52 protein-coding genes and 1 tRNA gene (2 of these 53 cut by a window edge) are annotated in these 56,809 nt (G+C 61.3%); 16 read left to right on the top strand and 37 right to left on the bottom strand.

Annotated elements, in window-relative coordinates; translation table 11 throughout:
* On the top strand, positions 1–158 hold the 3' portion of the coding sequence (locus tag KY494_RS23665) for an MmcQ/YjbR family DNA-binding protein (RefSeq protein WP_219888437.1). Its footprint begins 196 nt before the window's first position; only the last 158 of its 354 coding nucleotides appear in the window; its start codon lies beyond the left edge, outside the window; it ends in the stop codon at positions 156–158.
* Here KY494_RS23665 and KY494_RS23660 read toward each other — a convergent pair.
* The 8 genes from KY494_RS23660 to KY494_RS23625 all read right to left on the bottom strand — a co-directional run bounded on the left by KY494_RS23660 (position 155) and on the right by KY494_RS23625 (position 7,196).
* Positions 155–1,087 (bottom strand): CysB family HTH-type transcriptional regulator, encoded by a 933-nt coding sequence (locus tag KY494_RS23660; RefSeq protein ID WP_219135943.1) that lies wholly within the window; start codon positions 1,085–1,087, stop codon positions 155–157. The two genes, KY494_RS23665 and KY494_RS23660, sit on opposite strands and share 4 nt — an antisense overlap.
* A 13-nt stretch (positions 1,088–1,100) precedes the next feature.
* The gene (locus KY494_RS23655) at positions 1,101–2,171 is read right to left on the bottom strand and encodes a sulfate/molybdate ABC transporter ATP-binding protein (RefSeq protein WP_219888436.1); all 1,071 of its coding nucleotides are present in this window, start codon (positions 2,169–2,171) and stop codon (positions 1,101–1,103) included.
* Between the two features lies 1 nt (position 2,172).
* The gene (gene cysW, locus KY494_RS23650) at positions 2,173–3,099 is read right to left on the bottom strand and encodes a sulfate ABC transporter permease subunit CysW (RefSeq protein WP_219888435.1); all 927 of its coding nucleotides are present in this window, start codon (positions 3,097–3,099) and stop codon (positions 2,173–2,175) included.
* Positions 3,096–3,905, bottom strand: a complete 810-nt coding sequence (gene cysT, locus KY494_RS23645; RefSeq protein ID WP_099408869.1) for a sulfate ABC transporter permease subunit CysT — start codon at positions 3,903–3,905, stop codon at positions 3,096–3,098. Before cysT ends, cysW begins: the two co-directional genes overlap by 4 nt.
* 348 nt (positions 3,906–4,253) lie before the next feature.
* Positions 4,254–4,892 (bottom strand): peroxiredoxin, encoded by a 639-nt coding sequence (locus tag KY494_RS23640; RefSeq protein WP_219888434.1) that lies wholly within the window; start codon positions 4,890–4,892, stop codon positions 4,254–4,256.
* A 42-nt stretch (positions 4,893–4,934) separates the two neighbouring features.
* Positions 4,935–5,501, bottom strand: coding sequence for an alpha/beta hydrolase (locus KY494_RS23635; RefSeq protein WP_219135940.1), 567 nt, complete (start codon positions 5,499–5,501; stop codon positions 4,935–4,937).
* 53 nt (positions 5,502–5,554) lie between these two features.
* Entirely contained in the window at positions 5,555–6,559 is a 1,005-nt protein-coding gene (locus KY494_RS23630) for a sulfate ABC transporter substrate-binding protein (RefSeq protein WP_219888433.1), read from the bottom strand.
* A gap of 253 nt (positions 6,560–6,812) precedes the next feature.
* Positions 6,813–7,196, bottom strand: a complete 384-nt coding sequence (locus KY494_RS23625) for a diacylglycerol kinase (RefSeq protein WP_258194391.1) — start codon at positions 7,194–7,196, stop codon at positions 6,813–6,815.
* A 153-nt stretch (positions 7,197–7,349) separates the two neighbouring features.
* Here KY494_RS23625 and KY494_RS23620 point away from each other — a divergent pair, with 153 nt between their 5' ends.
* Positions 7,350–8,129 carry an IclR family transcriptional regulator gene (locus KY494_RS23620; RefSeq protein ID WP_096237566.1) on the top strand — a complete coding sequence of 260 codons (780 nt, stop codon included), beginning with the start codon at positions 7,350–7,352 and terminating at the stop codon, positions 8,127–8,129.
* Between the two features lie 93 nt (positions 8,130–8,222).
* Here KY494_RS23620 and pbpG read toward each other — a convergent pair whose 3' ends face one another.
* The 3 genes from pbpG to KY494_RS23605 form a co-directional block, all read right to left on the bottom strand.
* Positions 8,223–9,296: a D-alanyl-D-alanine endopeptidase gene (pbpG, locus tag KY494_RS23615; protein WP_219135938.1), complete on the bottom strand. Its 1,074-nt coding sequence runs from the start codon at positions 9,294–9,296 to the stop codon at positions 8,223–8,225.
* Between the two features lie 176 nt (positions 9,297–9,472).
* Positions 9,473–10,192 (bottom strand): nitroreductase, encoded by a 720-nt coding sequence (locus KY494_RS23610; RefSeq protein WP_219888432.1) that lies wholly within the window; start codon positions 10,190–10,192, stop codon positions 9,473–9,475.
* Between the two features lie 15 nt (positions 10,193–10,207).
* A complete protein-coding gene (locus tag KY494_RS23605; protein ID WP_219888431.1) occupies positions 10,208–11,134 on the bottom strand; it encodes a DMT family transporter in 927 nt (308 codons plus the stop codon).
* Positions 11,135–11,483: 349 nt separating this feature from the next.
* Between KY494_RS23605 and KY494_RS23600 the strand changes: the two genes are divergently transcribed.
* Entirely contained in the window at positions 11,484–12,050 is a 567-nt protein-coding gene (locus KY494_RS23600) for a phasin family protein (protein ID WP_141170480.1), read from the top strand.
* 132 nt (positions 12,051–12,182) lie between these two features.
* On the opposite strand, the gene KY494_RS23595 is transcribed toward KY494_RS23600, so the two are convergent.
* The 6 genes from KY494_RS23595 to KY494_RS23570 all read right to left on the bottom strand — a co-directional run bounded on the left by KY494_RS23595 (position 12,183) and on the right by KY494_RS23570 (position 17,561).
* Positions 12,183–12,902: an ABC transporter ATP-binding protein gene (locus KY494_RS23595; RefSeq protein WP_100874210.1), complete on the bottom strand. Its 720-nt coding sequence runs from the start codon at positions 12,900–12,902 to the stop codon at positions 12,183–12,185.
* Complete coding sequence (locus KY494_RS23590; protein WP_034785170.1) at positions 12,899–13,672, bottom strand: ABC transporter ATP-binding protein; 774 nt, start codon at positions 13,670–13,672, stop codon at positions 12,899–12,901. Before KY494_RS23590 ends, KY494_RS23595 begins: the two co-directional genes overlap by 4 nt.
* 12 nt (positions 13,673–13,684) lie before the next feature.
* Positions 13,685–14,902, bottom strand: a complete 1,218-nt coding sequence (locus KY494_RS23585; protein WP_219888430.1) for an ABC transporter ATP-binding protein — start codon at positions 14,900–14,902, stop codon at positions 13,685–13,687.
* Between the two features lie 22 nt (positions 14,903–14,924).
* Positions 14,925–15,854 carry a branched-chain amino acid ABC transporter permease gene (locus KY494_RS23580; RefSeq protein ID WP_034747477.1) on the bottom strand — a complete coding sequence of 310 codons (930 nt, stop codon included), beginning with the start codon at positions 15,852–15,854 and terminating at the stop codon, positions 14,925–14,927.
* Positions 15,855–16,148: 294 nt separating this feature from the next.
* Complete coding sequence (gene ispH, locus KY494_RS23575) at positions 16,149–17,096, bottom strand: 4-hydroxy-3-methylbut-2-enyl diphosphate reductase (protein ID WP_086140002.1); 948 nt, start codon at positions 17,094–17,096, stop codon at positions 16,149–16,151.
* A 9-nt stretch (positions 17,097–17,105) separates the two neighbouring features.
* Positions 17,106–17,561, bottom strand: a complete 456-nt coding sequence (locus KY494_RS23570) for a peptidylprolyl isomerase (RefSeq protein WP_070224501.1) — start codon at positions 17,559–17,561, stop codon at positions 17,106–17,108.
* 121 nt (positions 17,562–17,682) lie between these two features.
* On the opposite strand from KY494_RS23570, the gene radC reads away from it, so the two are divergent.
* The 3 genes from radC (at position 17,683) to rpmG (ending at position 19,032) form a co-directional block, all read left to right on the top strand.
* Positions 17,683–18,357, top strand: coding sequence for a DNA repair protein RadC (gene radC / locus KY494_RS23565; protein ID WP_219135935.1), 675 nt, complete (start codon positions 17,683–17,685; stop codon positions 18,355–18,357).
* Between the two features lie 248 nt (positions 18,358–18,605).
* Entirely contained in the window at positions 18,606–18,842 is a 237-nt protein-coding gene (gene rpmB / locus KY494_RS23560; protein WP_010400928.1) for a 50S ribosomal protein L28, read from the top strand.
* A gap of 22 nt (positions 18,843–18,864) precedes the next feature.
* Positions 18,865–19,032: a 50S ribosomal protein L33 gene (gene rpmG / locus KY494_RS23555; RefSeq protein ID WP_010400929.1), complete on the top strand. Its 168-nt coding sequence runs from the start codon at positions 18,865–18,867 to the stop codon at positions 19,030–19,032.
* A 111-nt stretch (positions 19,033–19,143) separates the two neighbouring features.
* Here rpmG and KY494_RS23550 read toward each other — a convergent pair whose 3' ends face one another.
* The 6 genes from KY494_RS23550 to KY494_RS23525 form a co-directional block, all read right to left on the bottom strand.
* A complete protein-coding gene (locus tag KY494_RS23550; protein WP_219888429.1) occupies positions 19,144–21,189 on the bottom strand; it encodes a PKD domain-containing protein in 2,046 nt (681 codons plus the stop codon).
* 281 nt (positions 21,190–21,470) lie between these two features.
* Positions 21,471–22,679, bottom strand: a complete 1,209-nt coding sequence (locus KY494_RS23545) for a fatty acid desaturase (RefSeq protein WP_141170484.1) — start codon at positions 22,677–22,679, stop codon at positions 21,471–21,473.
* Between the two features lie 133 nt (positions 22,680–22,812).
* A complete protein-coding gene (locus KY494_RS23540; protein ID WP_219135933.1) occupies positions 22,813–24,171 on the bottom strand; it encodes a mechanosensitive ion channel family protein in 1,359 nt (452 codons plus the stop codon).
* A gap of 122 nt (positions 24,172–24,293) precedes the next feature.
* Positions 24,294–25,613 (bottom strand): RsmB/NOP family class I SAM-dependent RNA methyltransferase, encoded by a 1,320-nt coding sequence (locus tag KY494_RS23535; RefSeq protein ID WP_219888428.1) that lies wholly within the window; start codon positions 25,611–25,613, stop codon positions 24,294–24,296.
* A 21-nt stretch (positions 25,614–25,634) separates the two neighbouring features.
* Positions 25,635–26,243 (bottom strand): phosphoribosylglycinamide formyltransferase, encoded by a 609-nt coding sequence (gene purN, locus KY494_RS23530; RefSeq protein WP_070289225.1) that lies wholly within the window; start codon positions 26,241–26,243, stop codon positions 25,635–25,637.
* 156 nt (positions 26,244–26,399) lie between these two features.
* The gene (locus KY494_RS23525) at positions 26,400–26,798 is read right to left on the bottom strand and encodes a barstar family protein (protein ID WP_071075771.1); all 399 of its coding nucleotides are present in this window, start codon (positions 26,796–26,798) and stop codon (positions 26,400–26,402) included.
* A 400-nt stretch (positions 26,799–27,198) separates the two neighbouring features.
* Between KY494_RS23525 and KY494_RS23520 the strand changes: the two genes are divergently transcribed.
* From KY494_RS23520 to KY494_RS23500, 5 genes are all read left to right on the top strand, one after another.
* On the top strand, positions 27,199–27,711 hold the full coding sequence (locus KY494_RS23520; RefSeq protein ID WP_034785134.1) for a glycine zipper 2TM domain-containing protein: 513 nt from the start codon (positions 27,199–27,201) through the stop codon (positions 27,709–27,711).
* A gap of 87 nt (positions 27,712–27,798) precedes the next feature.
* The gene (locus KY494_RS23515) at positions 27,799–28,587 is read left to right on the top strand and encodes a spermidine synthase (protein WP_219888427.1); all 789 of its coding nucleotides are present in this window, start codon (positions 27,799–27,801) and stop codon (positions 28,585–28,587) included.
* A 47-nt stretch (positions 28,588–28,634) separates the two neighbouring features.
* Positions 28,635–30,401: a GspE/PulE family protein gene (locus KY494_RS23510; RefSeq protein WP_219888426.1), complete on the top strand. Its 1,767-nt coding sequence runs from the start codon at positions 28,635–28,637 to the stop codon at positions 30,399–30,401.
* 68 nt (positions 30,402–30,469) lie between these two features.
* Positions 30,470–30,545: transfer RNA gene (locus KY494_RS23505), tRNA-Lys, on the top strand.
* 103 nt (positions 30,546–30,648) lie between these two features.
* Positions 30,649–31,050, top strand: coding sequence for a hypothetical protein (locus tag KY494_RS23500; RefSeq protein WP_219888425.1), 402 nt, complete (start codon positions 30,649–30,651; stop codon positions 31,048–31,050).
* Positions 31,051–31,064: 14 nt separating this feature from the next.
* On the opposite strand, the gene KY494_RS23495 is transcribed toward KY494_RS23500, so the two are convergent.
* Both KY494_RS23495 and KY494_RS23490 read right to left on the bottom strand, forming a co-directional pair.
* Positions 31,065–31,568, bottom strand: coding sequence for a hypothetical protein (locus KY494_RS23495; RefSeq protein ID WP_219888424.1), 504 nt, complete (start codon positions 31,566–31,568; stop codon positions 31,065–31,067).
* A gap of 3 nt (positions 31,569–31,571) precedes the next feature.
* Positions 31,572–32,618, bottom strand: a complete 1,047-nt coding sequence (locus KY494_RS23490) for a lysozyme inhibitor LprI family protein (protein WP_219888423.1) — start codon at positions 32,616–32,618, stop codon at positions 31,572–31,574.
* Positions 32,619–32,793: 175 nt separating this feature from the next.
* Here KY494_RS23490 and KY494_RS23485 point away from each other — a divergent pair, with 175 nt between their 5' ends.
* Positions 32,794–34,950 (top strand): S9 family peptidase, encoded by a 2,157-nt coding sequence (locus KY494_RS23485; protein WP_219888422.1) that lies wholly within the window; start codon positions 32,794–32,796, stop codon positions 34,948–34,950.
* Between the two features lie 55 nt (positions 34,951–35,005).
* Here KY494_RS23485 and KY494_RS23480 read toward each other — a convergent pair whose 3' ends face one another.
* From KY494_RS23480 to KY494_RS23460, 5 genes are all read right to left on the bottom strand, one after another.
* The gene (locus KY494_RS23480) at positions 35,006–36,298 is read right to left on the bottom strand and encodes an MFS transporter (protein ID WP_219888421.1); all 1,293 of its coding nucleotides are present in this window, start codon (positions 36,296–36,298) and stop codon (positions 35,006–35,008) included.
* 232 nt (positions 36,299–36,530) lie between these two features.
* Positions 36,531–37,262, bottom strand: a complete 732-nt coding sequence (locus KY494_RS23475) for a BON domain-containing protein (protein WP_219888420.1) — start codon at positions 37,260–37,262, stop codon at positions 36,531–36,533.
* A gap of 104 nt (positions 37,263–37,366) precedes the next feature.
* A complete protein-coding gene (locus tag KY494_RS23470; RefSeq protein ID WP_219888419.1) occupies positions 37,367–38,050 on the bottom strand; it encodes a hypothetical protein in 684 nt (227 codons plus the stop codon).
* Between the two features lie 154 nt (positions 38,051–38,204).
* Complete coding sequence (locus KY494_RS23465) at positions 38,205–39,938, bottom strand: hypothetical protein (protein ID WP_219888418.1); 1,734 nt, start codon at positions 39,936–39,938, stop codon at positions 38,205–38,207.
* A gap of 80 nt (positions 39,939–40,018) precedes the next feature.
* A complete protein-coding gene (locus KY494_RS23460; RefSeq protein ID WP_219888417.1) occupies positions 40,019–40,618 on the bottom strand; it encodes a short chain dehydrogenase in 600 nt (199 codons plus the stop codon).
* Positions 40,619–40,729: 111 nt separating this feature from the next.
* On the opposite strand from KY494_RS23460, the gene KY494_RS23455 reads away from it, so the two are divergent.
* Complete coding sequence (locus tag KY494_RS23455; protein WP_219888416.1) at positions 40,730–41,647, top strand: LysR family transcriptional regulator; 918 nt, start codon at positions 40,730–40,732, stop codon at positions 41,645–41,647.
* Positions 41,648–41,656: 9 nt separating this feature from the next.
* On the opposite strand, the gene KY494_RS23450 is transcribed toward KY494_RS23455, so the two are convergent.
* From KY494_RS23450 to KY494_RS23440, 3 genes are read right to left on the bottom strand one after another with little or no spacing between them, the layout of a single operon-like run.
* Positions 41,657–43,129: an efflux transporter outer membrane subunit gene (locus tag KY494_RS23450; protein WP_219888415.1), complete on the bottom strand. Its 1,473-nt coding sequence runs from the start codon at positions 43,127–43,129 to the stop codon at positions 41,657–41,659.
* Positions 43,130–43,179: 50 nt separating this feature from the next.
* Positions 43,180–44,778: a DHA2 family efflux MFS transporter permease subunit gene (locus tag KY494_RS23445; protein WP_219888414.1), complete on the bottom strand. Its 1,599-nt coding sequence runs from the start codon at positions 44,776–44,778 to the stop codon at positions 43,180–43,182.
* A 6-nt stretch (positions 44,779–44,784) separates the two neighbouring features.
* Complete coding sequence (locus KY494_RS23440; RefSeq protein WP_219135918.1) at positions 44,785–45,993, bottom strand: HlyD family secretion protein; 1,209 nt, start codon at positions 45,991–45,993, stop codon at positions 44,785–44,787.
* 144 nt (positions 45,994–46,137) lie between these two features.
* On the opposite strand from KY494_RS23440, the gene KY494_RS23435 reads away from it, so the two are divergent.
* Positions 46,138–46,857, top strand: a complete 720-nt coding sequence (locus KY494_RS23435) for a TetR/AcrR family transcriptional regulator (protein WP_219135917.1) — start codon at positions 46,138–46,140, stop codon at positions 46,855–46,857.
* Between the two features lie 23 nt (positions 46,858–46,880).
* Here the strand turns inward: KY494_RS23435 and KY494_RS23430 are convergent, their stop codons facing one another.
* From KY494_RS23430 to aceE, 4 genes are all read right to left on the bottom strand, one after another.
* Positions 46,881–48,050, bottom strand: coding sequence for a hypothetical protein (locus tag KY494_RS23430; RefSeq protein ID WP_219888413.1), 1,170 nt, complete (start codon positions 48,048–48,050; stop codon positions 46,881–46,883).
* 240 nt (positions 48,051–48,290) lie between these two features.
* Positions 48,291–50,075 (bottom strand): dihydrolipoyl dehydrogenase, encoded by a 1,785-nt coding sequence (gene lpdA / locus KY494_RS23425; RefSeq protein WP_219888412.1) that lies wholly within the window; start codon positions 50,073–50,075, stop codon positions 48,291–48,293.
* 10 nt (positions 50,076–50,085) lie between these two features.
* Positions 50,086–51,735: a dihydrolipoyllysine-residue acetyltransferase gene (gene aceF, locus KY494_RS23420; RefSeq protein WP_219888411.1), complete on the bottom strand. Its 1,650-nt coding sequence runs from the start codon at positions 51,733–51,735 to the stop codon at positions 50,086–50,088.
* Between the two features lie 94 nt (positions 51,736–51,829).
* Complete coding sequence (gene aceE / locus KY494_RS23415) at positions 51,830–54,526, bottom strand: pyruvate dehydrogenase (acetyl-transferring), homodimeric type (protein ID WP_219888410.1); 2,697 nt, start codon at positions 54,524–54,526, stop codon at positions 51,830–51,832.
* A gap of 507 nt (positions 54,527–55,033) precedes the next feature.
* On the opposite strand from aceE, the gene folD reads away from it, so the two are divergent.
* Together folD and KY494_RS23405 are read left to right on the top strand one after the other, a co-directional pair.
* The gene (folD, locus tag KY494_RS23410) at positions 55,034–55,879 is read left to right on the top strand and encodes a bifunctional methylenetetrahydrofolate dehydrogenase/methenyltetrahydrofolate cyclohydrolase FolD (protein WP_141170504.1); all 846 of its coding nucleotides are present in this window, start codon (positions 55,034–55,036) and stop codon (positions 55,877–55,879) included.
* Between the two features lie 135 nt (positions 55,880–56,014).
* Positions 56,015–56,809, top strand: partial view of a M3 family metallopeptidase gene (locus tag KY494_RS23405; protein ID WP_219888409.1) — the 5' portion only. Its footprint extends 1,275 nt past the window's final position; 795 of the gene's 2,070 nt are visible here — the first part of the coding sequence; the start codon lies at positions 56,015–56,017; the stop codon falls past the right edge of the window.

The following is a 56,809-nucleotide window of genomic DNA, read 5'->3' as shown; positions in this document are numbered from 1 at the left end:
CGGGCGTGAAACCGGCCCGCTACATGGGCCGCTTTCACTGGGTCAGCATCGTCGACGTGGCGCGCTTCCCGGCCGATTACCTGGCGGAACTGGTGCAGGATAGCTACGCGCGCGCCGTGGCCAGCCTGACGCGCGCGCAAAGGGCGGCCATCGCCTAGAGCGCTTCCTCGCCCGCCATGGCGCGGTCGATGTCGGCGCGCGTCAGGTCCGGCGCCAGTTGCAGGATGAATTCGTAGGCGTAGGCACGCAGGTAGGCGCCGCGGCGCACGGCCAGGCGCGTCGTGTTGGTGGCGAACAGATGCGACGCTTCTACCGCCCTTAGTCCCTTGTCGCGGCCATGGTCGAAGGCCATCGAGGCCACGATGCCCACGCCCAGGCCCAGCGCCACATATTGTTTGATGACGTCGGAATCCATGGCCGTCAAAATAATATCGGTGGCCACGCCCGCCTTGGCGAACGCGTCGTCGATATGGCCGCGGCCCGTGAAACCCTTGTCATAGGTAATCAACGGGTATTTCGCCAGGTCTTCCAGGCGGATGGGCGAATGTTCGAGCAACGGATGGCCGTCCGGCACGACGATCAGATGGCTCCAGCGGTAGCACGGGAACGACACCAGGTCGGGGAACTGGCTCAGGCCTTCCGTGGCGATGCCGATATCGGTCTTGCCTGACAGTACCCATTCCGCGATGTGCTCGGGCGCGCTTTGTTGTAGCGCAATACGCACGTCGGGATAGGCGGCGCGGAAGCCCTGCACCACTTTCGGCAGCGCATAGCGCGCCTGCGTGTGCGTGGCCGCCACGGACAAGGTACCACTGGTCTGGCCGCTGTATTCCAGGCTGGCCTGCTGCAGGTTTTCCGCCTCGATCAAGAGGCGGTCGACGATTTTCAAAATGCCCTTGCCCGGCTCCGTCAAGCCCGTCAAGCGCTTGCCGTTGCGCTCGAAGATGACCACGCCCAGCTCGTCCTCGAGTTCGCGGATTTGCCGGCTCACGCCCGGCTGCGACGTGAACAGGGCGTTGGCCACTTCCGTCAGGTTATAGCCGCGGCGGGCCGCTTCGCGGATCGAACGCAGTTGTTGAAAGTTCATATATTTTCAGCCTTTAGGTTCTTGTTGGTTCAACGAACACATGGAGGCGTTTCGGGCGAACAACTAACGTCTCGCCCTCCTTCAGTTGCAGATGCGTAAACCGCTCGTTCGACATCACCGCTTCGATCAGTTCGCTGTTATCGATGCGCTGCAAGTCCAGCTGGGCCAGCGGGCCGATGGCATGCGCGCGGCTCAGTTTCACGACGATGCCTTCGGCGCCCTGCGTGTAGCGGTCGATTTCCAGGTCGTGCGGACGCACATAGGCCGTGCCCTTGCTGTCGCTCACGCCCGCATAGTCGGGCACTTCGAAGCTGGCGTCGCCGGTCGCCATCACACCGTCATGCACGCGGCCATGGAACAGGTTGACGTTGCCCAGGAAGCCATACACGAAAGGCGACGCCGGGTGGTTGTAGACTTGCTCCGGGGAACCGAGTTGCTCGACAGTGCCCTTGTTCATCAATACGACCTGGTCGGCCACTTCCAGCGCCTCTTCCTGGTCATGCGTGACGAAAATGCTGGTGACGTGCAAGTCGTCATGCAGGCGGCGCAGCCAGCGGCGCAATTCCTTGCGCACCTTGGCATCGAGCGCGCCGAACGGTTCGTCCAGCAGCAGCACGCGCGGCTCCACAGCCAGCGCGCGCGCCAGGGCGATACGCTGGCGTTGTCCGCCCGACAGCTGCGGCGGATAGCGGTCGGCCAGCCAGTCCAGCTGCACCAGCTCCAGCAAATCTTTCACTTTACGGCGGATCTGGTCTTCCGACGGGCGCTCGCTGCGCGATTTCACGCGCAAGCCAAAGGCCACGTTTTCAAACACGGTCATGTGCTTGAACAGCGCGTAATGCTGGAACACGAAACCGACCTGGCGCTCGCGCACGTGGCGGTTCGACGCATCTTCCGCATCGAGCAGCACCTGGCCGCTGTCCGGATGTTCCAGGCCGGCAATGATGCGCAACAAGGTCGTCTTGCCGCAACCCGACGGGCCCAGCAGGGCCGTCAATTCGCCGGCGGGAAAGTCCAGCGAGATATTGTCGAGGGCGACGAAATCGCCGAAGCGCTTGTGGATGTTTTTAACTACGATGGTCATATCAGTGCTCCGTGGAACGTAAGGCGGAATCGTCGGCGTCGCTCTCGTTCAAACGCCACTCAATAAAGGCTTTCAAGGCCAGGGTCACCAGGGCCAGCAAGGCCAGCAGCGAGGCGACGGCAAACGCGGCGGCGAAGTTGTACTCGTTGTACAGAATCTCCACCTGCAGCGGCATGGTGTTCGTTTCGCCGCGGATATGGCCGGAGACGACGGACACGGCGCCGAACTCGCCCATGGCGCGGGCGTTACACAGGATCACGCCATACAGCAAGCCCCACTTGATGTTGGGCAAAGTCACCCGGCGGAACGTGTTCCAGCCCGAGGCGCCCAGCACGAGGGCAGCCTCTTCCTCTTCACTGCCCTGCGACTGCATCAGCGGGATCAATTCGCGCGCGACGAAGGGGAAGGTAATGAAGATGGTCGCCAGCACGATGCCGGGCACGGCGAACAATATCTTGATGTCGTGTTCCTGCAGCCACGGACCGAACCAGCCCTGGGCGCCGAACATCAGCACATAGATCAGGCCGGAAATCACGGGCGAGACGGAAAACGGCAAGTCGATCAGGGTCAGCAGGATGCTCTTGCCGCGAAACTCGAACTTGGCGATGCACCAGGACGCCGCCACGCCGAACACCAGGTTCAGCGGCACGGCGATGGCGGCCGTGATCAGGGTCAGCTTGATGGCCGAAATCGCGTCCGGATCGATGATGGCGGCGATGTACGCTTCCCAGCCCTTCTTGAACGCTTCGGCAAACACGGCCACCAGGGGCACGATCAGGAACGCCGTCAGGAACAGCAGGGCGATGGTGATCAATACCGTGCGCACCCACAATGGCTCCAGCACGACGGGGCCGACATTCGGTTCGAAACGGCGCGCTTTTGGCGGCGTATCTTCCACAGTCGCCACGGCGGTGATATTCGTACTCATGATTTCTTCGCCTTTCCGCGCGTCCATGCTTGCAACAGGTTAATCGTCAACAACAGCAGGAAGGACACCACCAGCATCACCACGGCAATGGCCGTGGCGCCCGCGTAATCGTATTGCTCCAGCTTGGTAATAATGAACAGCGGCGTGATTTCCGACACCATCGGCATGTTGCCGGCGATAAAGATCACGGAACCGTACTCGCCCGTGGCGCGGGCGAAGGCCAGCGCAAAGCCCGTCAGCAAGGAGGGCAGAATCGTGGGAAAGATGACGCGGATAAACGTTTGCAGGGAATTGGCGCCCAGGCTGGCGGCCGCTTCTTCCAGTTCCTTTTCCGCGTCTTCCAGCACCGGTTGCACGGTGCGCACGACAAACGGCAAGCCGATGAAGGTCAGCGCCACCACCACGCCCAGCGGCGTGAACGCCACCTTGATGCCCAGTACGCCTTCGATGAACTGGCCGAACCAGCCGTTCGACGAATACAGGGCCGTCAGGGTGATGCCGGCCACGGCCGTCGGCAAGGCGAACGGCAAGTCGACCAGCGCATCGATGATGCGCTTGCCGGGGAATTTATAGCGCACCAGCACCCAGGCCAGGATGCCGCCAAACACCACGTTCAGCAGGGCGGCGATCAGCGAAGCGCCAAATGTCAGCCGGTATGACGCCATCACGCGATCGGACGTGACGGCGCTGAAGAAGGCATCCCACGTCATGGTGAAGGTTTTCAGGAACACCGACGACAGCGGAATGAGAACGATCAGGGCCAGGTAAAAGAGCGTGAAGCCCAATGACAGCTTAAAACCCGGCATGACCCGAAACGGCGCTCCGCGCGCCTTGATCGGTGCTGCTGATGCTGATGCTGCAGACATAGAAACCCCTTCTTATTACATTTTTGAGTTATAAGGTGCAATATTCACATGCATTCGTTATAAAAAGAACTAACCATTTCTCATTTGCTTAGATGGATTTTGCATACTTGCTTGCAGAATCGACGGACGAAAAAAAGGGGTCGGACCCTGCGGGTCCGACCCCGGCTTTTGAGGTGGGGTTGGGGTGGGCACACACTTAACCCAACACCTTGACGGCTGGGGTCAGACCCGGCGGGGAAATGCGTCCTAGTAGAACGCATTTCAATCGCGAAGCGACTGACCCCGTTCTTACCTGTTCGGCTGCAGCGTCAAGCGCAAGTATGGCTTGGCAGCCGTAAAGCCCTTCGGATATTTTTGCTTGATCACATCCGGATCTTGCACGGTCAATGGAATGATGACGTCGTCGCCGTCTTGCCAGTTACCGGGCGTGGCCACCGTGTAGCCATCCGTCAGCTGCAGGGCATCGATGACGCGCAGGATTTCATTGAAGTTGCGGCCCGTACTGAGCGGATACGTGAGGATCAGCCGTACTTTCTTGTTCGGGTCGATGATGAAGACGGAGCGCACGGTGGCCGTGACGGACTGTTCCGGGTGGATCATGTCGTACAGCACCGATACCTTTTTGTCGACGTCGGCGATGATGGGGAAGCCCACCACCGTGTTTTGCGTCTCTTCGATATCCTTGATCCAGCTCTTGTGCGACTCGGCCGCGTCCACGGACAGGGCGATGGCCTTCACGTTGCGCTTGTCGAATTCCGGCTTGAGCTTGGCCGTCAGGCCCAGTTCCGTCGTGCACACGGGGGTAAAGTCGGCCGGGTGGGAAAACAGCACCACCCAGGAATTGCCGGCCCACTCATGGAACTTGAGCGTACCGATCGAGCTGTCTTGTTCAAAATCAGGGGCGACATCGCCCAGGCGTAAGGTCATCGTGATCTCCTTGTGAAGTTGTGTAGCGGGATGTTCGTCGTATCAGGCTGCCTGACGGTGGCGTTTGTCGCTTTGCGCCAGATCAAACAGCGTTTGCAGTTGCGCCTGACCGTAGACCCAGTCGCCAAGGCGCGATTCGGCGTTGATGTGGCCGAGCTCTCCGCCATCGATGTACTTGCAATTCCAGCGCCGCGCCCACTGCGCCGCGTGTTCGGCCGTCATCCACGGGTCCGTCTGGCTGGCGATCAAGATGCCGGGGCAAGGCAGGCGCTTTTGCGGCAAGGCTTGCGCCACGCCAAACTTGTCCGGGTCGGCCGGTCCCACCAGCAGCACGCCGGCCACGCCCTGCGGGTCGCGCGCCAGGCTGTGCGCCGTCGCCAGGCAGCCGAAGCTGTGGGCGACGATCAGGGTCGGGCGCGCATCTTGCCGCCGCACCTGGTCCAGGCGCGCCGACCAAGTGGCCAGCTCGGGTGCGTTCCAGTCATCCTGCTCGACCCGCTCGAATTGCGGATACAGGCGCTGCCAGCGGCTCTGCCAGTGCTCGGGACCGCTGTTATGCAAGCCCGGCACGATCAGTACCCGGTAATCGGAAAAGCTGCGCAGCGCCATGATGTGTCCTTGCGTGATCGATTCCGGCAAGCGTTGCCGCCTGCCGGTGAAGATTACTTCGGCTGATAGATCTGGTCGAAGATGCCGCCGTCGGCAAAGTGCGCCTTCTGGGCCGCCGTCCAGCCACCGGCCACTTGCTCGATGGTGAACAGGTTGACCTTGGCGAACTGCGACGCGTATTTCTTCGCCGCCTTGTCCGTTGCGGGACGGTAGTAATTCTTGGCGATGATGTCTTGCGCTTCGTCCGTGTACAGGTAGTTCAGGTAAGCCTCGGCCACCTTGCGCGTGCCGTGCTTGTCGGCAAACTTGTCGACGACGGCCACGGGCGGCTCGGCCAGGATGCTGACGGACGGCGTGATGATGTCGAACTTGGTCGGGCCCAGTTCCTTGACGGCGAGATAGGCCTCGTTTTCCCAGGCGATCAGCACGTCGCCGATACCCCGTTCGACGAAGGTGGTGGTGGCGCCGCGCGCGCCGGAATCGAGCACGGGCACGTTTTTATACAGTTTGCCGAGGAAATCCCTGGCCTTCGCTTCGTTGCCGCCCGGCTGGCGCAGCGCGTAACCCCACGCGGCCAGATGGTTCCAGCGGGCACCACCCGAAGTTTTCGGGTTCGGCGTGATGACGGACACGCCCGGCTTGACCAGGTCGTTCCAATCCTTGATGCCTTTCGGGTTGCCCTTGCGCACCAGGAACACGATGGTCGAGGTGTAAGGCGAGCTGTTGTGCGTCAGGCGTTTTTGCCAGTCGGTGGCCAGCAGCTTGTGCTCGGCCAGCGCATCGATGTCGTAGGCCAGGGCCAAGGTCACCACGTCCGCTTCCAGGCCGTCGATGACGGCGCGCGCCTGCTTGCCGGAACCGCCATGCGATTGCTTGATCTTGACGTTGTCGCCCGTCTTGCCTTTCCACTCCTTGGCAAATGCCGTGTTCACATCCTGGTACAGCTCGCGCGTCGGGTCATACGACACGTTGAGCAGGGTGATATCGGCAGCCTGCGCCGTCTGCAGAATGGCAAACGCGCTGATGGCGGCGGCAATGATGATTTTTTTCGACAGCATCTAAGATCCCCGTATGGTTGAACTTTCAGAGCCACCAGATTACGGTGCAACGGCCGCAAAGAGAACGAAGCGTTTCGCCGTTTGATATGCGATTTTCGCATATGGACGACGCGCAACGGGGATTTAGCAGTTAAGACGCCTGACAAAACCGTAGCGAGCGGCAGTGAGTTGTGGCCGAGAAGCGCAGCTGTGCGAACGCACAGTGAGCATCGCAGGCCGCAAATCGCGACGCGCAGTAGGTTTTGACAGGTGTTCAATAAAAACGGTTGAACAATACAACGGTCCAGGTGGCAAAGGCCAGGATGCAGGTCAGCAACACGGCGGCGCTGCCGAAGTCCTTGGCGTTTTTCGACAACGGATGAAGTTCAAGCGAGATGCGGTCGACCACGGCTTCCAGCGCGGAATTGATCAATTCGACGATCAAGACCAGCAGCAGCACGCCGATCAGCACCAGTTTTTCAAAGGCGGATATGCGCAGCAGCAAGGCGATTACCGTGCCGACGACGAACAAGCCCAGTTCCTGGCGGAACGCATGTTCATGGCGCCAAGCCGCCTTCAAGCCGTCGAGCGAGTAGAAAAAGGCGGAGAAAATCCGTTTCAAGCCGCTCTTGCTCTTGAATTCATTGACAGGTTGCATAGTTTTCCATGGTTTAAAGTCCATCCAGCCGCCAATTATGACGTCCAACATGAGAATTGTGACAATTTATTCGCTGAATATCTCGGAACATTTCACTATTTTTTCACATCATGGTATAAAGATGTATGAATACTGCATCGCACCAAATCCATCATGAAAATTGAACCGGTCGCTGCCCCGAAGACGACGATCCAGGTGATCGAACGCATGGTCGCCCTGCTCGATGCCCTGGCCAAATATTCCGACCCGGTCAGCCTGAAGGAATTGTCGAAAGTTTCCGGCCTGCACCCCTCGACGGCGCACCGCATCCTCAACGACATGGTGCTGACGCGCTTTGTCGACCGCATCGAACCTGGCACGTACCGGCTGGGCATGCGCCTGCTGGAACTGGGCAATGTCGTGAAAAGCCGCCTCAGCGTGCGCGAGGCGGCGCTGGACTTCATGCGCCAGCTGCACAAGAAAACCCAGCAAACGATCAACCTGTCCGTGCGCCAGGGCGACGAGATCGTCTACATCGACCGCGCCTTTTCCGAGCGCTCGGGCATGCAGGTGGTGCGCGCCATCGGTGGCCGTGGTCCGCTGCACCTGACTTCGACCGGTAAATTATTCCTCTCCGTCGATGAGCCAAAAGCCATCCGCGCGTACGCCACGCGCACGGGCCTGGCCGGGCACAACAAGAATTCCATCACGGATCTGCAAAAACTCGAACGCGAACTGAGCCTTGTGCGCGAGCGCGGCTATGCGCGCGACAATGAAGAGTTGGAACTGGGCGTGCGCTGCATGGCCGCAGGCATCCGCGACGACTCGGGCAAGCTGATCGCCGGCCTGTCGATCTCGGCGCCAGCCGACCGCCTGCAGGATGAGTGGCTGGGGGATCTGGTGGAAACGGCGAACCAGATTTCCGTCACCCTGGGATTCATTCCCCAAGACTAAAGCACTGCCGTATAAAAATGTTCAGGGCAAGGCGCACTAACGAAGACAGTACGACTAGTACGGCGAGTTAGTGCAACGCAGCCATGGACATTTTTAACCGCCGGGCAGGCTCATGTTGGCAGGTTTCAATGCTTCCAGCCACTTGCGCATGCGCCCCGCGTCGGCCGTGCGCGACTGTTTCCCTTTTGAGTCGAGGAAGACCATGATCACGGCCCGTCCTTCGATGACGGCCTGCATCATCAGGCAACGTCCCGCCTCATTAATAAAGCCCGTCTTTTGCAAGCCGATTTCCCAGCCGGGATTCGCCACCAGATGATTCGTATTGCCGAACTGCATGGGCTGGCCGCTGGCTTCGACGATGGCTTTCGGGTCCGTCGAGTATTGGCGCAGCAGCGGATGGCGGAAGGCGGCCATGGCCAGCTTGCCCAGGTCGCGCGCGCTGGCCACGTTCATTTTCGACAAGCCGCTGGAATCGACGTAATGCGTATCCATCATGCCCAGCTGGCGCGCCTTGCTGTTCATGGCGTCGACAAACGCGGGCAAGCCGCCCGGATAATTGCGGCCCAGCGCCGAGGCGGCGCGGTTTTCCGAACTCATCAGGGCGATATGCAGCATATTCGCGCGCGTCAATTGCGAACCCACTTTCAGGCGTGAGCTGCTGAACTTGGCACGGTCGACGTCCTCGTCCGTAATCGTCAGCAATTCATCCATGTCCTGACGTGCTTCGACCACGACCAGGCCCGTCATCATCTTGGTGATGGAGGCGATGGGCAGGGCGACATTCGAATTCTTTTCAAACAGCACTTCCGAATTGGCCTGGTCCAGCACCAGCGCCACGCTCGATTTCAAGTCGAGCGGATCGCGCGTGAGGTTCAGGCCCGCCAGATCGCCCATGGTGGGCATCGGTGCGGCCATGGGCACGGCCACGCTGCTGACTTTTTGATAGATGACCTTGCGTTTGCCGCGCACCATGACGACCCGGCGCACGCTCTTTTCGCGCGGCGCGGCCGTCGTGCCCTTGCGCAGCACGACTTTGACTTTCTTGGTGTTGTGTTTCTTGGAGGCTGAGGATTTGCCGTTCGCTTCTTTGGCGTGCACGGCCGCAGCCGGCGCCAACGCAAACAGCAGGGAAGCCAGGACACCCAGCGCAAGTTTAAACTTAGCCATTCGATAATTCCCCGTGAAGCTGTTGCCTTATTGCAGTGTAGCGAAATGCAGAGTAATCGCAAGCCTATTTAACAGTTGGGACAGTATTTATTGCAGCAACGAAATACAAATCGTTGGCGATCAGCAAACAAACTCATCCTTAATCAACTGATTGCTTGTGCAAAACGCTAGCGTGTCTATTTATCCATGAATTTAACAAAGCCGGCCAGCGGCTCGCGTTCCGTGTTCAGGCGGTTCTCGATCTTGTCCGGGTCGGCATAGCCGAGGGCCATGCCGCACACCACCATTTCGCTGGCCGGCACGCCCAGTTCCTCGCGGATGATGTCATGGTAATGGATGAAGGCCGCTTGCGGGCAGGTATCGAGTCCCCGCGCGCGCGCCGCCAGCATGATGTTTTGCAAGAACATGCCGTAGTCGAGCCAGGAACCCTGTTCCAGCACCCGTTCGATGGTAAAGATCAGGCCCACGGGCGCATCGAAAAACTGGAAATTGCGTCCATGCTGGGCCGCCATGCCGGCCGTGTCGCCCCGCTCCAGGCCCAGCAACTGATACAGGTCCAGGCCGATCTTGCGGCGGCGTTCGATGAACGGCGCCGTCCACTGGCGCGGGTAATAGGTGTAGGACGCCGTGCGGGCGGGGGCGTCGGGCGCCTTCGGTGCGGCATAGGCGTCGAGGATGCGGCGCGACAGGCGCAGGCGCGCTTCGCCCGACAGTACATACACTTTCCACGGCTGCATGTTGGCGCCCGAGGGCGCGCGCGCCGCCACTTCCAGGATGCGCGCGATCTCGTCCTGCGCCACCGGCGTGGGCAAAAAAGCACGGATCGAACGGCGCGACAGGATGACGCTATCGATGGCTTGCTGCGCCGACGGTGTTTCAGATGCTTGCTTGTTCACTGCCCTGCTCTCCCGCTATTTCTTGACAACAAACACCACGCCGACCACGGCCACCAGCATGCCGGCGATGCCCAGCATATTAAATGCTTCACCAAACATCAGCCAGGCCATCACCGCCGTCGTAGGCGGTGTCAGGTACAGCAAGCCCGTCACTTTCGTGGCGTCGCTGCGGCGGATCAGGGCGAACAACAGGAAAATGGCGCCGATGGACAGCACGAGTACCGACCACAGCAAGGCACCGATAAAATTCGCCGTCCATTGCACGTTGCTGAAATGCAGGTCCAGTCCCTCGTAATACAGGGCGAATGGCAACACGACCACGATGGAGGCGGCAAACTGCACCACCGTGCCGGTGCGCAAGTCGAATTGCGGACAGTGGCGTTTTTGATACATGGTGCCGGCCGTCATCGACAGCAAGGCAAACACGCACAGCAGCACGCTTTCCACGGTCAGGCCCACGAGATTGATCTTGGCGTACACGACGAGGGCCACGCCCAGCAAGCCAAAAAGCAAGCCCAGCCACTGACGCGGGCGCACGGATTCGCCGATCAGGGGCGCGGCGCAGGCCGTCAGCACGGGCTGCATGCCGACGATGAGGGCACTCAAGCCCGCCGGCATGCCCAGCTTGATGGCGCACCAGACGCCGGCCAGGTAGCCGGCCTGCATCAGGATGCCGGCCACGGCGATCTGGCGGAACTGCCCCACGGGCCACGGCGCGCGCAGGACCAGCACCAGCGGCAGCAGGATCACCAGCACGCCCAGGAAGCGCAGCAACAAAAAGGTCAGCGGCGGCGCGTAGGGCAAGCCGAACTTGGCGACGATAAAACCTGTGCTCCATAACAACACAAAGAAGCCGGGCAAGACCATCGGCGCCAGGGTCGTCAAGAAAGCGGCTTTGGGGGCTTTGCCGCTGGCGCCAGCCGCGGCGGGAAGATTGGACATGGTATCAACTCGGGAAACGGGGTCGGCACCGGGGCGCTGCGCCAGTGCGGGAGGCAAAGTCTAGCATGCTGCGCCGCACCCGTCCTGAAAGGCGGGGAAATAACAGTTTAGGGCTAAACCATTAACACCCAGAAATCAAATATTTCTCTTTAGAAACAATGGTTTTTGATGCAAATCTATTCAATTGTTGCATCGCACAAGAATCGCTTGACTTCATTTTTTTTCGCCGTAGAATAGGGTTTGTTGCGTTGCACAATTCTTGTTCAGCTTGAAAATTTAGATTCACCTGCTTTCCCAAACGGTACACGCAGCATCAAATTAACCAGATTTCGATTTTTTGGAGATTTATATGTTTTCAATTCCTGAGCAATTTTCGTCCGCTACCAAAACCAACCTGGAAGCCCAATTCGCCCTGTTCTCGTCGCTGACGAGCAAAGCCTTCGAAGGCATCGAAAAGATCGTCGAACTGAACCTGACCGCTGCCAAGGCAACGCTGGAAGAATCGACCGCCGCCGCCAAGCAATTGCTGTCGGCAAAAGATCCACAAGAATTCTTCTCGCTGAGCGCTGCTCAAGCCCAGCCTAGCGCCGAAAAAGCCATCGCTTACGGTCGTCACCTGGCTGCCATCACGTCGGGCACCCAAGCCGAGTTCAGCAAAGCAGCTGAATCGCAAATCGCTGAAACCAACCGCAAAGTCCTGTCGCTGGTGGAAGAAGTCACCAAGAACGCACCAGCCGGTTCGGAAAACGCCGTCGCCATCCTGAAAAGCGCCATCGGCAACGCCAATGCAGGCTACGAGCAGTTCTCGAAAACCAGCAAGCAAGCCGTCGAAGCCATCGAAGCGAACCTGACATCGGCCGTGAACCAGTTCACGCAAGCGGCTGAAAAAGTCGTGCCACGCACGGCTGCCAAGTAATTATTGCGCGACCGCTACGGCGGTCCGCTGTTATCGGCTCCTCCAGGCATCCATCCGCACTTCTCCGACGGATGCCATTATGCCCCAGCCCAGCTGGGGCATTTTTTATGCCTGAGCACTTCCTGAACGCGCTTACTCCCCCAGATACGCCGCCTTCACGCGCGGGTCGTCGAGCATGGCGGCCGCGTTGCCGCCCATGGTGACCAGGCCGGAATCCATCACATAGCCGCGGTGCGCCGCTTGCAGGGCCAGGCGGGCATTCTGTTCGACCAGCAAGATCGTGATGCCTTCGGACGACACCTTGCGGATCACCTCGAAGATTTTCTCGACCATGATGGGCGACAAGCCCATCGACGGCTCGTCGAGCAGCAGCAGCTTCGGATGGCTCATCAGCGCGCGCGCCATGGCCAGCATCTGCTGCTCGCCGCCGGACAGGGTGCCGGCCATCTGCGCCGCCCTTTCCTTCAGACGGGGAAAGACGTCGAACCACTTGGCAATGTCATCCTCGACACCGGCCTTGTCCGTGCGCGTGTAGGCGCCCATCATGAGGTTTTCGCGGATCGACATGCGGGTAAACACGCCCCGCCCTTCCGGCACCATGGCCAGTTTCTTTTCCACCAGGTGAAACGACTTCGTGCCCTTGAGCGATTCGCCCAGGTAACTGATCGTGCCCTCGACCTTGCAGGCCGGCAAGGTGCCCGTGATGGCTTTCAAGGTCGTCGTCTTGCCCGCGCCGTTCGCGCCGATCAGGGCGATCAGCTCGCCTTCGTTGACTTCCAGGTCGATACCCTTGACCGCCTTGATGCCGCCGTAAGCCACGTGCAAGCCCGCCACTTTCAATATATTACTCATGCGTGCGATCCCCCCAGGTAAGCCTCGATGACGGCAGGGTTTTGTTGTATTTCGGCCGGCAAGCCTTCGGCGATGCGCTTGCCATATTCGAGCACCGTGATGCGGTCGCACAGTCCCATCATCAGTTTCACGTCGTGCTCGATCAACAGCACGGTCTTGCCTTCGGCCTTGATTTTCACCAGCAACTCGCGCAGGGCCAGCTTTTCCGTCGCATTCATGCCCGCCGCCGGCTCGTCGAGCGCCAGCAGGGTGGGGTCGGTGGCCAGCGCGCGGGCGATTTCCAGGCGCCGCTGGTCGCCATACGACAAGAAGCGCGCCGTGCGGCTGGCGAACTGGGCGATGCCGACGAAATCGAGCAGTTCCATGGCCCGCTTGCGGATGGACGCCTCTTCTTCGCGCGCCGCCTTGTGGCGGAAGATGGCGCCGAACACCCCCTGGTGCGAGCGCACATGGCGCCCCACCATGACGTTTTCCAGCGCCGTCATGTCGCCAAACAGGCGGATGTTCTGGAAGGTGCGGGCGATACCCGCCTTCGCCACCTTGTGCGGCGCCGACGGCGAATACGGCTTGCCGGCCAGCTCGAAGGTGCCCGTGTCGGGCTGGTACAGGCCGGTGATCACATTGAAAAACGTGGTCTTGCCGGCGCCGTTCGGGCCGATCAAGCCGTAAATCTGCCCTTGCCGGATGGTGATGCCCACATCGGTCAGCGCCTGCAAGCCGCCGAAACGTTTGTTCACGCCGGCGATATTGAGAATGATCTGTTCGCTCATGCTATCCCTCCCTTAAGCGGACACGACGCCGGTGGATTTGTTCGGCTGGTCCACGTCGTGGTCGGGCCGGTCTTCGTGCTTCGGCGATGGCCACAGGCCGGCAGGACGGTTGAGCATGATCAACACCATGGCCAGGCCGTACAGCAACTGGCGCAGCACTTCCGCCTCGATTACCACGTGGCCGAACAGCGCCTGCTGGGCCGGCTCCACCACGTGGCGCAGCACTTCGGGTATCGAAGCAAGGATCACGCCGCCGAGGATCACGCCGGGAATATGGCCGATGCCGCCCAGCACCACCATGGCCAGCACGGCGATCGATTCCGTCAGCGAGAACGATTCCGGCGAGACAAAGCCCTGGAACGAGGCAAACATGGCGCCGGCCACGCCGCCGAACGAGGCGCCCATGGAAAAGGCCAGCAGTTTGACGTTGCGCGTATTGATGCCCATGGCTTTGGCGGCGATTTCGTCTTCGCGGATGGCCACCCAGGCGCGGCCCAGGCGCGAATGCTGGAGGCGCTTGGTGACGAACACGATGGCGATGCACAGGAAGAGGAATAAAAAGTAATAGGCATTGACGGACGGCATGGAAAAGCCGCCGACCACGACAGTGCTGTTGGTGCCCGCCTCGCCCGCCAGGTTGACGCCGAAGATACGGATGGGGTCGATCAGATTGATGCCTTGCGGCCCGTTCGTGAAATTGATCGGGTCGTTCAAATTGTTCATGAAGATGCGGATGATCTCGCCAAAGCCCAGGGTCACGATGGCCAGATAGTCGCCGCGCAGCTTCAAGGTCGGCGCGCCCAGCAAGGCGCCGAACAGGCCCGCCACGGCAGCGGCCAGCGGCACGATGAGCCAGATCGACAGGTGGATGCCGTTTTCGCGGATTTCCGGTCCCATCAGCTGCACCAGGGTCTCGCCCAGCACTGGATATTGATTCACCACCGATTCGAGCAGGATGGCGAACTGCGGCGAAGCCAGCAAGGCCGTCAGGTAAGCGCCCACGGCGTAGAACGCGATGTAGCCGAGGTCGAGCAGGCCGGCAAAGCCGACGACGATGTTCAAACCCAGGGCCAGCATGATGTACAGCAAGGCCATGTCGATGATGCGTACCCACGAGTTGCCGAACTGCGCGGCAAAAAACGGGAACACCATCAGCAGCGCGGCCAGGCCCAGCATGCCGGCGTAGGCTTTGGCCGGATTTTTCTTAGCGTCAAAATCGAGTAGTGCCATGATTTAATCTCCCAGTTTCACATCAGGCACGGTCGGCCACTCGTTCGCCCATGATGCCGGACGGGCGCAAGGTCAGCACGATGATCAGCACGACGAAGGCAAAGATATCCTGGTAGTGGCTGCCCAGGAAGCCGCCCGTGATGTCGCCGATATAGCCGGCGCCCAGGCTCTCGATAATACCCAGCAAGATACCGCCCAGCATGGCGCCATAGATATTGCCGATGCCGCCCAGCACGGCCGCACAGAAGGCCTTCAGGCCGGGGATGGCGCCCATGGAAAATTGAATCGAGGCATAGTTGGCGCCCCACATCACGCCAGCCACAGCCGCCAGCGCGGCGCCGATGGCAAAGGTGGCGACGATGACCTTGTCGGAATCGACGCCCATGAGTCCCGCCACGCGGGGGTTTTCCGCCGTGGCGCGCATGGCGCGGCCCATTCTCGTTTTTTCCACCAGCAACACCAATCCGCCCATCGACAAGGCGGCCAGGGCCAGCAGCAATACTTGCGTTTGCGAAATCACGGCGCCGCCTATGTTGATGGGGTCGGTCGACAGCAATTGCGGGAAGGGCAAGGGATTGCGCGTCCAGATCATCATGGCGAAGGTTTGCAAGAGGATGGAGACGCCGATGGCGGTAATCAGGGGGGCGAGGCGGGGGGCGTTGCGCAGGCGGCGGTAGGCGACCCGCTCGATGATGATGTTGACCAGAATACAGATGGGAATGGCGCCGAGAATGGCGGTGGCCAGTTTCAGGTAGCCGGGCCAGTCCGGCACATAGATGCCCAGCAGCTTGAGGATGGTCAAGCCCACCATGGCGCCGATCATGAGCACATCGCCGTGGGCGAAGTTGATCAGGTTCAACACGCCGTACACCATTGTGTAACCGAGGGCGACTAAGGCATACATGCTGCCCAACACCAAGCCGTTGATGATCTGCTGGATGAATGTATCCATGATTGCCCTATCAAATATGCATTTTTCGGGAACAACTTCCACCAGAATATGTCGCTGATACAAAAACGGCACCGGAGGAAGAATTCCTGCAGTGCCATCCCTGGACCGTTCTCACCAGCATGGTGCACGCACTCAAAACGGGCGTGACCTTGCTTAGTCATAACGACAACATATTCAAGCTTGGAACAATCATAACGATCTTTTGCAAAAACTAAGCTTGGAATAAATCGATCATTTCCGAATTAAATTCGGTTTTGAGGTAACTCCTCATCGATACTCAATCGTCCTGCAGGCTCAGGCCACGTCGCGCTTGATGCCATCGAGGCCTTTCGGCATCGGGAACGTGACAGCTTCCTGCACCCCGTCGAGCGGGCGCACGCTCTTCACGCCACACTCTTTCAAGCGGTCGATGACGGCTTGCACCAGCACCTCGGGCGCCGAGGCGCCAGCCGTCACACCCACGCGCAGCTTGCCTTCCAGCCAGGCAGGATCGATCTGCGAGGCATTGTCGACCATGTAGGCTGGCGTGCCCATCTTCTCGGCCACTTCGCGCAAGCGGTTCGAATTCGAGCTGTTCGGGCTGCCCACGACGATCACCACTTCCACTTGCGGCGCCATGAATTTCACGGCTTCCTGACGGTTCGTGGTGGCGTAGCAAATGTCGCCTTTTTTCGGCTCGGCGATGTTCGGATATTTCGCTTTCAAGGCCGCAATAATGTCGCTGGTGTCGTCAACTGACAACGTTGTTTGCGAAACATAGGCCAGGCTGTCCGGATTGGCAACCTGCAATGCCGCCACATCGTCGAGCGTTTCCACCAGATGCATGCCCATATCAGCCTGCCCCATCGTGCCTTCCACCTCGGGATGGCCGTCGTGGCCGATCATGATGATCTCGCGGCCTTCGCGGCGCATCTTGCCCACTTCCATGTGCACCTTGGTGACCAAGGGGCAAGTCGCGTCAAAAATGCTCAGGCCGCGCGATTCCGCCTCGGCGCGCACGGCTTTCGACACGCCATGCGCGGAAAACACGAGCGTATTGCCAGCAGGCACGTCATCGAGGTCGTCGATGAAGATCGCACCCTTGTTGCGCAAGTCGGCCACCACATAGGCGTTGTGGACGATTTCATGGCGCACGTAGATTGGTGCGCCAAATTGCTGCAAGGCACGTTCGACGATTTCGATCGCCCGGTCGACGCCCGCGCAGAAACCGCGGGGCTGGGCCAGTAACAGTTCTTTATCCATCGCTATTCCTTACAGGACCGAAATGAGCTTGACTTCAAAGCGCAGCGGCTGGCCGGCCAGCGGATGGTTGAAGTCGAACAGGGCAGAATCCTCGCGCATTTCGCGCAGCACGCCGGCAAAGCGGCCGCCGCCCGGCGCGGCGAAGTCGACCAGGTCGCCGATCTTGTAGTCGGCGCCCGGCACGGAATTTTCGTCCAGGGTCGCGCGCGAGACGGACTGCACCAGCTCGGGATTGCGCTCGCCAAAGCCTTCGCCGGCGGCCAGCTCGAACGTCTGGTGCGTGCCTTCAGGCAAGCCCAACAGGCGCTGCTCGAGGAATGGCGCCAGCTGGCCCTGTCCCAGCATCAAGGTCGCAGGATTTCCGCTAAAGGTAGTGACAATATCAGTACCGTCAACAGTAGCAAGACGATAATGCAGGGTGAGGTAAGCCGCTTCGGTGACGACTGCTGGTTGCTCGTTGGACATAGTGAGTTTTCAAGTAGCTGATGCAAAACGATATTGTAAGCCACACTGGCCGCGCCTGCCCCATGGCTTCGTCAAAGAAGGCCACACTGGGGCACGCGCCGGTGACAAACAGGAGAACAGCATGGGCATCAAGGACTGGCCGGCCAGCGAACGGCCGCGCGAACGCCTGATCGAGGATGGCGCGCACTCGCTGTCGGATGCGGAATTGCTGGCCGTCTTCCTGCGCACGGGCGTGCGCGGCAAGAGCGCGGTGGAACTGGCGCGCGACACGGTGGAGCACTTCGGCTCCCTGCGGGGCCTGTTTGGCGCCAGCCTCGTGAGTTTTTCCGCCGTACATGGCATGGGCAGCGCCAAGTTCGCCCAGCTGCAAGCGGTGCTGGAGCTGGCGCGGCGCGCCATCATCGAGGATTTGCAGGCGGGCCAGGCCCTCAATTCGCCGCACGCCGTCAAAGACTATTTGCGCCTGACCCTGGGCAACCTGGCGCACGAAGCGTTCCATGTGTTGTTTTTGGACGTCAAGAACCGCCTGATCACGACCCAGGAAATGTTTCGCGGCACTCTCACCCACACCAGCGTGTATCCGCGCGAAGTGGTGAAACAGGCGCTGCTGCACAACGCGGCCAGCGTGATGCTGGCCCATAACCACCCGTCCGGCACGCCGGAACCGAGCGAATCGGATTTACTGCTGACGCGCGCGCTGGTGCAAGCGTTGTCGCTGGTGGACGTGCGCATCCTCGACCATTTCGTCGTGGCCGGTCGGCAAGTGCATTCGTTTGCGGAACACGGCCAGATCTAGGCCGGCACCGCCCTGGGTCACAGTTAACCATGTGTAAACAAGGACATACGTGACAGCAGCAAGATGCTTATCTACCAGTAAACAACGCGGTTTACCAGCGGTTTCCCTATGAAGAACAGGCAAACGTCAAATTGTTAAATTTTCCCAATACAACATGACACAATTGTTTTTCGCAAGTCATTGATAAATCTGCTTATTTTGGATATACTCTCGTTTTTCCAATTTGGAATATCTTTAAGGAGTGCGCCATGGCACGTGTTTGCCAAGTCACTGGGAAGAAGCCGATGGTCGGCAACAATGTTTCCCATGCAAACAACAAAACCAAACGTCGTTTTTTGCCTAACTTGCAGAATCGTCGTATTTTTGTTGAATCTGAAAACCGCTGGGTCTCCCTGCGTTTGTCCAACGCCGGTCTGCGCGTCATCGATAAAGTCGGCATCGACGCCGTATTGGTCGATATGCGCGCTCGTGGCGAAAAAGTCTAATTAGCAGAATAAGGGAGCTATCATGGCAAAATCAGGCCGCGACAAAATCAAGTTAGAATCGACCGCCGGTACGGGTCACTTCTACACGACTACCAAAAACAAGCGTACGACGCCTGCGAAAATGGAGATCATGAAATTTGATCCTAAAGCACGCAAGCACGTAACGTACAAAGAAACCAAAATCAAGTAATTGATATTGTGTTCTCTGATGAAAAAGCCGCTCCGATGAGCGGTTTTTTTATGGACGCGGCGCGCATGGAGCGATGCCGGAAAAGTGCCGCAGCACTCCTCCGGCCTCTTTCTAGCGGATCTTAGTGCCCAAGTTATAACCGATATACATGAATTTATCCGAACTGAAGCCGACCGGTAACAGGCTAGGCCGCAGAATGGTGTTCATGTAGCGATATGTTCCCGATGCCGATATGTACGCATAACCATCGAAATCCGGACCGATATCCGTTTCATTACAAAGACTGGGGTTCCACGACGGCCCATAAAATGTCAGCTTCAGGCGGAACAGATTGGCTTTGGATCCGGGAATGGCGGCGGCAATGCTGCCGCGCAGCTTGCAGCCTCTCTCCGTTGTTCCGCTGATAGCACCACTCGGGGAAATATACGTCGCCCCCGCTCCCACATAGGTGCCGCTGATATCCTCCAGGCTTAGCGCCAGGGCATTGTCCACAGCGTAGGAATCAAAAGATAAGGTAATCGGTTTTCCGCCGGCCACGCTCAGAGTACCGATGATGCGCTCGCCGGGGACAATTGTGCCGCTTGCCTGCACTTGGTCGATGCTCTTCGATCCATACATCTTGCCATCGGCATTCAGTACCCAGGCATTCCCATTGCGGACAAAGCCGCCGAACACATGAGCAGACCCCGAGTCGGGCGATGGAGACGCACTCACCTGCCAAGCCGTTTCCCCATTCGGAAGAACCAGCGCGAACTCGGGAAATACCTGCTGGGTCGGCCGTCGCCAGATTCCCGCCATCGCGTCTTTGCTGGCGGCGATGGAACCGGCCTCCGGATTGCTGAGTGTGGGTGATACCTGCCGCTCTTCTGCCGCATAGCGCGTAGCGGTCCAACTGCCTTGCGCGGCGCTGTTCGCAATGCTCCAGGTACCGCCCCCGGTGCCATCGGCTTTTAACACACCATAAAAGATGGCGGCCACTTGCGTGCTGTCGGGCGCTTGCGGATTGATTCGCATATTGAGCGTCACCTTCCCATCATTCTCCACCCGTCCACTCAGGAAAAAGTCCCCCATCAGCTTGTCTCGGGACGTGCATAAGCCCGGCGTATAACTACTGCCATAACGCGATACCGAAAAGACATCGCAGTAGCCGGAATTCGTCCCCGCATATTCGATTTTCCAATACTCTTGAGAGGAAAGATTGGGTCCGGCAGGCGGGATGAGATCAGGCGTGGTCAGGAACGGTACATCCTGCGCGACGATCACATCGGTGTAGGCATAACTGGTAGACACCTTGCTGTCGTCGCTGACACCCACGCTGACCATGTAGCGACCTGGCCTGTCCACCTGAAACGTAGCGTGGGCAGTATCGGCATTACGCAATTGCGCTGTACTGGCCAGCGGCTTGGTCACTATTTTCCAGGCATAGCTCAACTTCCCGGCAACAGGCCCGACGCTGGCACTGGCATCAAGCGTGACCGTGGTACCGATAGCGACGCGCTGCTCGGGTCCTGCAACGGCATCAGGAACGGCTTTCATGCTCTCGATCAGCTTGTTCATTTCAGTCATCGTCTGCTTGCCTGCCAAGGCAGAGTTAATCAGATGCAACTGATCCTGGTTGAAGCGTGCGGACAACTGATCAAGCGCCTTGTCATGTGCGTCGCCAGCACCCATATCGGCTGGCGAGGCGGCCCTCAGTGGCGAACCGATGAAGTCCTTGAGGGAACCGAAATACAGTGTCGACCCCAATACGCTGATCACATCCGTGTGCGCATGTACCAGCGCCGCAGCAGTCACAGTTTTTGACAACAATGACGCATCGAAATTGGCAAACATGGCGCCGGCAGCGCCGCCCAGGACGCGCGCGCTGATCATGGAAGTCAGAGGCGTGATATTGGCCACGGCTTGACTGCCCTCCCCTGCCACGACCGTATGCAGCATAGAGCCATCGGATGGATTAGTAATTTGCAGGATACAAGGCAATTTCCCATCAGGAATAGCCATCTTGTATGTGCCGTCCTCGGCGGTCGCTGCGGATGCCGCGCCTACCTGGCATTTGGCGTGAAGTGCAACTCCCCCCATGGCCTTGCCCGTCGCCACGGTGCCGCTCACGACCAAATTGACCTTTTCAATCGGATCGGGCTTGACGGGCTCCGTCATGGGCGCAGGAGCCGAGGATCCACCGCCACAGCCTGAAAGGACCGCAATCACACCAGCAAACGTTACATGTCTTGCAAACTTTAACATCACTACATCCCTTCCAATTGAATAAACTGCAATGGAAAGGATTTTACATTATTGTCATTTACGTCAACTCATTACTGAACAAAAAAGCCGGATCCTTTCCAGGATCCGGCTTTGGGTGCTTAAATCCATGAAACCGCTCAATGCACAGGGCATGACGCGCAGTGCCAGCCTATCGTGATACCACCACGAAAGACTCAGGCATAGCTACGCAGGCGCAACGAGAAATCTTGCAGCGACTGGATGCCCGACGCTTCGGCGCGCGTGCACCAGTCTTGCAGCTTCTGCAGCAATTGCTCGCGCGTAAAGTGCGAACGCTCCCAGATGGCGCCCAGCTCCACGCGCATGTGGTGCATGGTTTCCAGCGCCTTGCTGTGCTGGAACAGTTCCGACAGCTGCTCGTGGTGCGCATCGGCCAGCTTGCCCGGCTCGCGCTGCATCAGCTTGCGCGACGATTTCAGGAAGCGCTTTTCCAGCTCGGCCTTGTGCTTCAGGTGCTCCAGCTCTTCCTTCCAGGCATGCTTGATCGATTTCGCGTACTTGGCCATCACGTCGTAACGGTTGGCAATAACCGACTGCAAGGTCTCGAAGTCCGCTTCCAGCTTGCCGTGCGAGAACTTCGGTTCCGGCGCCAGCTTTTTCACCTTGGCCAGGCCCAGCATTTCCAGCGCGCGAATATACGCCCAGCCGATATCGATTTCATACCATTTCGACGACAGCTTGGCCGACGTCGCATACGTATGGTGATTGTTATGCAACTCTTCGCCGCCGATCAAGATGCCGAACGGAATGATGTTGGTGGCCGCGTCGGCGCAGTCGTAGTTACGGTAGCCCCAGTAGTGGCCGATGCCGTTGATGATGCCGGCTGCCGTGATGGGTATCCACATCATTTGCACGGCCCACACGGAAATGCCGATCACGCCGAACAACACAAAATTGATGACGAACAGCGACACCACGCCCAGCCAGCTGTACTTGGTGTACAGGTTGCGCTCGATCCAGTCCGTCGGCGTGCCGTGGCCGTACTTGGCCATGGTTTCCATGTTCTTCGATTCAGCGCGGTACAGCTCGGCGCCCTCCCAGAACACTTTCTTGATGCCGCGCGTCACGGGGCTGTGCGGATCTTCTTCCGTATCGCACTTGGCATGGTGCTTGCGGTGGATGGCCGCCCACTCCTTGGTCACCTGGCCCGTCGTCAGCCACAGCCAGAAACGGAAGAAATGGCTGGGGATGGCGTGCAATTCCAGCGCCCGGTGGGCCTGGTGGCGGTGCAGATAAATCGTGACGCTGGCGATCGTGATATGCGTGACCACCATGGTGTACAGGAAAACTTGCCATGCGGACAGATCGGTAATGCCAGTGGCCATGAACTGCAAAACGTCGTGTAAAACGGAACTCAATGTCATTACTGCTACTCCAAGTGGACAGGGCATGCGCACGGTCGCTCCAGTGACTCTGGAGGTCCGGCAGAGTTAATTTTAGGCGTGATTGTACGCCCTAATGGGTGCTATCAGGCAAAATCGGAGGCAGGCAGCGAGGTTAAGGCTGGGTGCCAGATGGCGCGGACTCACCGTCTGCCGCGCTGGCAAGCGGGGCAGGAGGCGTAGCAACAATACGCAATTCGCGTTGCGGAAACGGTACAGTGACCTTATGTTCCTGCAAGGTGCGCCAGATGGCGCGGTTCACATTCGACTTCACGCCGCCGGTGCCGTTTTCCGGGTCCGCGATCCAGAAGCCGATCTGCACATCGAGGCCGTCGGCGCCGAAACGCACGAGGGTCGCCGAGGGCGGATTGCTTTGCGACACACGCGGCACCTTGGCCGTCGCCGCTTCCAGCAAGGGGAAGATGACATCGATATCCGTTTCATAGCCGACCGACACGGCCGTCGACAGCCAGACCATGCGGTTGCTCAGCGACATATTCTGCACGCCGCCGGAAATCAGCATTTCATTCGGCACGATGGATTCAACGCCATCGCCACCCAGTAATACAGTATAGCGCGTATTGATCTGCGTCACCTTGCCCGTAAATTGACCCACCGTGATCATGTCGCCGATGGTCAGGCTGCGGTCGAGCAGGATGATGAAACCGGAGACGAAGTTGGCGGCGATCTTTTGCAAGCCAAAGCCCAGCGCCACGCCGAAAGCGCCGCCAAACACGGACAGCACCGTCAGGTCGATGCCCACCAGCGACAGGCTGACCAGCACGGAAACGAGGATCAGCACGGCGCGGCCCATGCGCGACAGCACCACGCGCAGGGAAGTGTGCAAGCCCGGCATTTTCATCAGGCGCTCGTCGAGCGAGGTGCCGGCCCACATGGCCAGCACCAGCAGCACGGCCACCGAAATAGCGGCTTGCAAGATGGCAGCCACTGAGACCTTGTTGCGTCCCAGCGGCACGACGATGCCTTCCAGGAAGGCATGCAATTCCGGCCACAGGCCCGTGATGTACAGGGCCATGCCGGCCCACACCACCACCGTGAATATCTTTTCCAGCAACAACATGGTGGGGCTGATATCGCCATGGCGGGCAAAAATGCGGCGCAACACATAAAAACCGAAGCGCACCAGCGCCATCGAGGTACACAGAGGGATGGCGATACTGAGCAGATTCACCGACTGGAACTTGGCCAGGAAATGTTGCGCAATGCCCAGCAGCATGGCCGCCAGCACGGGCGTCAAAATGCGGATGAAACTATCCGTGCGCTGCAAGGTTTCCGGCGTGGCTGGCGTCGTCGCCGCTTCCGCCCGCTTGTGCAGGAACACGCGCAACTGCCGCACCAGCAGCCAGCTCAGCGCCAGGCAGGCAAGGATGACCAGCGCCTGCCACAGGATGGCCGGTTGGCGGAAATCATTGACAAAATCAGTGATCAGGTTGAGCAGCGGGGTTTCATTCATGGCGGATGCGGTCCGGAAGGTGGGACGAAGATGGTACGGATGGGGAGTGATCCCATGCCGCCAGGCGGGCTGGCGGCATTGAAGGCCGCCACTGCAGGGTGCAGCGGCGGCCCGTGACAGGCTTACTCGGCGGGTTCAGCGTCAACGTCGTCGGCCGGTTTTTCATCGGCGTAGACTTTTTTCGGCATGACCTTGCGTTCGAACACGGCGGCGAAGAAACCGTCGGTATGGTGCAGGTGCGGCAGCAATTTCAGGTAGTCGCCCATTTCCAGCTCGATCTTCTGTTCGGCCAGCACCTTGCTCATCGGCACCAGGGTGAAGTCGGGATGGGCCGCCAGGAATTGCTCGGCGATAAAATCATTTTCTTCGTTCAGGAAGCTGCAGGTGGCGTACACCAGGCGGCCGCCGCCCTTGACCAGGCGCGCCGCGCCGGCCAGGATGGCTGCCTGCTTGGCTTGCAGTTCGACGATGGAGTTCGGCTGCTGGCGCCATTTCACGTCCGGATTGCGACGCAGGGTGCCCAGGCCGCTACACGGGGCATCGACCAGCACGCGGTCGATCTTGCCGGCCAGGCGCTTGATCTTGGCATCGCGCTCATGCGCGATCTGCACCGGATGCACGTTCGACAGGCCGCTGCGGGCCATGCGTGGCTTCAGCTTGGCCAGGCGCTTTTCCGATACGTCAAACGCATACAAGCGGCCCGTGTTGCGCATCAGCGCGCCCAGTGCGAGCGTCTTGCCGCCCGCGCCGGCACAGAAATCGACCACCATCTCGCCGCGCTTGGCGCCGACGATCTGCGACAGGATCTGGCTGCCTTCATCTTGCACTTCGATGGCGCCGCTCTGGAACAAAGGCATGTTTTGCAACGATGGCTTCTTGATCACGCGCAGCCCCAGCGGCGCATACGGCGTCGGCGTGCTGAGGATCGGCGCTTCGGCCAGGGCCAGCATCACGTCTTCACGCGTGGCCTTGAGCGAGTTGACGCGCAAGTCCAGCGGCGCCGGCGCGTTCAGCGCATCGGCCAGCTTCATGGTTTCCGCTTCGCCGAACTGGGCGATCAGCTTGTCGAACAGCCAGGTCGGCATGTTGGCGCGCATGTTCGACGGCATCAGGCTACGGTCGATTTGCGTGATGCGCTCCAGCCATTCCACTTCTTCTTCCGTCAGGCCGCCCAGGGAGTCGGCACCCACCGCTTCGGCCAGGCCGAGGATGGTCAAACGGCGCATGGTCGGGCCACTGCCCGCTTCGGCGAAATCGGTAAAGAACGATTTGTTGCGCAGGACGGCATAAATGCCTTCGGCGATGGCGCCGCGTTCGCGCGAACCGAGGCGCGGATGGTCGCGGAAATAGCGCGACAGGGTGGTGTCGGCCGGGGCCGTGAAACGTAAAATTTCGCGCAATACTTCTTCAGCATTGGCAAGTATCGCTGGTGGCAATCTCATTGTTATTCTTCCTGTAATATTTTATTGAGGGTCCACGCGGACCTGACCATGCTCGACTGACAGTTTATCGTCAATGAACAGGCGGATGGCGCGCGGGTAAAGCAGATGTTCCTGTACCAGCACGCGCGCCGATAAGCTGTCTTCTGTGTCGCCTGGCAAGACGGGGACTTTCGCGCTCGCCACGGCCGGGCCATGATCGAGCTCGGCCGTCACGAAATGCACGGTCGCGCCGTGTTCCGTCACGCCCGCCTCGAGCGCCTGGCGGTGCGTCGCCATGCCCGGGAACAGCGGCAGCAGCGACGGGTGAATATTGAGCATGCGCCCCGCGTAATGCTCGACGAAGGGCGGCGTCAAGATGCGCATGAAACCGGCCAGCACGACCAGGTCGGGGGTGTAGCCGTCGATCACGGCTTGCAGCGCCGCATCAAACTGCTCGCGGCTGGCATAATCCTTGTTGGCAACGACTGCCGTCGCTATCCCGTGTTCCGCGGCAAAAACCAGTCCCTGGGCGTCGGCCCGGTTACTGATGACGGCGGCAATACGGGCTGGCCATTGCTCGGCTTGCGCCGCGCGCACGACCGCTTCCATGTTGCTGCCGCGTCCGGAAATGAGGATAACGATATTTTTCATAGCGCGCATTGTACCCGCTATGGCGATGCGAACCAAGAAAGGCCGGCGATATTGTTGCGCCGCAACATGCTCGCACAACACCCGCTTTTGCCGGACAATGCCGGCTGCCTAGCGGGAAAAAGGCGGACTTTACGCTACTGTAACGAGAGTAAGTATTTACTCGAACGAATAGAAGACGCGGAACGGCACTTTCTTCTCGGCCCAGTAGTCGGCCGCATCGCGGAACACGTCGAGCAGGATCTCGCGCGCTTCCTTGTCGAATTTTTGCGTATTTGGCAATTGCTCGAGCACCACCAGGAAGCCCGTTTGCGTACCGGCCTTGTGCATGGTATCCGTCAGGCACAGGCGCAGGGCATCGAAATTCTTTGCCAGGTTTTTCGGAAACAGGAATGCTTCCGCAATAATGCCGATGACTTGTTGTTTGGTCTGTCCAGCGTTGCAATGCGCATATAAAAAGTGCTGCCCGAGACGGATCGCCTCGTCTTGTAACTCGGTCACGCGAAAGGCACGAATGGACTGGACAAGGTTGGGCGGCACGGTTAGTAACAAACTCATTTTTCCCTCAAATCGACCTGTTATGTATGGATTTGTTCTAGCTGCTCTTCTTATTGCATCCCCGCACGCGGGTCAATGCGCACGCGGTGATTCGATCTGTATCAACTTTTATGCGATTCAGTGCGATTTTATATAAGCCATACGCGTATTAGGGTAACGTGTTGTCCTGTATGAATCAACCCGAATATGATGTCAAACGCAAGATTTGTTACAAACCGCTGGTTTCAAGTCATCCAACATCATGTATCGATTGAAAGTGCATGTTACAGACTGTGGGGCAAGGGGCTTGGGCTGTTACATTTTGTTGCCATGCGAACGACAACCGGCCAGCGAGTCGGATTACTATAGACTCAAGTTGTAAAAAATACCCTGAAAGATTCTCTACATAATGAGGTTAGAAATGAACTTGCAAGCCAAATTGATGATGTCAGCCCTTTGTATCGGTGCATTGCCACTCGCCCAGGCCGCCGACTTTGAAGATTTCGGCAAGGTCGTGCGCGTCGTGCCGCAAGTGGAGCAGATCAATCGCCCACGCCAGGAATGCCGTACGGAATACGTGCAAGTGCAAGCGCCGCCGCAACAGCGCAGCGCTGGCGGCTCCATCGTCGGCGGTATCGCCGGCGCCCTGCTCGGTAGCCAGGTCGGTGGCGGCAATGGCCGCACGGCTGCGGCGGCCGCTGGCGCGATTGCCGGCGCCGTCGTCGGCGACCGTGTCGACAACCAGAACAATTACCAGGGCGGCATGCAGGAACAAGCCGTCAAGCAATGCCGTCAGGTCGACCACTGGGAATCGCGCAACAATGGCTACCAGGTCACCTACGACTACCGCGGCCGCAACTACACGAGCATCATGTCCTACGATCCGGGCGAGCGCATCCGTTTGCGCGTCTCCATCGAGCCAGCTCAGCAGTAAGCGCAGCAAGCGTCCCGTACCATGCCAGCCCCAGCGGCTGGCATTTTTTATGGCACGCTATAATGCGGCACACTTTCAGGCCGCCTTATGCTTATCAAACGAAAATCCATCGAACAAGTCGAATCCTCGCGCCCCGCGCGCAAGCCCCGCTACGCCCCTGTCACCCTGTCCGAAATGGATGGCGTGCGCTATCTGCATTTCGGCACGGAATGGGTGCAGGGCGCCATGCGCATCCGCAAGCCGGACTGGCCGGAGCTCGAATACGCGCAGCAGATGATGGCGTGGATGCTGTGGATCGAGCAACCGCGGCGCCTCGCCCAGCTGGGCCTGGGCACGGGAGCGCTGACCAAGTTCTGCTACCGCCAGTTCCCGCAGGCGCAAGTCGAAGCCATCGAGCTGAACCCGTCCGTCATCACCATCTGCGCCTCGATGTTCAAGCTGCCGCCCAACGACGAGCGCCTGCACGTGCGCGAGATGGATGCGCTCGACTACGTCAACGACGACGCCAACCATGGCACCCTGGACGCCCTGCAGGTGGACCTGTATGACGCCACGGCGCGCGGCCCCGTGCTCGACAGCGCGGACTTTTATTCCGCCTGCTGCGCCTGCCTGGCGCCGCACGGCATCATGACGGTCAACCTGTTCGGCGACCACCCCAGCTACGCGAAGAACATCAAGGCGATGAAGTTTGCGTTTGCACAGGTGATCTGCCTGCCGGAAGTCCATGATGGGAATGTGGTGGCGATCGCGTTCAAGACAAAAGTGGCGCTCGATGCCGAAGCGCAAGCGGCCCTGCTGGAACGCGCCAAGCAGATCGTCGCCGCGACCAAGCTGCCCGCCAAGACCTGGGTCAAGGGCATCGTCAGCACCCTGTAAGCGCCGGTACCCCCACGCAAGGCCGGCAGCCCTGAAAGGCGCCGGCCATGTCCGCTTCCCCTCCTCCTTCCCCCATTTCACCCGACACGCCGCTGCAACTGCCGCAACTGCTGGCCTGGCTGCAGGAAGACGGCTTGCTCGATGCGGCGCAAGCGGCCGCCATCAGCACCCAGGCCGCCCTGCTGCCGGCGCCGGCCTTGCATCCACTGTGCAGCATCGCCCATGGCGCACTCACGCTCGACACCCTGTGCGCGTGGCTGGCGCAACGCGCAAGCCTGCCGTATGTGCGCATCGATCCCCTGCACATCGATTTCAGCCAGGTGGCCGACGTCATGACGGCCGGCTATGCCGCCCGTTTTAATATCCTGCCCGTGGAAAGCACGCTTGACCGCATCGTCATCGCCACGGCCCAGCCCTACGCGCTCGCCTGGCAGGCGCAGCTGGGCAAGCTGGCGCCGCGCAAGCTGAGCCTCGTCATCGCCAACCCGCTGCACATCGCCGATGCCATCGCGCAATTTTTCAGCCTGGCCAGTTCCGTCAAGGTGGCAAAACTGGCGTCCACGCAGGACCTGGCGCTGCGCCAGAATGTCGAGCAGCTGGTGGAGCTGGGGCGCAACAAGGGCAACCTTGACGCCAACGACCAGCACGTGGTGCGCATCGTCGACTGGCTGTGGCAATACGCGTTTGCCCAGCGCGCCTCCGACATCCACCTGGAACCGAAGCGCGATGCGGGTTTCGTGCGCCTGCGCATCGACGGCCGCCTGCACCAGGCCTACCAGCTGCCGCCCGTGGTGCTGCTGGCCATGACGGCGCGCATCAAGTTGCTCGGGCGCATGGACGTCGTGGAAAAGCGCCGCCCGCAGGATGGCCGCATCAAGACGCGCAATGCGCAGGGCCAGGAAATCGAGCTGCGCCTGTCGACCTTGCCCACCGCCTTCGGCGAAAAGCTCGTCATGCGCATCTTCGACCCGGAAGTGGCCGTCAAGAGCCTGGCGGAGCTGGGCTTTCCACCCGCGGACGCCGAACGCTGGCGCCAGCTGACGGCGCGCACGCACGGCATCGTACTGGTGACGGGCCCCACCGGCTCGGGCAAGACCAGCACCCTGTACAGCACCCTGAAGGCGCTGGCCGGCAGCGAAGTCAATGTGTGCACGGTGGAAGACCCCATCGAAATGGTCGAACCGGCCTTCAACCAGATGCAGGTGCAAAGCCAGGCCGGCATCGAACTGTCGTTTGCCGATGGCGTGCGGGCGCTGATGCGGCAAGACCCCGACATCATCATGGTGGGCGAGATCCGCGACCTGGCCACGGCCGAGATGGCCATGCAGGCGGCGCTGACGGGCCATCTGGTGCTGTCGACCCTGCACACCAACGACGCGCCCTCGGCCGTCATGCGCCTGCTGGAACTGGGCTTGCCCGCCTATTTGCTGGAAGCGTGCCTGATCGGCGTGCTGGCGCAGCGATTGCTGCGCTGCCTGTGCCCGGGCTGCAAACAGCCGGGCACCGCCCCGGACGCCGCCGCATGGCAGCGCCTGACGGGCGGCCAGCTGGAACGGCCGCAGGCCATGTACCACGCCGTCGGCTGCGCCCTGTGCCGGCACAGCGGCTACCTGGGGCGTGCCGGCATTTATGAACTGCTGAGCGTGACGGAAACATTCGGCCAGCTGGTCAAGGCAGGCGCCGACCTGCACGCCTTGCGTCGCCAAAGCATCCTCGACGGCATGACACCGCTGCGCATCGCCGGTGCGCGCAAGATCATCGATGGCACGACCAGCATCGACGAAGTGCTGAAGCTCACGGCAGCCCTGCCTTAGCTGGCCAGCACTTTCTCGCAGGAATGCTTTGCATTCTTTTTCAACTGATATATAATGCGGCCTCTTTCGGGTCGTTAGCTCAGCTGGTAGAGCAGCAGACTTTTAATCCGTTGGTCGCAGGTTCGAATCCCGCACGGCCTACCACGAATGCGCAGTACCAAAAAGCCTATCCTCACGGATGGGCTTTTTGCATTTCCGCGCCCACGGTTATACTGGCCTTTCGTCTGGCCAGCCCTGAAAGAAACGCATGAAACTTGCAGCCCTGCTTTTCCCCGCCCTGCTGCTGTGTGCACAAGCGCAGGCGCAAGCGCCCATCGTGCTCGACGGCCAGTACAGCCTGCGCACGGACGAGATGAGCTTGCAGATCATCGGCGACCGCGTCTGCTTCGCGCCCGACAAGGCGCAGTGGGGCCGCCTGCCCCGCCCTGCCGCCACGCACGACGCATGGTTTTGTTTCAGCAACGACACCCAGGCGCGCCGGCTGCTGCGCGTGCCCGCGCGCCAGGCCGACAATTGCGGCTGGCAAGCGCGTGCGCGCATCGTCATCGATACCTATCAACCGTACGTCGAGCAAGGCGACGGCAACGACATGGCGCGCCTGGCGTCCGTGGTCAAGGTGGCGCAACCGAACGCCATCGCCTGCGAGTAATCAGTTCAGTTCGATCAATCCAGTTCGTATTCCCGCAGATAGCGGGCGAACAGGTCGCCATCGGCCAGCGGGCACGCAAACCCCGCGCCCCAGTCAGCCAGCAGCAATTGCTCTTTCAAGGGCAGCAGCAACAACTCAGGCATGGCGTCGCTGCACCACAAATCCACCACGATGCCGTCCTCGCCCAAGCCCGCAAACAGGGTTTCCGTCTTCTCGCCGCCAAAGGCCAGCACGTTCTTGCATTCCACGCGATAACTGCTGTAGCCCGTGTAGACGGCGTCATACGGCGGCATGGCATCGGCCAGCGCCAGCCGCAGCTGCCCGGCCGTCAGGCCCAGCGCGCGCAGTGGCGACGGTGGCGCCTCGGGCACGTACATGTCCGTCCAGCCGGCGCCGCTGCGGTGTGCATCGGCGAACGCCTGCTGCTCGCCCATCTGCGTCAAACAGTGCTGCAAGTTATCCAGCGGCAGCAATTCGATCATGCAAAAATCGTCTTCGTGGTAATAGGCTTCGCGCATGCGTCAATTCTCCAGCAAATCTTGTAATTGGGCATTGCGCCGCGCCGTCAACAGGCCGGCCCAGGTGTCGCTCGTCACGGACGGATAACGCACGGCGCCAAAATTCATCCAGGCATCGCGGTACGCCAGCCACAAGCGCTGTGTGGCGCGGATGCCCTCCTTGTCCACGGCGCCAGCATGGGTTTCCGCCGGCTTTTTCATCAGCTTGCCATAGATGGCGTTGAGCTCCTTGTCGAGCGCCGCCACCTGCGCCTTCGACATGCTGACAGGCAACTTGCCCGCTTCATATTCGCGCACATCCTGCGCCAGCAGATCGAGCTCGGCCGTGCGGGCGGCGATGCTCTGGGCGGCGCGCGCCGTGCCGCTCAAGTCCGTTTCACTGGCTGCGCGCGCGTCGGCAAACTTGCTTGCCGCCGTCTGCAGCTTTTGCAGCGACGCTTGCGCCACGGCCGGCATGCTTGCGCTGACCTTGCCTGTCGCCTGCGCGCGCATGCGCTGCTTTTGCCGCGCATCGATGGCGCTGCACACGCCCATCATGTAGCCGCTGGTGATGTCGTCGCACCAGTCCATCATGCCGCGTCCGCTGGAATTGATCTGCTGCAAGTGTTCGATGCGGCCCTGCATCTCGGCCGGCGCCGCATCGATGCTGCACGCATACTTGAGGGCCAGCAATGGGTCTTTCTGCACGCCTTGCCCATTCTGGTACAGCATCATCAGCACGGCACTATTTTGCGTGGCCATTGCGCAATGGCGCGCGGGACGCCAGTCGACCGGCTTGGGCGAGGACATACTCTTGGTATCGTAATACAGCTCGCTCGCCTGGCACTGCTGCAGCGATGCCACGGCGGATGGCGCCGGCAGGTCGGCCGGTGGCGGCACCGCATCCTTGACCTTCAGGCAAGTCGCATACCAGGCCGTACTTTCCGCGTGGCCCACGCCCATGGCGCTGGTATTCGGGTAGGGAACGGGCGCGGCGGCAAAAACCGGAGCGGCCAGCAGGCAGCTCGCTCCCAGCAATGCCGTTTTCAATAAGGAAAGACAAATTTTCATGTTCAGGCAGCGCCAGTGTGAGTAAAGCGGCAAGTTTAACTGATCGGATACGCGCTGCCCGCCCGATACGCGGCTATCCCGCCTGGTAAGTAACGGTTCAAGGCCTTGGCAGTGGCCGAATCGATGGGCAATAATGTTTCCCGCTGTACTCTTTTTCACTACCCGGACCACGCCCATGACCTTACCCCGTCTTCGCCGTTCCCTCGGCTCCCTGCTGATCGCAGCAGCCTGCGCCTCGCTGGCAACGACCGTCCACGCCGCCGATACCACGGCGGTTATACCCATTGCCGCCGCGCAAACGCAAGCCAGACACGCCATCACGCATGAAGACGTGTGGCTGATGAAACGGGTGGGCGCGCCCGTCGCCAGCCCGGATGGGCGATGGGCCGTGTTTTCCGTCGTCGACAGCGCCTACTCTAGCCAAGATCAATGGTCAGACCTGTGGATCAAGTCGCTGCTTGACGACAGCCCCGCGCGCCGCCTGACGTATTCCAAGGGCGGCGAAAGCGCCGTGGTCTGGTCGCCGGACAGCCGCCAGCTGGTGTTCGTTGCCAAGCGCGACGGCGATGACGCGGGACAGATTTACCGCCTCGACGTGGCCGCCGGTGGCGAAGCACAACGGTTGACCTCGCTCACCCTGGGCGCGCGCATGCCGAAATGGAGTCCGGATGGCAAGCAATTGCTGTTCGTCAGCGACATCTATCCAGGCAACAAGACGGAAGCCGACGTCAAGCAAAGCGCGAAAGAGCGCAAGGAGCGCAAGGTCAGCGCCCGTTCGTATGAAACGACGGCGCCCCGTTATTTCGACAAATGGCTGACGGACAAGCAGGTGCGCCTGTTCATCGTCGACGCGCAGCCAGAGTCGACGCCGCGCGACATCCTGTCGGGCACGCAACTGGTGGCGCTTCCCGGCTTTGGCGGCGGCCAGGGTGACGAGGGGCAATCCTTGGACGCCGTCTGGACGCCCGATGGCAAGGCCGTCGTCTTCAACGCGGCCACCAACCGCGATGCGGCCCAGCGCGAAGCCGTGGTCTCGCAACTGTATCTGCTGTCCGTGGCCGGCGGCGAAGCACAGCGTTTGACGCAGGACAAACATAGCTATGGCAGCCTGAAATTCGCGGCCGACGGCAAGACCCTGTTCGCCTTGAGCGACGCGCAAACGCCCGGCAAAGTGTACGACGTGAAACGCCTGGCCAGCTTCGCCTGGCCGATGAGCAACCCTGCGCCGAGCATCCTGACGGCCCAACTGGACCGTTCGATTTCGCGCTTCGTGCTGCCAGAAGGCGGCAAGCGCGTCCTCTTCAGCTATGAACATGCGGGCCTGGAAAAGCTGTACTCGATCGACATCAAAGGCGGTGACGTGCGCGAAGAGCCATCCTTGCCGACAGGCAGCATCAACTCGCTGAGCAGCGGCGGCAAGGCTTTGGTCGGCGTGTGGGAGTCAAGCATCAACCCGCCGGAAATCTATGCGTTCAACGGCAAGCAGCCAAAGCGCCTGACGGCCTTCAACACGGAGAAAGCGAGCAAGATCGACTGGCAGGCGCCCGAGCACTTCTGGTTCACCACGGCCGATGGCCGCCGCATCCACAACATGCTCGTCAAGCCCGCCAATTTTGATCCGAACAAGAAATATCCGCTGTTGACCGTCATCCACGGCGGCGCGGCCAGCATGTGGCGCGACCAGTTCGTGCTGCGCTGGAACTATCACTTGCTGGCCAAGCCAGGTTACGTTGTCTTGCTGACCGACTACAAGGGTTCCACCGGCTATGGCGAGGAATTCTCGCGCTCGATTCAATTCGACCCCTTGAAGGGTCCGGGCGATGAAGTCAACCAGGGCGTCGATGAAGCCATCAAGAAATATCCATTTATCGACGGCACGAAGCTGGCGGCCGGCGGCGCCAGCTATGGCGGCTACCTGGCCAACTGGCTGCAAGCGACCACCACGCGCTACAAGGCCATCGTCTCGCACGCGGGCGAAATGGACCTGATCATGCAATGGGGCACCAGCGATGGCGGTTTCGGCCGTGAAACGAATGCGGGCGGCCCCGTCTGGTCGAACCTGCCCGTGTGGCGCGATCAAAGCCCCGTCATGCAAGCGGGCAATCACGAAAAAGGCACGGGTTTTACCACGCCCATCCTGATCACCGTGGGCGAACTCGACTACCGCGTACCGGCCAACAATGCCTTGATGAACTTTGCCGTGCAACAACGCCTGAACGTGCCGGCGAAATTGCTGGTCTTCCCGGATGAAAACCACTGGATTTTGAAGGGCGAGAACAGCCGTTTCTTCTACAGCGAAGTCGAGGGATGGCTGGCAAAGTATTTGAAATAATCGTGTTGCGCGCTTCTTGAAAGGCCAGGCTCCGCTCACGCGGGCCTGGCTTTTTTCATGCGGACTGGACGGCAGCCACGGCAGCCTTCTGGCGGGCGATCGCCAGCACCAGCAGCGCGGCGACGAGGCAGGCGGCACCGGCCGCGAACAGGGCCGGATTGTAGGTCAGCATCAGGGTGCGGATGCGGCCCGCGCCGTACGCGGCCACGGCGGCGCCCAGCTGGTGGCCGGCGAAGATCCAGCCAAACACCATGCCCGCCCGCTCCCGCCCAAACGTGGCGCCCACCAGTTTCACGGTAGGCGGCACGGTGGCGATCCAGTCCAGGCCATAGAACATGGCGAACAGCGACAGGCCGTACAAGGTGAATTCCGAATACGGCAGCCAGAACAGCGACAAGCCCCGCAAGCCGTAGTACCAGAACAGCAATTTGCGGTTGTCATAGCGGTCCGACAGCCAGCCGGACAAGATTGTGCCGAACAGATCGAAGGCGCCCATCATGGCCAGCACGGAGGCGGCCGGCACGGCGGACAGACCCGAGTCGCTGCACAGCGAGATGAAATGCGTCTGGATCAGGCCGTTGGTGCTGAGGCCGCAGATGAAAAACGTGCCGAACAGTATCCAGAAGGTACGATTGGAAGCCACGCTGCGCAGGATCAAAAAAGGCGTGGCAAACGTCATGCTTGCCGCCGGCGCCGCCATCAGGGGCGTGGCCGGGTCGGCGCCATACGGACGCAAGGCCACGTCCTGCGGACGGTTGCGCATGCACAGGAAGGCCAGCACGGCGACGATGGCGCAGGCGGCAAACACGGGCAGGACGGCCGTGCGCCAGCCGAAATGCTCGATCAGCCAGGCGCCCACGGGCAGGAACAGCAGCTGGCCCGTGGCCGAGCTGGCCGTCAGCACGCCCACCACCAGGCCCCGGTGCGTCTCGAACCAGCGGTTCGCCACCACGGCGCTCAAGACGAGCGCCGTCATGCCCGAGCCGAGACCCAGCAGGATGCCCCACAGGGCCACCAGGTGCCAGAACTGCGTCATGCGCGTCGCCAGCAGCATGCCGCAAGCGATCAGGCCCAGGGCCACGCAGATGACATTGCGCAAGCCGAAGCGCTCCATCAGGATGGCGGCAAACGGCCCCATCAAGCCAAACAGCACGAAGCGCACGGCCAGGGCCGAGGAAATCTGCTCGGCATCCCAGCCGAATTCGCGGCTCAGCGGCTGCATCAGCGCGCCGGGCAAGCCCAGCGCGGCAGACGATGTTAATGCCGTGAGGAAAGTGATGGCGACGATGACCCAGGCGAAATGGATGCCGCGCCGCTCCAGCCATTGCGAAAAGGGAAGAGAAAGCATGCTGTCCTCATGAAAAAGAGTGAAGAGAAAGAGTGGATGCGGGTCAGCATCAGCCGATGGGATTCTTCATGTTATATTATGATCGTAATTTATACAATCGAAAAAAAACTGGAGCCACACTGCCGCGTGCCGCTCCAGTCCTCGCTTCAAGCTTGTGAAATGGGGTCAGACCCGGCGGGGACATGTGCCCCAATGGGGCACATGTCGATCCCGCAGGAACTGACCCCAAACATTACTTCACCTTCAAGCCATTCTTCACGTCCTTCACGCCTTCCACGCCACGGGCCAGGTCGGCGGCTTTCTTGACTTGCGCCTGGGAAGGCACAAAGCCGCTGAGCATGACGACGCCGTTGACCGTTTCCACGTGCACGTCGAGCGCCTTCAAGTCATTGTCCTTGACGAGGTCCGCCTTGATCTTGGTGGTGATGACGGAGTCTTCCACCGCCACCTTGGTGCTGCCGGCCGCATTGCGCGTCATGCAGGCGGCCTTGGCCGTCGCATCCATGGCATCGCAGTTTTCCTTCGTGGTGGCGGGCGGATTCTGCGCCACGTTGGTGCCGGCCCTGGCGCCCGTATTGGCGTCGGCCAGCGCGGCCGTCTTCGCCGCCTTGGCATCGTTCATGCACGTGGTTTTGTCGGCGCCCGTACGGTCGCCGCACTTGGCCTTGGCCAGGTCATACTCGGCATTGGCGACATCCTTGCGGGCCTTGCCCAATTCGCGCGGCGTGTTGCGGTACTGCGCCACGGCGTCCGAGTCCGCCTTGGTGCGCGCCACCTTCGCTTCTTCCACGCAGACTTTTTTCGCGTTGCCGCTGTGGCTGTCGCAGGCGGCCTTGGCCTGCTTGTAGTCGGCCGTTGCCTTGTCCGTCAAGCTCTTGTACGAGGCATCCTGCGCATACGCGGGCGCGGCGGCAAGCAGGGCGCTGGCACTGGCGGCCAGCATGAGTGCGATCATTTTGTTCATGGTGGTTCCTCTCTGGTTAGTTGATGCCCAGATTAGACCCCTGCCGCACGCAAAGCTCCGTGCGACAGCACACGCTGACAGGCCATCCGCGTAAAAATCAGCGTTTATTTGTCGCCGCTCAAGCCCTTCCGCCACAATACTTGCGCCTGTTCAAATGGTGAAGCAGAGTCATCAAATGCGCCTGCGCCATCGGCCAGCGCCAGCCAGCCTTGCGTGGCGTGCGAACCGCCCGCCGCCTCGTCAGCCGTGCGCACGCCGCGCATCCAGGCCAGCACCTCTTGGTACTGGCCGGGGTGGCGTCCATGCATCCAGGCCAGGGCCACCAGGTCCGCATAGGCCTCTTCGCGACGCGTCTCGCGCAGTTCCTGCGCCAGCGCTGTCAACTTGCCGCGCTGCCTGCCGGGCGGCTCGACAAAGCCGCGCGGCAAGGCGTGCCAGTCGCCCTGCGCATAGCGCTGGCAATGGCCGATTTCATGCGCCGTCATCGCTTCCATCATCAGGCCCTGGCGCGCAGCGGGCACGCCCTGCAAGACACCGTCCGCCTGCGCATTGCCGCGCAAGGACAGCACCAGCTTGCAGCGCCCCCCTTCGTAGCCCAGCGCCAGCGGCACGGCGCCGGGCGCATCCTGCGGCTGCACGATGATATCGACGGGCAAACCTTGCGCACGCGCAAACGCGATGACGGGCTGGCCCGCCCGCAGCCAGCGCGTTTCCAGTTCGGTCAGCGTGGGACCAGCCACGGCGGGCAAAACGATGAGCAAGCTCATCAGCAAGAGCGGTTTCAACATGGGATCGACGGGAAGAAAGGAGGATTTACCACTGCAGAGTAAGCGGTGGATGTATTTCCACAAGGAAAAACTGGCAACTTTTCGCAAATAAAGACGAAAAAAAACCGGCGCAGTGAACGCCGGCTTTTCAGACTGATAATAGTCAGGATCAAGCTTATCGCTTCGTCGCCTTGTCCAGCGCGCGGGCCGTGACGAATTCCGGACGGATATCGTTGGGCACGGCCTTCATCTTGTCGAGCGCCACCTGCACTTCAGGGCGGATCACCACGTACTTGCTCATCATCGCTTGCGCGCGCGCATAGTCGCCCGTCGCCTCGATGGTCAGAAATTCGCGGTCCAGGTCGATCACGGCCTGCTTGATCTTGCCAAAATCGACGCCGAACTTGCCGTCGCCCAGCGAGACAAAGCCGCCCTTGTCGAGGATATAATTGATCTGGATGGCCATGCCGCGCGCGTGCGAATCCGTCAGGCCGAAATGCAGCGTGCGGAAACCGGAGGCGAGGAAAGTGTTATACAGCTTGCGCTCGGCCGCCTCGCCCTGGCCCAGGGTATCGTTGAGCTGGCCCTTGTCCATCATGTAGCGCAGCGCGAACAGGCCCGTGATGTCAGCCTTGGCTTCCTCGATGGTGGAATAGGCTTCCTTCAAGTCCTGGCGCGGCGTCGATGGCTTGCCGTCGACCACGGTGGCATGCGGACCCAGGCCATGCATGATTTCATGCGCGAGGATGTGCGTGAAGAAGGAATTGAAATCGACGTCCTGCTGCGCTTCGGCGGTCAGCACCAGTTTCGAGATCGGCGTCAGGGTAGCCTTGAACTTGGCTTCCTGCACGTTTTTCAACATGACGCGCTTGGAGCCGCGCGCGCTGATGATGCGCTCGTCATTGGGCAGGTTGTAGGCGGCCGTCTGCACGGCCATGTTGCCGTCGCCGGCACCATATACCTGGTTGACCACCACCATCGGCGCCAGCGCGCCCACTTTCGGGTTGCGGTACCGGGCGTCCAGCGGCAGGTTGTCTTCCAGCTCCTGCATGTGCTTGGCGAAGAAATTGAGCTTTTGCGTCTCGGCCTGGTCGCGGATGTTCACGTAGGCCTCGAACGCAGCCTTGTAACCGAACAGTTCGTCGTTATACGTTTCATACGGGCCGATGGTGATGTCGACGGGCGAATCGAGGTCCATCCAGGCAAAATCGGACGGCAAATAGTCGTTGTCGAGGAAAGCCTTGGCGCGCAAGGTGAGGAATTTCTTCAGCGATCCGTTGTCCGTGGCGGCCGCCGCCTCGTCGAGCAGTTTTGCCAATTGCTTCAGTTCTACCTTGTATTCGTCCGAGTATTTGACGGTCTGGTATTGGCCATCCTTGCCCGCGCGAATCGTCGTGAAGAACCATTGCGCCTGCTGCTTGTCGTCCGCCGGCAAGCCGTTCATCCACGTTTCCAGGCTGGCCTTGGTGGCACCCTGCGGATAGAAATTGCCCGCTTCCGGCTTGTGCGCGGGAATGGCGATGCCCGCATAGCTGGCCGGCATGAACGAAGCATGCGCGTCGAGCACCGACCATGGTCCCTTGTTGATCCAGAAATAATTCAGGCGGGCCTGGCCCAGGGCCGACTTGTCCTTCTTCAGGGCCGCCCACAGCGCTTCATTGCCGGACCAGCGCTGGCGCAGTTGCAGCACGTCGACCAGCTTGGCCGCCTCGACCAGCTTGGCGATGGCCTGGCGATCGCCCGCGGACAGGTGGGTGACATCGGCCGTCAGCGCGACGGGCGCATAGCGGGCGCTCATGGCCGTCAGTTGTTGGGCGGTGGCCGGGGTTGCTGGTACGGCGGCTGGCGTTGCGGCGCAGGCGCTGCCGACGGCGGCGGCCATCAGCAGGGGAATCAGGAGTTTTTTCATGGGGCCTCGGTTAAATTCTGGGGTCAGACCCCAAGTGAGGCAAATTGTAATCCACCTGCGCCCCCGCCTGCAGCGCTGGCCTACCAGACCTTGTACACCTGCCCCGTCTGCGCCCCTTCCACGCTGCGGCTGTAGGCCAGCGCCACTCTGCTGGCGGCGGCCGGCTCGAAGCCGTAGAAGAACGGGCCATACGCGTCCAGCGACTCTGCCAGCACCGTGGGGCTGACGACATTGATGCGCACGCCGCGCGCCAGTTCGATGGCGGCGCCCCGCACGAAGCCTTCCACGGCCGCATTCGTCATGCTGGCGGCCGCGCCGAAGCGGATCGGCTGCTCGGCCACGATGCCGCTGGTGAGCGTGATCGAGCCGCCGTCGTTCAGGTATTCCTGCGCCACCAGCGCCACGTTGACCTGGCCCATCAGCTTGCTGTCCAGGCCCAGCTGGAACTGCTCGGGCGTGAAGTCGGCCAGGGGACCGAAATGCAGTTTGCCGGCCGTGACGACGACGGCATCGACCTTGCCGATGCGCTTGAACAGGGCGCGCACTTGCGCGATGTCGCCCATGTCGGCCTGGTGCGTGCCGCTGCGGCTACCCACTTCGATGATTTCGTGGCGTTGCGCCAGTTGGGCGGTGACGGCTGTGCCGATGGTGCCGCTGGCGCCGATGATGACGATTTTCATGCTGCTTCCTTGTGTGGGTTGAACGATGAAGCCAGTATGCGCCGCTTACAAAAAGGAATAAATACGCTAGAATTTACAAGATTACTAACTCAAAATTTGCAATCAAGGCGTATGGATAAATTGCGCAGCATGGAGATTTTTGTCGCCGTCGTCGATGCGGGCAGTTTCACGGCTGCCGCCGAGGCATTCCAGATTTCGCCCGTGATGGTGGGCAAGCACATCAAATATCTGGAAGAGCGGCTGGGCGCGCGGCTGCTGGCGCGCACCACGCGACGGCAAAGCCTGACGGAAATCGGCCAGCAGTATGTGGAACAGTGCCGCCAGATCCTGGCCAGCATCCATGCGGCGGAACGTGGCGCCGAAGCCATGCGCACGGCGCCGCGCGGCAAGCTGAAAATCACGGCGCCCGTCTCCTTCGGCAGCGAGTGCATCGCGCCGCTGCTGGCCGACTACCTCGATGCGTATCCGGAAGTGAGCCTGGAGCTGAACTTGAACGACAGGACGGTGGACCTGGTGGAGGAAGGATTCGATGCGGCCATCCGCATCGGCAAGCTGGAAGATTCCGCCATGGTGGCACGCGTGCTGCGGCCGTATGCGATGGTGATCTGCGCCGCGCCCGCCTATCTGGCCAAGCACGGCACGCCGCGCACACCGGCCGACCTGGCACACCACGAATGCCTGGACTTCATGCAGTGGACGCGCCACGTGCGCTGGCGCCTGGCCAGGAGCGGCGACGACGATGGCAGCCCCGTGCGCGAAAGCCGCTTCCGCTCGAACAATGGACAGGCGCTGCGCGTGGCGGCCCTGCACGGCTTCGGCATCGTCATGCAGGCGGAGATCCTGATGGCCGGCGATATCGCCGCCGGCAGGCTGGTGCCGCTGCTGGCCGACTACGTGCCGGCGCCGCGCCCCATGCACCTCGTATATGCGCGCGACCGCCAGCCCACGCCGAAGCTGACGACTTTTATCGATTTTCTGCTGGAACGCTACGGGCCGGCGGCGACACCGCCACCGGCCACGCTCACGTAATCGTCGTACTTAGTTGGCCTTTGCGGCGGGCGCCGAGGCCAGCTTGGCCAGCTCGCCGTCCGGCTGCCAGCCGGCGCCGAGAGACCTCGCTACGGCGACCGTCGCCAGCAGGCGCTGGGTCTTGATCTGCGCGGCGGCGCGGTCCGCCGTCAGCGAACTGCGCTGGGCATCGGTGACGTCGAGATAGGTCGAGATGCCGCGCTCGTAGCGCGTGCGCGCCACCAGATAGGCGCGCGCCGCGGCGGCCTGCGACAGGGCCTGGGCATCGCCCTGCAACTGGCGCTGCTCCACGTCGGACAGCACGTCTTCCACTTCGCGCAAGGCCGTCAGCAGCTTCGTTTCGTGGTTCGCCACGGCTTCCGCATAGCGCGCCTTGGACAGGTCCAGATTCGCCTGGTTGCGGCCACCGTCGAAGATCGGCAGGGACAGGGCCAGCGGGCCAAAGCTGAACTGGCGCGAACCGCCCTGCGCCAGGTCGCGCAGTTTTTCCGAGGCGTAGCCGAAATTGCCCGTCAATTGCAGCGACGGGTAAAACGCGCCTTCGGCCACGCCCACTTGCGCGTTCGCCGCGCGCAGGTTCGCCACGCTGGAAACCAGATCCGGGCGATGCGCCAGCAGGCTGGCCGGCAAGCCGACGGGAATGGCGGGCGGCAGCGGCAAGCTCGATGGCTCGGCCGCCACCGGCAATTGCAGCGCCGACGGCGGCTTGCCCGTCAGGGTGGCCAGGCTGTTTTCCAGCTGGTTGCGCTGGCGCTTGACTTCATGCAGGTCGGCCTGCGCGTTCGACAGTTCGACTTTCGCGCGCGCCAGGTCCAGCTCATTCGTCAGGCCCGCATTGAAGCGCGCCTCGACCAGCTGCGCCGATTCGCGGCGTGTATCGAGCGCACCATTCAGTATCGCCATTTCCGCATCGAGTCCGCGCAGCTGCCAGTAATTGCTGGCCACCTGCGACGACAGCATCAGCAGCACGCCGTCGCGGTCGGCCTGCGCCGCCAGCGCCTGCGAATCCGCCGCTTCGACCATGCGTTTGACACGGCCCAGCAAGTCGACTTCGTACGACAGCGAACCGCCCACGGAGAAGTTATTGCCGCTGATGGAGCGGTTGCCCAGGGCCAGGCCCTGCGAAGTGTTGGCCGAGGTGCGCGAGTTCGAAATACCCGTGCTGAGGTTCACGCTCGGGCCCTGGTTGGCGCGCGCCGTGCCGCTTTGCGCCAGCGCCTGCAGCAGGCGTTCGCCAGCCGCCTTCACGCCGGGATTGTCCTGCAGCGCGCTTTGCTCCAGGCGGTTCAGGGTCGCGTCGCCGTAGATGCTCCACCACTGCTTGGGCAGCTGCGCGGCATCCGCCGCCGCCGCGCCGTGGCGGAAGGTGTCGGTGCCGGCCACATTCGCCGGGGCGGTGAAATTCTGGCCCACGGTGCCGCAGGCGGACAGCGCCACGGCAAGGGAAGCGGCCAGCGCGATTTTCGTCAATACTATTTGCATGATGTGTACCTTCTTGTTCTTGAGGTGCTGCACGTGCGCGCTGTGCACGGTCAATGACCGCCGCCACCGCCACCGGGAGCTTTGAGTTTGTCGGCCAGCCACAGGGGCACGATACAGGCCAGCAGGATGGCGCCGATCAGGAAGAAGCCATCGTTGTAAGCCATCACATACGCTTCGCGGCGCACGATGCCGTCGATCGCCTGCAAGGCCTGGTTGCCGGCCGTGACGGCGTCATAGCCCTTGGCCATGAACGAGGACGTCAGCTGGTCGATGCGCAGCTGCGTGGCGCTCGAATACGCATTGATCGCTTCGCCCAGGCGCTGCGAATGGAAGTGTTCGCGGGTGCTCAGGGCCGTGGCCAGCAGGGCGATGCCGATCGAGCCGCCCAGGTTGCGCGTCATGTTGAACAGGCTCGATGCGGACGGCATGTCCTTCGGCGCGATGCCCTTCATGGCGAAGTTCGACAGGGTCAGCATGACGAAGGGCTGGCCCAGCGCGCGCACCACCTGCGACCACAGCAGCTGGTCGTAGCCGGTGGATGCGTCCATGTAGGCATTCATCATGCACGAGCCGCCGAACAGCAGCAGGCCGAACGAGCACAGGATGCGGTTGTCCACCACGGACGACAGCTTGGCGACGAACGGCATGATGAACAGCTGCGGCAAGCCCACCCACATGATGACTTCACCGATCTGCATCGGCGAATAGCCCGCGATCTGGCCCAGGAACAGGGGCAGCAGGAAGGCCGAACCGTACAGGCCCATGCCCGTCACGGCCGACAGCACGGTGGCCACCAAAAAATTGCGCTGGCCGTACAGGGCCAGGTTGACGAACGGCTCGGCGCGCGTGGCGCTGGTGACGACCCAGCCCAGGATGCCCGTCAGGGCCAGCGCGGCAAAGGCGATGATGAAGCCCGAGTCGAACCAGTCCTTCGAGTTGCCCTCTTCCAGGAAGATGGTCAGGCAGCCCAGGCCCAGGGCCATGAAGAAGATGCCCAGCCAGTCGGCTTTCCAGAACATCGCCAGCTTCATCGGCTCCTTGTCCAGGCCATAGATCATGCCGGCGATCAGCAGCACACCCGGCACCCAGTTGATGTAGAAGATCGAGGGCCAGCCATACAGTTCGGAGAGATAGCCGCCCAGGGTCGGGCCCATGGCCGGCGCCAAGGTCGCTGTCAGGCCGAAGATGGCCATGCCGACGGCGCGCTTCGACGGCGGCAGCTTGAGCATCACCAGCGTGAACGCCATGGGGATCAGGGCGCCGCCCGTAAAGCCCTGCAGCATGCGGAAGACGATCATGCTTTCCAGGTTCCAGGCCGCCCCGCACAGGGTGGAGAACAGCAGGAAGAAAGCGGTGGTGCCTATCATGTAGGTGCGCAAGCCGAACACGCGCGCCAGCAGCGCGGTGAGCGGGATGACGATAATTTCAGCCACCAGGTAGGCCGTGGAAATCCACGAGCCCTCTTCCTGGGTGGCCGACAGCGAGCCAAGGATATCCTTGAGCGAGGAGTTGGTGATCTGGATGTCGAGCACCGCCATGAAGGCGCCCAGCATGCCGGCGGCGACCGCCAGCCAGGTGCGCCCGGAGACTTTCTCGCTAATCACGGGAAACGCCGGCGTTGCCGCCGGTGTGGTGGAAGGGCTGCCCATGGAAGCTTAGCGGGCGGTGGTCTGGGCTGCAGGAGCGGCAGGAGCGGCGGCGTGGCGCGCGTCCTTCTCCTGATCAGCATTGGGCTGGTTCACTTCCACTTCGGCGATCACCGACATGCCCGGCACCAGGCGGCCATTCATGGCCTTGATGTCTGCCGGCTGGAAGACGATTTTCACGGGCACGCGCTGGACGATCTTGGTGAAGTTGCCGGTGGCGTTATCGGCCGGCAGCAGCGCGAATTGCGCGCCCGAGGCAGGCGCGAAACTATCCACGGTACCCACCAGTTTCTTGCCCGGCATGGCATCGATCGTCACGTGCACGCTCTGGCCGCGGTGCAGGTCGGCCAATTGGGTTTCCTTGAAGTTGGCGGTAACCCAGACGTTGTCCTGCACGATGGCCGTCAGTTGCTGGCCAGGCTGCACGCGCATGCCCGTTTCCACGTTGCGCTTGCCGATGCGGCCGGCGACAGGCGCCAGGATGCGGTTGTATTGCAGCTGCTGTTCCGCGTCTTTCAATTGCACGCGCAGCACGGCCACTTGCGCCTTGGCCACGTCGCGCGCAGCTTGCGCCGCACCGATCTGCGCCTTGGCGGCCGAGGCGCTGTCGCGGCGGGCGGCCAGGTCGGCCACCGCGCTCGAGCGGGCCGCGTTGGCCCCGTCCAGTTCCGCCTTCGAGACGGCTTTCATCTGGCTCGTGTACAGCTGGCCATAGCGCTCCGCATCCTGTTTCGCGCGCAGCAGTTGCGCATCGGCTTGCGCCACTTGCGCCTGGGCGGCGCTCGCTTGCGCCTGCACTTGCGCGATCTGCGCGTCGGCCTGCAGCACTTGCTGCTCGGCGCTGGCGATCTGCGCGGCGATCTGCTCGGTTTTCACGCGCTGGTCGAACGGATCGAGTTCCGCGATCACGTCGCCCTCTTTCACCATTTGATTGTCGTCGATGAAGACCTTGGTGACGACGCCGGAAATGCGCGCCGAGACGGGATGTACGTGGCCGGACACATAGGCGTTTTCCGTTTCCACGAAATAGTGGCTGCGGTACCACATGCGCGCGCCGGCGCCCAGCGCGACGAGGACGATCAGGCCGGCGATGATTTTCACGCGGTTGTTAGGGGGGGCGGAGCTGGCGGAAGCGGCGGGCGTGGAAGGTGCGGCGGGGGCCGCGGGTGGGACGGCGCTCAGCACCTTGTGCTCTGCTTGGCCTGGCTGGTTGGACATACTCGCTCCGAAAATGAAATGATATAGGTTCATTATTGGACAAAGAAAAGCCAAAGTCAAGAAATGAAACGATTGCATTTCATTTTAATTTGCACTACAGTGTGAGCCATCACTTACCTTCCAACTTATAAAGAGACCCAGACCATGTCCGATCCCGGCCTCAGCGATACCTTGCCCACCGATACAGAATCCGACGACGCCGCCCACGAGCTTTCCTGCTGCGGCAAGCCAGCCGGGCGCCCGCGCGCGGCCGACATGGAGGCGCGCATGGAAAACCTGCTGCACACGGCCGGCTGCCTGTTTCTGGAAAAAGGGTATGGGAAGGTGAGCCTGGAAATGATCGCCCGCGAAGCCCATGTGGCCGTGCGCACGATTTATGTGAAGTTTGGCGGCAAGTCGGGCTTGTTCAATGCCGTGGTGGAATTGCGCCGCGCCGCCTACTTCTCGACCATGCCGGCGCTGGAAACGGATATGCGGCCCCTGGCCACCATCCTGGGCGAGTTCGGCCTGCTGTTCGTGCAACTGGTCACCATGCCCGCCGCCATACGCCTGAACCGCATGGTGGTGGCCGAAGCGGCCACGCATCCGGAACTGGCGGAAACGTTTTACAAGGTGGGGCCGGGACAGACGCGCGAGATGCTGACCAAGTTTTTCAGCCGTCCCGACATCGCGCCGCTGTTTCGCGCGGAATTGACGCCCGCCATCCTGGCGCTGCACCTGCTCAATTGCCTGCTCGGAGATCAGATGTCGCGCCTGCTGTTTCCGCCGCCGGCCCAACCCGATGTGGCGCAATTGCGCACCAAGGTGGCGCTCAGCCTGGACCTGTTCTTGCGCGGTACCTTGCGCCAGCAGCTCGCGGCCTGATACGCGACGGCCTGGCGCGGAAGTCAGCCGGGACGGCTGCAGTCTTCCGGCACCGCCACTTCGGCACACGCATCGTTCAAGCCCAGCGCGTGCAGGAAAGGCTGAATCGCCGACGCGCCATCCAGGCTAAGTGAAGACTCACTTCCATCATGCCGTTCCGGGCCATAACGCATCAGGTCGAACGAGGTTTCAAAGCGCCGCGCCAGGAAATAGGTGCGAAAATAATCGAAGGAAAACGCCACCTGGCCATCGGTCCGCAGCAGCAAGCCGTGCGCATACAGCGGCGCCAGCCAGTCCCCGGCAGCCATGCTCCAGCCCTTCACGCCGCAATAGTCGCTGGCAAAGCGTTCCAGCGCCGCCTCGTTGAGGAATACGCTCTTGGCTTCGAACATCACGAATGCCAGCTCGATCAGGAATTCGCGTGCATCGGCAGCCACGCCGGTGCCCACGCGCTGCGGCGCGCCCGCCTGGCCCAGCAAGCCATCGAGATAAGCGCGTTCGCCTGCCAGCTGCGGCAGCAAGGTGGCAAACACATGCTCGGCATCCATCTGCCCCGTTTCCTGGCCATTCGGCGTGTACAGTACCGACAGGGCGAAGTTCTTGCTTACGTCGTCGAACTCGCGCAGCGACACCGTCCACTGCGTGCCTGGCGCGTCGCCATCTGCCCCGCCCGTGCCGAACTCAAGTACGGAAAATGCCGCCATCTGGCCATCCGCACCGTACAGGCTGCCGGGATTGCTCTTGAACAAGATGCCCAGCGACTTCATCAGCGAACTGGCATCGCCCGTATGCTGATGGCCGTGGAACACGGCGTGGATATTCTTGTAGTGCGCGCGCCGCTCGGCACTGGCGTGCTCATCGGCGGAGAAAAAACTGAAGCCCGCATTGCCCTGCGCCGCCGCCGCGACACCCTGCACCCGGCTGCCCGGCACCAGGTAGAAACGCGCGCCGGGCAAGCTGGCCGCCTGCAGCAAGGGGCGCAGGAAGTATTCGTAGACATACACGGGTGTCGTGCCGGCACAGGCGTCCAGCGCCACCAGCTGGCCCGTGAAGAAAATCGCATCGATCTGCTTGCCCGCCGCCAGGATAGCGGCCACATCCTGGTACAAGGCATGCAGCATCACGGCTTGCTCTTGCTCATCGGCCCGGCGCAAACGGACATCGGCGATATGAAGGGCGGTAAACTTTTTCATTGTTGCAAAACTTTCTTAGAGCCTATCCCACGCTGGCAACATTTCTGGAAAAATCACACGCTTCTGTCGAAGCCGAACATGGTGACAGACCTCCATTCTGCCACTTTTTCCATACGGCAATACTCACCAATTTTCACATGGCGCCGCCGCGCCACGTTTTAACATGCTGAAGGTCAAGGGAAATAAAAAACCCCGCAATCGCTTGCGGGGTTTTTAGTATTACGACACAGCGCTACAACATCAGCGCTTGCGCGGCGGCGGCAAGTCCGTGCATACGCCTTCGTACACTTCAGCAGCCATACCGATCGACTCGCCCAGCGTCGGGTGCGGGTGGATGGTCTTGCCGATGTCGGTGCCGTCGCAGCCCATTTCGATGGCCAGCGCGATTTCACCGATCATGTCGCCCGCATGCGTGCCGACGATGGTCCCACCGATGATGCGGTGCGTTTCCGCATCGAACAGCAGCTTGGTGAAGCCTTCGGCGCGGCCGTTGGCCACGGCGCGGCCGGAAGCTGCCCAAGGGAAGTGGCCCTTCTCGACCTTGATGCCCTTGGCTTTCGCTTCATCTTCCGTGATGCCGGCCCATGCCACTTCCGGGTCCGTGTAGGCGACCGACGGGATCACCTTGACGTCGAAGTGCGACTTCTGGCCGGCGGCGGCTTCCGCTGCCACGTGGGCTTCATGCACGGCCTTGTGCGCCAGCATCGGCTGGCCGACCAGATCGCCGATGGCGAAGATGTTCGGCACGTTGGTGCGCATCTGGCTGTCGACGTTGATGAAGCCGCGGTCGGTGACAGTCACGCCGGCCTTGTCGGCGGCCAGCTTCTTGCCGTTCGGGCTGCGGCCCACGGCGACGAGCACCAGGTCATAGATTTGCGGCGCCGGCGCCGTGGCACCCGCTTCGGCCGCTTCGAACGTGACCTTGATGCCTTCCGGCAGCGCTTCCACCGCGACCGTCTTGGTCTTGGTCATGATGTTGTCGAAGCGCTTTTCATTGAACTTCTGCCACACCTTGACCGCGTCGCGGTCCGCGCCCTGCATCAGGCCATCCATCATTTCGACCACGTCGATGCGCGCACCGAACGTGGAGTAAACGGTCGCCATTTCCAGACCGATGATGCCGCCGCCGATGACCAGCATGCGTTTCGGGATCTGGCGCAATTCCAGCGCGCCCGTCGAATCGACGATGCGCGGGTCTTCCGGCACGAAGGGCAGTTTCACCACGGACGAACCGGCGGCGATGATGGCCTGCTTGAACTGCACGACTTTTTTCGTGCCGTCGCCTGCCGTCACTTCGATGTGGTTCGCGGAGAGGAACTGGCCCACGCCCGTCACCACTTGCGTCTTGCGCGCCTTGGCCATGCCGGCCAGACCGCCCGTCATGTTCGAGATCACGCCTTCCTTGTACTTGCGCACCTGGTCGATGTCGATCGTCGGCTTGGCAAACGTCACGCCCGTGTTGGACATGTGCGCCGTTTCATCGATGACGGATGCCACGTGCAGCAGCGCCTTCGACGGGATGCAGCCCACGTTCAGGCACACGCCGCCCAGGGTGGCGTAGCGCTCGACGATGACGGTGCTCAGGCCCAGGTCGGCCGCGCGGAACGCCGCCGAATAACCGCCAGGACCGCCGCCCAGCACCATCATGTCGACATCGATGTCGACCTGGCCGCTGTAATTACCGGCCGGGATGGCGGCAACGGCCGCAGGGGCCGCAGCGGCTGCCGGAGCGGCTGCGGCAGGCGCAGGAGCGGCCGCTGGCGCAGCTGCGGGAGCAGCGGCGCCTTCAGTCGCTTCCACCACCAGCAGCGCGCTGCCTTCGGCGATCTTGTCGCCGACCTTGACCTTGATTTCCTTGACCACGCCCGCGTGGGTCGATGGAATCTCCATGCTGGCCTTGTCCGATTCGACCGTGATCAGGGACTGGTCCACCTTGATGGTGTCGCCCACCTTGACCATCAGTTCGATGACTTCGACTTCCTTGAAATCGCCGATATTCGGTACTTTTACCTCTACTGTGCTCATCAATCGCTCCTTACAGCAGAATTTTGCGCATGTCGGCCAGGACTTCGCCGAGGTACACGGAGAATCGCGCGCCCATCGCGCCATCGACCACGCGGTGGTCGTAGGACAGCGAAGTGCCCATCATCAAACGCGGCTGGAAGGCCTTGCCATCCCATACCGGCTTGATCGACGCTTTCGACAGACCGAGAATCGCCACTTCCGGCGCATTCACGATAGGCGTGAAGTGCGTGCCGCCGATGCCGCCCAGGGACGAAATCGTGAAGCTGGCGCCCTGCATGTCGGCCGGTTTCAGCTTGCCTTCGCGCGCCTGCAGCGACAATTCCGTCATTTCGCGGGCGATTTGCGAGACCGACTTCTGGTCCGCACCCTTGATCACGGGCACCACCAGGCCATTCGGCGTGTCGGCCGCGAAGCCGATGTTGTAGTACTGCTTGAGGATCAGGTTCTCGCCCTTGGCGTCGAGCGAGGCGTTAAACGCGGGGAATTTCTTCAGCGCGGCGACGGAGGCCTTGATGACGAAGGCCAGCATGGTCAGCTTGGCCGCATCCTTGTTCTTCGCGTTGGCCGCGTTGGTGTCGACGCGGAACGCTTCCAGGTCCGTCACGTCCGCTTCGTCGAACTGCGTGACGTGCGGGATCATGACCCAGTTGCGGTGCAAATTCGGGCCCGAGATTTTCTTGATGCGCGACAGCGGCAGCAATTCGGTCGTGCCGAATTTGCTGAAGTCCAGCGACGGCCATGGCAGCAGATCCAGGCCCACGCCGGAACCGCCTTTGGCAGCGGCTGGAGCATTTGGCGCGGCAACGGCGCCCGACATCACGCCCTTGACGAAATTCTGCACGTCTTCCTGGGTGATGCGGCCCTTCGGACCGGAACCGCCGACCAGCGCCAGCTCCACGCCCAGTTCGCGCGCGAACTTGCGGATCGAAGGCGAGGCGTGCGCCAGCTTGCCATTTGCGGCAGGCGCGGCGGCAGGTGCCGGGGCAGCGGCGACCGGCGCCGAAGCGACGGCGGCGGCTGGCGCGGCCGGGGCAGGCGCGGCGGCCGGTGCAGCAGCGGCAGCAGCGGCGCCGCCGGTCGTTTCCACCACCAGTACCAGACTACCCTTGGCAACCTTGTCGCCAACCTTGACCTTCAATTCCTTGACGATACCGGCGTGGCTCGATGGGATTTCCATGCTGGCCTTGTCCGATTCGACCGTCAGCAGCGACTGCTCGACGGCGATCGTGTCACCGACCTTGACCATCAGTTCGATGACTTCGACTTCCTTGAAGTCGCCGATATCGGGCACGGTCACTTCGACCAGACCGCCGGCGGCTGGCGCAGGGGCGGCGGCAGGTGCTGCTTCAACAACTGGCGCGGCTGCCGGTGCAGGCGCAGCGGCGGCTGGCGCAGGTGCCGATACCGGGACCGAGGCGTCGTCCGCCACTTCCAGCAGCAGCACCAGCGAACCTTCGGCGATCTTGTCGCCCACATTGACTTTCAATTCCTTGACGACACCGGCGTGGCTCGATGGAATTTCCATGCTGGCCTTGTCCGATTCGACGGTAATGAGGGACTGGTCGACCTTGACCGTGTCGCCCGGCTTGACCATCAGTTCAATGATCTCGACTTCCTTGAAATCGCCGATATCCGGGACTTTGACTTCCACAATGCTCATAGCTTGCTCCGTTATTTTATTTGTCAGATGGACCCGCACACACGCCAGGGCGGCGCTTTCGCACCGCCCTGGCATCATCGGGTCCGCACAACGATTACTGGGTCACCGGATTCGGTTTGTTCGCGTCGATGCCGTACTTGGCGATCGCCTGCTCCACCACCGACACGTCGATCTTGCCTTCGTCAGCCAGCGATTTGAGCGCGGCCACGGTGACATAATAACGGTTCACTTCGAAGAACTCGCGCAGCTTGGCGCGGCTGTCCGAGCGGCCAAAGCCATCGGTACCGAGCACTTTGTAGGTGCGGCCCTTCGGCATGAAGGCGCGGATCTGTTCTGCAAACGCGCGCATGTAGTCGGTCGTGGCGACGATCGGGCCGTCCGTGTCCTGCAACAGTGACGTCACGTACGGCACGCGCTGCTGTTTCGACGGGTTGACCATGTTCCAGCGTTCCGCATCCTGGCCATCGCGGGCCACCAGGGTCAGCGACGGCGCCGACCACACGTCCGCAGCCACGCCCCAGTCGTTGGCAAGCAATTCGGCGGCGAAGATCGATTCGCGCAGGATGGTGCCGCAGCCGATCAGTTGTACGCGCAGCTTGGCGTCAGCTTTGCCTTCCTGCAGCTTGTACATGCCTTTCAGGATGCCTTCTTCCTGGCCTGGCTTGATGCCTGGCTGGGCGTAGTTTTCGTTCATGATCGTGATGTAGTAGAACACATCTTCCTGGTTGGCGATCATGCGGCGCAGGCCGTCCTGGATGATGACGGCGACTTCATGGCTGAAGGTCGGATCGTACGGCATGCAGGTCGGGATGGTCGCGGCGAAGATATGGCTGTGTCCATCTTCGTGCTGCAAGCCTTCGCCGTTCAGGGTCGTGCGGCCGGCCGTGCCGCCCATCAGGAAGCCGCGGGCGCGCATGTCGGCCGAAGCCCATACCTGGTCGCCGATGCGCTGGAAGCCGAACATCGAGTAGAAGGTGTAGAACGGGATCATGATGCGGTCGTTGGTCGAGTACGACGTCGCCGCGGCGATCCACGAGCTCATGCCGCCCGCTTCGTTGATGCCCTCTTGCAGGATCTGGCCGGCCTTGTCTTCGCGGTAGTACATGACCTGGTCTTTGTCGACCGGCTCGTACAACTGGCCTTTCGGGTTGTAGATGCCGATCTGGCGGAACAGGCCTTCCATGCCGAAGGTACGCGATTCATCAACCAGGATAGGCACCACGCGCTGGCCCAGGTTCGGGTCTTTCAGCAGGGTCGAAATGACGCGCACGAACGCTTGCGTGGTGGAGATTTCACGGCCTTCCGGCGTCGCTTCCAGCACGTTCTTGAACGCGTCCAGGCCAGGCACGGGCAAGGTTTCTTCCGACTTCTGGCGGCGCTGCGGCAGGTAGCCACCGAGGGCCTTGCGGCGCTCGTGCAGGTAGACCATTTCCGGCGCGTCATCGGCAGGCTTGAAGAACGGGATGTCGGCCAGCTTGTCGTCAGGGATAGGCAGCGAGAAGCGGTCGCGCATTTCGCGGATGGCTTCGTCGTCGAGTTTTTTCGTCTGGTGCGCCGTGTTGCGCGCTTCGCCGGACTTGCCCATGCCGTAGCCCTTGATGGTTTTCACCAGCAGGACGGTCGGCTGGCCCTTGTGTTCTTGGGCGATCTTGAAGGCCGCGTAGATCTTGTGCGGATCGTGGCCGCCACGGGTCAGGCGCCAGATGTCGTCGTCGGTCATGTTGGCTACCATTTCCAGCAGCTTCGGATGCTTGCCGAAGAAGTGCTTGCGCACGTAGGCGCCATCCTTGGCCTTGTAGTTCTGGTATTCGCCGTCGACGGTTTCCATCATCACGCGCTGCAGGATGCCTTCTTTATCTTGCGCCAGCAGGGCGTCCCAGCCCGGACCCCAGATGACCTTGACGACGTTCCAGCCGGCGCCACGGAATTCGCCTTCCAGTTCCTGGATGATCTTGGTGTTGCCGCGCACAGGGCCGTCCAGGCGCTGCAGGTTGCAGTTGACCACGATGACCAGGTTGTCGAGCATGTCGCGTGCGGCCAGGCCGATCGCGCCCAGGGATTCCGGCTCGTCCATCTCGCCATCGCCGCAGAAGGCCCAGATCTTGCGGTTGTCGGTCTTGGCGATGCCGCGTGCGTGCAGGTACTTCAGGAAGCGCGCCTGGTAGATCGCCATGTGCGGGCCCAGGCCCATCGACACGGTCGGGAACTGCCAGAAGTCCGGCATCAGCTTCGGATGCGGGTACGAGGACAGGCCCTTGCCGTCGACTTCCTTGCGGAAGTTCAGCATTTGCTCTTCGGAGAGGCGGCCTTCGAGGAAGGCGCGCGCGTATACGCCGGGCGAGGAGTGGCCCTGGATGTACAGCAGGTCGCCGCCATGGTCGGCCGTCGGCGCGTGCCAGAAGTGGTTGAAACCGATGCCCAGCATGTTCGCCAGCGAAGCGAACGAGGACAAGTGGCCGCCCAGGTCGCCGTCGGCGCGGTTGGCCTTGACCACCATGGCCATGGCGTTCCAGCGCATCCACGAGCGCAGGCGCTCTTCGTATTCCAGGTTGCCCGGGCAGTGTGCTTCTTGTTTGGTGGGGATGGTATTGACGTAGGCGGTGGTGCTGGAGAACGGGATCTGGGCGCCACGGCGGCGGGCCAGGTCAACCATGCGCTCCATCAGGTAATGCGCGCGTTCCGGACCTTCATTTTCCAGCACGGCTTCGAGCGCGTCCAGCCACTCCTTGGTTTCCTGCATATCCGGGTCGGTGCCGATCTGTGTCGTTACCTGGTTCAGTTGAGCTGACATCTGTTGAGTCTCCTTTGTGAACGCCCCACCCCGATTTTCCGGATCGCTGTCGGACGGTATTTCGCTGATTATTTACTATTAAGTCGGTTTAGTGTGGGGATTCTAACAGCGTATTTAGTATTTTTCAAATTACGATATAGCATTTCATATTGTGAAAACACCCTATGAAATTTATGCTGCAGTGCCGCAAATTCCGCCCGGAAATTAGGATGAGCAGAGTAGCAAAATGAATCAACACCCCGGTCGCCTGCACAGGCTCCCCGGGCCAAGCGAGCCTGAAAAATGTCGAGGGCAAGGCGCGGCGACGCAGACAGTACGCCAGTACGGCAAGGAGCTGCAACGCCGCCATCGGCATTTTCTCAGGCCCGCGTTTCCGGCCCGCTGTTATTAAGCCTTGCGCTTTTAAACGCATGGCACTGCTTAACTTAACGGCTTGGCGCCAAAACCGCCCCTTTGCGCCGGCCGGCTTTATAATCTGTCTTTTCCCTCCCACACAGCCTCCCTACCATGCCAGCACAACTGATCGACGGAATCGCCCTCTCCCAAAAACTGCGCAGCGAGATCGCCACGCGCGCCGCCGCCCTCACGGCCAAGGGCACCCAGCCCGGCCTGGCCGTGATACTCGTCGGCGAAGACCCGGCCAGCCAGGTGTATGTGCGCAACAAGGTCAAGGCGTGCGGCGACGTGGGTTTCCACTCGGTGCTGGAAAAATATGAAGCGGACCTGTCCGAAGCGGACTTGCTGGCACGCATCGCCAGCCTGAACGCCGACCCCGCCATCCACGGCATCCTCGTGCAAATGCCCTTGCCCAAGCACATCAACCCGCACAAGGTCATCGAAGCGATCTCCACGACGAAAGACGTGGATGGCTATTCCGTGCTGAGCGCCGGCGAACTGATGACGGGCTTGCCCGGCTTCCGCCCGTGCACGCCATATGGCTGCATGAAACTGATCGAAAGCACTGGCGTCGACTTGCGCGGCAAGCACGCCGTCGTCATCGGCCGCAGCAACACCGTCGGCAAGCCGATGGCCCTGCTGCTCTTGCAAGCGAACGCTACCGTCACCATCTGTCATAGTGCGACCCCGGACCTGGGCCTGTACACACGCCAGGCGGACGTGGTCGTGGCCGCCGTCGGCCGCCGCAACACCCTGACGGCCGACATGGTCAAGCCGGGCGCCATCGTCATCGACGTGGGCATGAACCGCGACGATGACGGCAAGCTGTGCGGCGACGTGGATTTTGCCGGCGTGAAAGAAGTCGCCTCCCACATCACCCCCGTACCGGGTGGCGTGGGTCCGATGACGATCACGATGTTGCTGATGAACACCGTCGAAGCCGCCGAGCGCATTTAAGAGGAGCACCTGAGAAAACGTCCATGGCTGCGTTGCAGTGCCTCGCCGTACTATTCGTACTGCCTTCGGCACCGCGCCTTGCCCTGAACGTTTTTCAGGCGCTCCATATATGAAGACAGAATGGACGAACCGACGATGAATACCAATCCCCTGCTTGATTTTTCCGGCTTGCCACGCTTTGACGCGATCACGCACGAGCATGTCACGCCTGCCATCGATACCCTCCTGGAACAGGCACGCGCCACGGTGGCGCAGCTGGAAGCGCCCATGGAAGAAGTGAGCTGGGACAACTTCGTCGCGCCCCAGGACCAGATCGCCGAAACCCTGGGCCGCGCCTGGAGCATCGTCAATCACCTCAATAGCGTGATCGATACGCCCGAACTGCGCGCCGCCTACAATGCGAACCAGCCCAAGGTGACGGAGTTCTTGACCGAACTGGGCCAGAACGAAATCCTCTTCGGCAAATACAAGCAATTGCAGGCCCGCGCCGATTTCGCCAGCCTGTCGCCGGCGCGCCGGCGCATCGTCGAGAATGCCGTGCGCGACTTCCGCCTGGGCGGCGCCGAGTTGCCCGAGGACAAGAAAGAGCGCTTTGGCGCCATCCAGGAAGAGCACGCTGCCGTCTCGACGCGTTTTTCCGAAAACGTGCTCGACGCCACGAATGACTACAAGTTGCTGGTCGAGAACGAAAGCGACCTGGCCGGCCTGCCCGACGACGTGAAGGCCGCCGCGCGCGCCGCCGCCGAAAAAGCGGGCAAGCAAGGGTACGAATTCTCGCTGCACTTCCCGTCGTATTACCCGATCCTGCAATTTGCCGACCAGCGCGCACTGCGCGAAACCATCTACCGCGCCAACGCCACCAAGGCGTCGGACCAGGGCGAGGTCTTCAGCAAAAAAGAGGACTGGGACAATACCCAGAATATCGTCACC

The organism is Janthinobacterium sp. PAMC25594, assembly GCF_019443505.1.
Taxonomy (GTDB): Bacteria; Pseudomonadota; Gammaproteobacteria; order Burkholderiales; family Burkholderiaceae_D; genus Janthinobacterium.
This window is presented reverse-complemented; position numbering and strand designations above follow the sequence as displayed.

Bases quoted from the DNA above. Each gene is read 5' to 3' on its own strand.
- KY494_RS23660 (WP_219135943.1), bottom strand. From the start codon at position 1,087: ATGAACTTTCAACAACTGCGTTCGATCCGCGAAGCGGCCCGCCGCGGC.
- KY494_RS23655 (WP_219888436.1), bottom strand. From the start codon at position 2,171: ATGACCATCGTAGTTAAAAACATCCACAAGCGCTTCGGCGATTTCGTC.
- cysW (WP_219888435.1), bottom strand. From the start codon at position 3,099: ATGAGTACGAATATCACCGCCGTGGCGACTGTGGAAGATACGCCGCCA.
- cysT (WP_099408869.1), bottom strand. From the start codon at position 3,905: ATGCCGGGTTTTAAGCTGTCATTGGGCTTCACGCTCTTTTACCTGGCC.
- KY494_RS23640 (WP_219888434.1), bottom strand. From the start codon at position 4,892: ATGACCTTACGCCTGGGCGATGTCGCCCCTGATTTTGAACAAGACAGC.
- KY494_RS23635 (WP_219135940.1), bottom strand. From the start codon at position 5,501: ATGGCGCTGCGCAGCTTTTCCGATTACCGGGTACTGATCGTGCCGGGC.
- KY494_RS23630 (WP_219888433.1), bottom strand. From the start codon at position 6,559: ATGCTGTCGAAAAAAATCATCATTGCCGCCGCCATCAGCGCGTTTGCC.
- KY494_RS23625 (WP_258194391.1), bottom strand. From the start codon at position 7,196: ATGCAACCTGTCAATGAATTCAAGAGCAAGAGCGGCTTGAAACGGATT.
- KY494_RS23620 (WP_096237566.1), top strand. From the start codon at position 7,350: ATGAAAATTGAACCGGTCGCTGCCCCGAAGACGACGATCCAGGTGATC.
- pbpG (WP_219135938.1), bottom strand. From the start codon at position 9,296: ATGGCTAAGTTTAAACTTGCGCTGGGTGTCCTGGCTTCCCTGCTGTTT.
- KY494_RS23605 (WP_219888431.1), bottom strand. From the start codon at position 11,134: ATGTCCAATCTTCCCGCCGCGGCTGGCGCCAGCGGCAAAGCCCCCAAA.
- KY494_RS23600 (WP_141170480.1), top strand. From the start codon at position 11,484: ATGTTTTCAATTCCTGAGCAATTTTCGTCCGCTACCAAAACCAACCTG.
- KY494_RS23595 (WP_100874210.1), bottom strand. From the start codon at position 12,902: ATGAGTAATATATTGAAAGTGGCGGGCTTGCACGTGGCTTACGGCGGC.
- KY494_RS23590 (WP_034785170.1), bottom strand. From the start codon at position 13,672: ATGAGCGAACAGATCATTCTCAATATCGCCGGCGTGAACAAACGTTTC.
- KY494_RS23585 (WP_219888430.1), bottom strand. From the start codon at position 14,902: ATGGCACTACTCGATTTTGACGCTAAGAAAAATCCGGCCAAAGCCTAC.
- KY494_RS23580 (WP_034747477.1), bottom strand. From the start codon at position 15,854: ATGGATACATTCATCCAGCAGATCATCAACGGCTTGGTGTTGGGCAGC.
- ispH (WP_086140002.1), bottom strand. From the start codon at position 17,096: ATGGATAAAGAACTGTTACTGGCCCAGCCCCGCGGTTTCTGCGCGGGC.
- KY494_RS23570 (WP_070224501.1), bottom strand. From the start codon at position 17,561: ATGTCCAACGAGCAACCAGCAGTCGTCACCGAAGCGGCTTACCTCACC.
- radC (WP_219135935.1), top strand. From the start codon at position 17,683: ATGGGCATCAAGGACTGGCCGGCCAGCGAACGGCCGCGCGAACGCCTG.
- rpmB (WP_010400928.1), top strand. From the start codon at position 18,606: ATGGCACGTGTTTGCCAAGTCACTGGGAAGAAGCCGATGGTCGGCAAC.
- rpmG (WP_010400929.1), top strand. From the start codon at position 18,865: ATGGCAAAATCAGGCCGCGACAAAATCAAGTTAGAATCGACCGCCGGT.
- KY494_RS23550 (WP_219888429.1), bottom strand. From the start codon at position 21,189: ATGACGGAGCCCGTCAAGCCCGATCCGATTGAAAAGGTCAATTTGGTC.
- KY494_RS23545 (WP_141170484.1), bottom strand. From the start codon at position 22,679: ATGACATTGAGTTCCGTTTTACACGACGTTTTGCAGTTCATGGCCACT.
- KY494_RS23540 (WP_219135933.1), bottom strand. From the start codon at position 24,171: ATGAATGAAACCCCGCTGCTCAACCTGATCACTGATTTTGTCAATGAT.
- KY494_RS23535 (WP_219888428.1), bottom strand. From the start codon at position 25,613: ATGAGATTGCCACCAGCGATACTTGCCAATGCTGAAGAAGTATTGCGC.
- purN (WP_070289225.1), bottom strand. From the start codon at position 26,243: ATGAAAAATATCGTTATCCTCATTTCCGGACGCGGCAGCAACATGGAA.
- KY494_RS23525 (WP_071075771.1), bottom strand. From the start codon at position 26,798: ATGAGTTTGTTACTAACCGTGCCGCCCAACCTTGTCCAGTCCATTCGT.
- KY494_RS23520 (WP_034785134.1), top strand. From the start codon at position 27,199: ATGAACTTGCAAGCCAAATTGATGATGTCAGCCCTTTGTATCGGTGCA.
- KY494_RS23515 (WP_219888427.1), top strand. From the start codon at position 27,799: ATGCTTATCAAACGAAAATCCATCGAACAAGTCGAATCCTCGCGCCCC.
- KY494_RS23510 (WP_219888426.1), top strand. From the start codon at position 28,635: ATGTCCGCTTCCCCTCCTCCTTCCCCCATTTCACCCGACACGCCGCTG.
- KY494_RS23500 (WP_219888425.1), top strand. From the start codon at position 30,649: ATGAAACTTGCAGCCCTGCTTTTCCCCGCCCTGCTGCTGTGTGCACAA.
- KY494_RS23495 (WP_219888424.1), bottom strand. From the start codon at position 31,568: ATGCGCGAAGCCTATTACCACGAAGACGATTTTTGCATGATCGAATTG.
- KY494_RS23490 (WP_219888423.1), bottom strand. From the start codon at position 32,618: ATGAAAATTTGTCTTTCCTTATTGAAAACGGCATTGCTGGGAGCGAGC.
- KY494_RS23485 (WP_219888422.1), top strand. From the start codon at position 32,794: ATGACCTTACCCCGTCTTCGCCGTTCCCTCGGCTCCCTGCTGATCGCA.
- KY494_RS23480 (WP_219888421.1), bottom strand. From the start codon at position 36,298: ATGCTTTCTCTTCCCTTTTCGCAATGGCTGGAGCGGCGCGGCATCCAT.
- KY494_RS23475 (WP_219888420.1), bottom strand. From the start codon at position 37,262: ATGAACAAAATGATCGCACTCATGCTGGCCGCCAGTGCCAGCGCCCTG.
- KY494_RS23470 (WP_219888419.1), bottom strand. From the start codon at position 38,050: ATGTTGAAACCGCTCTTGCTGATGAGCTTGCTCATCGTTTTGCCCGCC.
- KY494_RS23465 (WP_219888418.1), bottom strand. From the start codon at position 39,938: ATGAAAAAACTCCTGATTCCCCTGCTGATGGCCGCCGCCGTCGGCAGC.
- KY494_RS23460 (WP_219888417.1), bottom strand. From the start codon at position 40,618: ATGAAAATCGTCATCATCGGCGCCAGCGGCACCATCGGCACAGCCGTC.
- KY494_RS23455 (WP_219888416.1), top strand. From the start codon at position 40,730: ATGGATAAATTGCGCAGCATGGAGATTTTTGTCGCCGTCGTCGATGCG.
- KY494_RS23450 (WP_219888415.1), bottom strand. From the start codon at position 43,129: ATGCAAATAGTATTGACGAAAATCGCGCTGGCCGCTTCCCTTGCCGTG.
- KY494_RS23445 (WP_219888414.1), bottom strand. From the start codon at position 44,778: ATGGGCAGCCCTTCCACCACACCGGCGGCAACGCCGGCGTTTCCCGTG.
- KY494_RS23440 (WP_219135918.1), bottom strand. From the start codon at position 45,993: ATGTCCAACCAGCCAGGCCAAGCAGAGCACAAGGTGCTGAGCGCCGTC.
- KY494_RS23435 (WP_219135917.1), top strand. From the start codon at position 46,138: ATGTCCGATCCCGGCCTCAGCGATACCTTGCCCACCGATACAGAATCC.
- KY494_RS23430 (WP_219888413.1), bottom strand. From the start codon at position 48,050: ATGAAAAAGTTTACCGCCCTTCATATCGCCGATGTCCGTTTGCGCCGG.
- lpdA (WP_219888412.1), bottom strand. From the start codon at position 50,075: ATGAGCACAGTAGAGGTAAAAGTACCGAATATCGGCGATTTCAAGGAA.
- aceF (WP_219888411.1), bottom strand. From the start codon at position 51,735: ATGAGCATTGTGGAAGTCAAAGTCCCGGATATCGGCGATTTCAAGGAA.
- aceE (WP_219888410.1), bottom strand. From the start codon at position 54,526: ATGTCAGCTCAACTGAACCAGGTAACGACACAGATCGGCACCGACCCG.
- folD (WP_141170504.1), top strand. From the start codon at position 55,034: ATGCCAGCACAACTGATCGACGGAATCGCCCTCTCCCAAAAACTGCGC.